The 57239-nt window shown below is 67.7% G+C and carries 53 protein-coding genes and 2 pseudogenes (1 of these 55 running past the window's edge); 33 read left to right on the forward strand and 22 right to left on the reverse strand.

Annotation, left to right across the window (positions count from 1 at the left end; genetic code table 11):
* Window positions 1-222: 222 nt before the first annotated feature.
* Window positions 223-819, forward strand: coding sequence for a gamma carbonic anhydrase family protein (locus Plo01_RS30795; RefSeq protein WP_203894244.1), 597 nt, complete (start codon window positions 223-225; stop codon window positions 817-819).
* On the opposite strand, the gene Plo01_RS30800 is transcribed toward Plo01_RS30795, so the two are convergent.
* From Plo01_RS30800 to Plo01_RS30815, 5 genes and pseudogenes are all read right to left on the reverse strand, one after another.
* The gene (locus Plo01_RS30800; RefSeq protein WP_239317392.1) at window positions 758-1822 is read right to left on the reverse strand and encodes a hypothetical protein; all 1065 of its coding nucleotides are present in this window, start codon (window positions 1820-1822) and stop codon (window positions 758-760) included. The two genes, Plo01_RS30795 and Plo01_RS30800, sit on opposite strands and share 62 nt — an antisense overlap.
* 30 nt (window positions 1823-1852) lie before the next feature.
* A pseudogene (locus Plo01_RS41430) lies at window positions 1853-1990 on the reverse strand (hypothetical protein); the annotation flags it as partial.
* 33 nt (window positions 1991-2023) lie between these two features.
* Entirely contained in the window at window positions 2024-2449 is a 426-nt protein-coding gene (locus tag Plo01_RS30805; protein ID WP_203894245.1) for a MaoC family dehydratase, read from the reverse strand.
* Window positions 2446-3708 carry an MFS transporter gene (locus Plo01_RS30810; protein ID WP_203894246.1) on the reverse strand — a complete coding sequence of 421 codons (1263 nt, stop codon included), beginning with the start codon at window positions 3706-3708 and terminating at the stop codon, window positions 2446-2448. Before Plo01_RS30810 ends, Plo01_RS30805 begins: the two co-directional genes overlap by 4 nt.
* A 201-nt stretch (window positions 3709-3909) precedes the next feature.
* Complete coding sequence (locus Plo01_RS30815; RefSeq protein WP_203894247.1) at window positions 3910-4161, reverse strand: SCO4226 family nickel-binding protein; 252 nt, start codon at window positions 4159-4161, stop codon at window positions 3910-3912.
* A 126-nt stretch (window positions 4162-4287) separates the two neighbouring features.
* Between Plo01_RS30815 and Plo01_RS30820 the strand changes: the two genes are divergently transcribed.
* Window positions 4288-7233 carry a helix-turn-helix transcriptional regulator gene (locus tag Plo01_RS30820; RefSeq protein WP_203894248.1) on the forward strand — a complete coding sequence of 982 codons (2946 nt, stop codon included), beginning with the start codon at window positions 4288-4290 and terminating at the stop codon, window positions 7231-7233.
* 200 nt (window positions 7234-7433) lie between these two features.
* Window positions 7434-8258, forward strand: a complete 825-nt coding sequence (locus Plo01_RS30825; RefSeq protein ID WP_203894249.1) for a TolB family protein — start codon at window positions 7434-7436, stop codon at window positions 8256-8258.
* Between the two features lie 30 nt (window positions 8259-8288).
* On the opposite strand, the gene Plo01_RS30830 is transcribed toward Plo01_RS30825, so the two are convergent.
* The gene (locus Plo01_RS30830) at window positions 8289-8723 is read right to left on the reverse strand and encodes a MarR family winged helix-turn-helix transcriptional regulator (protein WP_203894250.1); all 435 of its coding nucleotides are present in this window, start codon (window positions 8721-8723) and stop codon (window positions 8289-8291) included.
* A 4-nt stretch (window positions 8724-8727) separates the two neighbouring features.
* Between Plo01_RS30830 and Plo01_RS30835 the strand changes: the two genes are divergently transcribed.
* Window positions 8728-9765, forward strand: a complete 1038-nt coding sequence (locus Plo01_RS30835) for an NADP-dependent oxidoreductase (protein ID WP_203894251.1) — start codon at window positions 8728-8730, stop codon at window positions 9763-9765.
* A gap of 125 nt (window positions 9766-9890) precedes the next feature.
* Here Plo01_RS30835 and Plo01_RS30840 read toward each other — a convergent pair whose 3' ends face one another.
* Window positions 9891-10937, reverse strand: a complete 1047-nt coding sequence (locus tag Plo01_RS30840; RefSeq protein WP_239317396.1) for a TetR/AcrR family transcriptional regulator — start codon at window positions 10935-10937, stop codon at window positions 9891-9893.
* A gap of 82 nt (window positions 10938-11019) precedes the next feature.
* Here Plo01_RS30840 and Plo01_RS30845 point away from each other — a divergent pair, with 82 nt between their 5' ends.
* The 3 genes from Plo01_RS30845 to Plo01_RS30855 are packed head-to-tail and all read left to right on the forward strand — an operon-like array spanning window position 11020 to window position 13573.
* Window positions 11020-11961, forward strand: coding sequence for an ATP-binding cassette domain-containing protein (locus Plo01_RS30845; RefSeq protein WP_203894252.1), 942 nt, complete (start codon window positions 11020-11022; stop codon window positions 11959-11961).
* Window positions 11961-12788 (forward strand): ABC transporter permease, encoded by an 828-nt coding sequence (locus tag Plo01_RS30850; protein WP_203894253.1) that lies wholly within the window; start codon window positions 11961-11963, stop codon window positions 12786-12788. The genes Plo01_RS30845 and Plo01_RS30850 overlap by 1 nt, the downstream gene beginning before the upstream one ends.
* A 14-nt stretch (window positions 12789-12802) precedes the next feature.
* Window positions 12803-13573 (forward strand): aminoglycoside phosphotransferase family protein, encoded by a 771-nt coding sequence (locus tag Plo01_RS30855; RefSeq protein WP_203894254.1) that lies wholly within the window; start codon window positions 12803-12805, stop codon window positions 13571-13573.
* A gap of 57 nt (window positions 13574-13630) precedes the next feature.
* Here the strand turns inward: Plo01_RS30855 and Plo01_RS30860 are convergent, their stop codons facing one another.
* The gene (locus Plo01_RS30860; RefSeq protein ID WP_239317399.1) at window positions 13631-14080 is read right to left on the reverse strand and encodes a VOC family protein; all 450 of its coding nucleotides are present in this window, start codon (window positions 14078-14080) and stop codon (window positions 13631-13633) included.
* 294 nt (window positions 14081-14374) lie between these two features.
* Here Plo01_RS30860 and Plo01_RS30865 point away from each other — a divergent pair, with 294 nt between their 5' ends.
* Window positions 14375-14857, forward strand: a complete 483-nt coding sequence (locus Plo01_RS30865) for an iron chaperone (protein ID WP_203894256.1) — start codon at window positions 14375-14377, stop codon at window positions 14855-14857.
* A 171-nt stretch (window positions 14858-15028) separates the two neighbouring features.
* Here the strand turns inward: Plo01_RS30865 and Plo01_RS30870 are convergent, their stop codons facing one another.
* A complete protein-coding gene (locus tag Plo01_RS30870; RefSeq protein WP_275415440.1) occupies window positions 15029-15586 on the reverse strand; it encodes an Lrp/AsnC family transcriptional regulator in 558 nt (185 codons plus the stop codon).
* Between Plo01_RS30870 and Plo01_RS30875 the strand changes: the two genes are divergently transcribed.
* The gene (locus Plo01_RS30875; RefSeq protein ID WP_203894258.1) at window positions 15585-16574 is read left to right on the forward strand and encodes an EamA family transporter; all 990 of its coding nucleotides are present in this window, start codon (window positions 15585-15587) and stop codon (window positions 16572-16574) included. The two genes, Plo01_RS30870 and Plo01_RS30875, sit on opposite strands and share 2 nt — an antisense overlap.
* Before the next feature lie 11 nt (window positions 16575-16585).
* On the opposite strand, the gene Plo01_RS30880 is transcribed toward Plo01_RS30875, so the two are convergent.
* Window positions 16586-17239 carry an HD domain-containing protein gene (locus tag Plo01_RS30880; protein WP_203894259.1) on the reverse strand — a complete coding sequence of 218 codons (654 nt, stop codon included), beginning with the start codon at window positions 17237-17239 and terminating at the stop codon, window positions 16586-16588.
* A gap of 71 nt (window positions 17240-17310) precedes the next feature.
* Between Plo01_RS30880 and Plo01_RS30885 the strand changes: the two genes are divergently transcribed.
* The 4 genes from Plo01_RS30885 (at window position 17311) to Plo01_RS30900 (ending at window position 22359) form a co-directional block, all read left to right on the forward strand.
* Window positions 17311-18267: a GlxA family transcriptional regulator gene (locus Plo01_RS30885; RefSeq protein ID WP_203894260.1), complete on the forward strand. Its 957-nt coding sequence runs from the start codon at window positions 17311-17313 to the stop codon at window positions 18265-18267.
* A gap of 330 nt (window positions 18268-18597) precedes the next feature.
* A complete protein-coding gene (locus tag Plo01_RS30890) occupies window positions 18598-19104 on the forward strand; it encodes a signal peptidase II (RefSeq protein ID WP_203894261.1) in 507 nt (168 codons plus the stop codon).
* A 128-nt stretch (window positions 19105-19232) separates the two neighbouring features.
* Entirely contained in the window at window positions 19233-20825 is a 1593-nt protein-coding gene (locus tag Plo01_RS30895; RefSeq protein WP_275415441.1) for a polysaccharide lyase 8 family protein, read from the forward strand.
* Between the two features lie 37 nt (window positions 20826-20862).
* Window positions 20863-22359, forward strand: coding sequence for a recombinase family protein (locus Plo01_RS30900; protein ID WP_203894262.1), 1497 nt, complete (start codon window positions 20863-20865; stop codon window positions 22357-22359).
* 297 nt (window positions 22360-22656) lie between these two features.
* On the opposite strand, the gene Plo01_RS30905 is transcribed toward Plo01_RS30900, so the two are convergent.
* The 7 genes from Plo01_RS30905 to Plo01_RS30935 form a co-directional block, all read right to left on the reverse strand.
* Window positions 22657-22908, reverse strand: a complete 252-nt coding sequence (locus Plo01_RS30905; RefSeq protein WP_203894263.1) for a hypothetical protein — start codon at window positions 22906-22908, stop codon at window positions 22657-22659.
* Window positions 22909-23050: 142 nt separating this feature from the next.
* Window positions 23051-25312, reverse strand: coding sequence for a P-loop NTPase family protein (locus Plo01_RS30910; protein WP_203894264.1), 2262 nt, complete (start codon window positions 25310-25312; stop codon window positions 23051-23053).
* Window positions 25309-25668, reverse strand: a complete 360-nt coding sequence (locus tag Plo01_RS30915) for a hypothetical protein (protein ID WP_203894265.1) — start codon at window positions 25666-25668, stop codon at window positions 25309-25311. The genes Plo01_RS30910 and Plo01_RS30915 overlap by 4 nt, the downstream gene beginning before the upstream one ends.
* Window positions 25669-25701: 33 nt before the next feature.
* Window positions 25702-25893, reverse strand: a complete 192-nt coding sequence (locus Plo01_RS30920) for a hypothetical protein (protein WP_203894266.1) — start codon at window positions 25891-25893, stop codon at window positions 25702-25704.
* A 6-nt stretch (window positions 25894-25899) separates the two neighbouring features.
* The gene (locus Plo01_RS30925; protein ID WP_203894267.1) at window positions 25900-26136 is read right to left on the reverse strand and encodes a hypothetical protein; all 237 of its coding nucleotides are present in this window, start codon (window positions 26134-26136) and stop codon (window positions 25900-25902) included.
* Window positions 26137-26502 (reverse strand): hypothetical protein, encoded by a 366-nt coding sequence (locus tag Plo01_RS30930; RefSeq protein WP_203894268.1) that lies wholly within the window; start codon window positions 26500-26502, stop codon window positions 26137-26139.
* A 6-nt stretch (window positions 26503-26508) separates the two neighbouring features.
* Complete coding sequence (locus tag Plo01_RS30935) at window positions 26509-26757, reverse strand: hypothetical protein (protein WP_203894269.1); 249 nt, start codon at window positions 26755-26757, stop codon at window positions 26509-26511.
* Between the two features lie 671 nt (window positions 26758-27428).
* On the opposite strand from Plo01_RS30935, the gene Plo01_RS30940 reads away from it, so the two are divergent.
* The gene (locus Plo01_RS30940) at window positions 27429-28799 is read left to right on the forward strand and encodes an NsdA family TPR-like regulatory protein (protein ID WP_203894270.1); all 1371 of its coding nucleotides are present in this window, start codon (window positions 27429-27431) and stop codon (window positions 28797-28799) included.
* Between the two features lie 5 nt (window positions 28800-28804).
* The gene (locus tag Plo01_RS30945; protein ID WP_203894271.1) at window positions 28805-29710 is read left to right on the forward strand and encodes a phosphotransferase family protein; all 906 of its coding nucleotides are present in this window, start codon (window positions 28805-28807) and stop codon (window positions 29708-29710) included.
* On the opposite strand, the gene Plo01_RS30950 is transcribed toward Plo01_RS30945, so the two are convergent.
* Together Plo01_RS30950 and Plo01_RS30955 are read right to left on the reverse strand one after the other, a co-directional pair.
* Complete coding sequence (locus Plo01_RS30950) at window positions 29705-30175, reverse strand: GntR family transcriptional regulator (protein WP_203894272.1); 471 nt, start codon at window positions 30173-30175, stop codon at window positions 29705-29707. The two genes, Plo01_RS30945 and Plo01_RS30950, sit on opposite strands and share 6 nt — an antisense overlap.
* A 98-nt stretch (window positions 30176-30273) precedes the next feature.
* Window positions 30274-30564, reverse strand: a complete 291-nt coding sequence (locus Plo01_RS30955) for a hypothetical protein (protein WP_203894273.1) — start codon at window positions 30562-30564, stop codon at window positions 30274-30276.
* 97 nt (window positions 30565-30661) lie between these two features.
* On the opposite strand from Plo01_RS30955, the gene Plo01_RS30960 reads away from it, so the two are divergent.
* The 3 genes from Plo01_RS30960 to Plo01_RS30970 all read left to right on the forward strand — a co-directional run bounded on the left by Plo01_RS30960 (window position 30662) and on the right by Plo01_RS30970 (window position 40190).
* On the forward strand, window positions 30662-30910 hold the full coding sequence (locus Plo01_RS30960) for a GntR family transcriptional regulator (RefSeq protein WP_239317405.1): 249 nt from the start codon (window positions 30662-30664) through the stop codon (window positions 30908-30910).
* A gap of 347 nt (window positions 30911-31257) precedes the next feature.
* The gene (locus Plo01_RS30965; protein ID WP_203894274.1) at window positions 31258-39705 is read left to right on the forward strand and encodes a LamG-like jellyroll fold domain-containing protein; all 8448 of its coding nucleotides are present in this window, start codon (window positions 31258-31260) and stop codon (window positions 39703-39705) included.
* Window positions 39706-39743: 38 nt separating this feature from the next.
* Window positions 39744-40190: a hypothetical protein gene (locus Plo01_RS30970; protein WP_203894275.1), complete on the forward strand. Its 447-nt coding sequence runs from the start codon at window positions 39744-39746 to the stop codon at window positions 40188-40190.
* A gap of 214 nt (window positions 40191-40404) precedes the next feature.
* Here the strand turns inward: Plo01_RS30970 and Plo01_RS41515 are convergent.
* Together Plo01_RS41515 and Plo01_RS30985 are read right to left on the reverse strand one after the other, a co-directional pair.
* A protein-coding gene (locus Plo01_RS41515; RefSeq protein WP_444980770.1) for an IS630 family transposase occupies window positions 40405-41474 on the reverse strand; the annotation gives its coding sequence in 2 pieces (ribosomal slippage) (window positions 40405-40976 and window positions 40976-41474; 1071 coding nt in all).
* A 174-nt stretch (window positions 41475-41648) separates the two neighbouring features.
* Window positions 41649-41807: pseudogene (locus Plo01_RS30985) on the reverse strand (IS5/IS1182 family transposase); the annotation flags it as partial.
* A 290-nt stretch (window positions 41808-42097) separates the two neighbouring features.
* Here Plo01_RS30985 and Plo01_RS30990 point away from each other — a divergent pair.
* The 4 genes from Plo01_RS30990 to Plo01_RS31005 all read left to right on the forward strand — a co-directional run bounded on the left by Plo01_RS30990 (window position 42098) and on the right by Plo01_RS31005 (window position 46751).
* Window positions 42098-42706, forward strand: a complete 609-nt coding sequence (locus tag Plo01_RS30990) for a recombinase family protein (protein ID WP_203894279.1) — start codon at window positions 42098-42100, stop codon at window positions 42704-42706.
* Window positions 42703-44115, forward strand: a complete 1413-nt coding sequence (locus Plo01_RS30995) for a recombinase family protein (RefSeq protein ID WP_203894280.1) — start codon at window positions 42703-42705, stop codon at window positions 44113-44115. Before Plo01_RS30990 ends, Plo01_RS30995 begins: the two co-directional genes overlap by 4 nt.
* An 850-nt stretch (window positions 44116-44965) precedes the next feature.
* The gene (locus Plo01_RS31000; protein ID WP_203894385.1) at window positions 44966-45709 is read left to right on the forward strand and encodes a polysaccharide lyase family 8 super-sandwich domain-containing protein; all 744 of its coding nucleotides are present in this window, start codon (window positions 44966-44968) and stop codon (window positions 45707-45709) included.
* A gap of 208 nt (window positions 45710-45917) precedes the next feature.
* Window positions 45918-46751: a hypothetical protein gene (locus Plo01_RS31005; protein WP_203894281.1), complete on the forward strand. Its 834-nt coding sequence runs from the start codon at window positions 45918-45920 to the stop codon at window positions 46749-46751.
* Between the two features lie 174 nt (window positions 46752-46925).
* On the opposite strand, the gene Plo01_RS31010 is transcribed toward Plo01_RS31005, so the two are convergent.
* Window positions 46926-47426 (reverse strand): NUDIX domain-containing protein, encoded by a 501-nt coding sequence (locus Plo01_RS31010; RefSeq protein ID WP_203894282.1) that lies wholly within the window; start codon window positions 47424-47426, stop codon window positions 46926-46928.
* Between the two features lie 436 nt (window positions 47427-47862).
* On the opposite strand from Plo01_RS31010, the gene Plo01_RS31015 reads away from it, so the two are divergent.
* From Plo01_RS31015 to Plo01_RS31065, 11 genes are all read left to right on the forward strand, one after another.
* On the forward strand, window positions 47863-48882 hold the full coding sequence (locus tag Plo01_RS31015) for an ABC transporter substrate-binding protein (RefSeq protein ID WP_203894283.1): 1020 nt from the start codon (window positions 47863-47865) through the stop codon (window positions 48880-48882).
* 80 nt (window positions 48883-48962) lie between these two features.
* On the forward strand, window positions 48963-49754 hold the full coding sequence (locus tag Plo01_RS31020) for an ABC transporter ATP-binding protein (RefSeq protein ID WP_203894386.1): 792 nt from the start codon (window positions 48963-48965) through the stop codon (window positions 49752-49754).
* Window positions 49747-50721, forward strand: a complete 975-nt coding sequence (locus Plo01_RS31025) for an ABC transporter permease (protein WP_239317416.1) — start codon at window positions 49747-49749, stop codon at window positions 50719-50721. The genes Plo01_RS31020 and Plo01_RS31025 overlap by 8 nt, the downstream gene beginning before the upstream one ends.
* A complete protein-coding gene (locus Plo01_RS31030) occupies window positions 50721-52067 on the forward strand; it encodes an LLM class flavin-dependent oxidoreductase (RefSeq protein WP_203894284.1) in 1347 nt (448 codons plus the stop codon). The genes Plo01_RS31025 and Plo01_RS31030 overlap by 1 nt, the downstream gene beginning before the upstream one ends.
* 180 nt (window positions 52068-52247) lie before the next feature.
* Window positions 52248-52772 (forward strand): NADPH-dependent FMN reductase, encoded by a 525-nt coding sequence (locus tag Plo01_RS31035; RefSeq protein ID WP_203894285.1) that lies wholly within the window; start codon window positions 52248-52250, stop codon window positions 52770-52772.
* Entirely contained in the window at window positions 52769-53335 is a 567-nt protein-coding gene (locus tag Plo01_RS31040; RefSeq protein WP_203894286.1) for a flavin reductase family protein, read from the forward strand. Before Plo01_RS31035 ends, Plo01_RS31040 begins: the two co-directional genes overlap by 4 nt.
* A 156-nt stretch (window positions 53336-53491) precedes the next feature.
* Window positions 53492-54565, forward strand: a complete 1074-nt coding sequence (locus tag Plo01_RS31045; protein ID WP_203894287.1) for an ABC transporter substrate-binding protein — start codon at window positions 53492-53494, stop codon at window positions 54563-54565.
* A gap of 13 nt (window positions 54566-54578) precedes the next feature.
* Window positions 54579-55394 carry an ABC transporter ATP-binding protein gene (locus Plo01_RS31050; protein ID WP_203894288.1) on the forward strand — a complete coding sequence of 272 codons (816 nt, stop codon included), beginning with the start codon at window positions 54579-54581 and terminating at the stop codon, window positions 55392-55394.
* Between the two features lie 307 nt (window positions 55395-55701).
* Window positions 55702-56526, forward strand: a complete 825-nt coding sequence (locus Plo01_RS31055; protein ID WP_239317440.1) for an ABC transporter permease — start codon at window positions 55702-55704, stop codon at window positions 56524-56526.
* Window positions 56527-56537: 11 nt separating this feature from the next.
* Window positions 56538-56930 carry an RrF2 family transcriptional regulator gene (locus Plo01_RS31060; protein ID WP_203894290.1) on the forward strand — a complete coding sequence of 131 codons (393 nt, stop codon included), beginning with the start codon at window positions 56538-56540 and terminating at the stop codon, window positions 56928-56930.
* Between the two features lie 288 nt (window positions 56931-57218).
* Window positions 57219-57239 carry the start of a putative protein N(5)-glutamine methyltransferase gene (locus Plo01_RS31065; protein WP_203894291.1) on the forward strand. Its footprint extends 876 nt past the window's final position, so 21 of the gene's 897 nt are visible here — the first part of the coding sequence; its start codon is at window positions 57219-57221; its stop codon lies beyond the right edge, outside the window.

Below are 57239 nucleotides of genomic sequence, written 5' to 3' on the forward strand. Positions count from 1 at the left end.
CCCGGGTGCGCGCCGTACCGGCGCCAACCGCGCCGTACCGCCACGCGCCGTAGGCGCACCCCGCGCTGTACGGCCAATCGCGCCGTACCGGCTTGGGAGCGGTCCTGCTCGTCATGGGGGTATCCCGCCATGCCGCGTCTCCGCTCGTGGTGACCTCGCTCTTCATGACACCATACCTCCCTAAGGTATTTCTCTCCAGAGAGCGCCCTCTACGCTCGGGGCATGCTGATCGAGCACCGAGGCAAGCGGCCGGTCGTTCCCGAGTCCGCCTACGTCGCCCCCTCGGCGGTTCTGTGCGGAGGGGTCGTCCTGGGCGAGCGGGCGCGGATCCTGCACGGCGCCGTGCTCACCGCCGAGGACGGCGAGGTGCGCATCGGCGCGGACGTGGTGGTGATGGAGAACGCGCTGGTCCGCGGCCGGGCGGAGCACCCGGCGGTGCTGGGCGACGCGGTGCTGATCGGCCCGCACGCGCACGTCAACGGGGCGACCGTCGAGGACGAGGTCTTCGTGGCCACGGGCGCGTCGCTGTTCCCCGGATCCGTGGCGGGGACACGCTCGGAGCTGCGGATCAACAGCGTGCTGCACGTCAACTCGCGGCTGGAGCCGGACGGCGTCGTGCCGGTCGGCTGGATCGCGGCCGGGGACCCGGCCGAGCTGTTCTCCCCCGACCGGCACGACGAGCTGTGGGAGAAGCAGCGCGGCCTCGACTTTCCCGGGACCGTCTACGGCGTGCCGCGCGGCACGCCGATGAGCGTCATCATGGCCCGCCAGACCGCGTTCTACGGGGCGCATCTGGACGACCGGCTCCTCGACGGCTGACGGGGGATTCCGCTCCGGTCAGGAGCCTGGACACCCGCAGCCCGAGCCAGATCAGCAGGGCGACCACGGCGACCAGGAGATACTCGACCGCGGGGATGCGGACGATCTCGGTGGCCGCGCCGAGGCCGCGGGCGCCGTACACCGCCAGGACGGCTCCGGCGTAAGCGGCGGCGAGCAGCCACCTGACGGCCGCCGACAGTCCGAGGCCGTGCATCTGCGTGATCAGGAAGACGCCGAGGAAGCCGAACAGGAACATCGGCCAGGCGCCGCCGGGGCCGCTGGTCATGACGGCCACGAGGGTGCCGTGCACCGCCACCATGATCTCCAGGGTGAAGGTCCACCGGCGGTCGGTGTGCGCCCGGGTCAGGAAGAGGCTGCCCTGCAGCAGGAGCAGGAACATGTAGAAGAAGCCGATCAGGTGACCGCTGGTGGCCTCCATCGGGTGGTACCAGAAGGTGTAGACGGCGGCCCAGCTGAACAGGTAGCCGTGGTACTTGCGGGCGAACCCGACGACCTCGGCGCCGATGGGCGCGGGCCTGCCGAAGAACAGCCCGCGGCGGCGGTTCTCCATCAGCAGGACCACGACCAGCAGCAGGACGACCGACCCCTGGGAGCTGAAGATCGAGACGTCCTGGGCGAGCCCGTCGTAGAACAGGTGGGTCTGCAGGGTGTGCAGGAGCACGAAGGCGAAGTTCACCGCGAGGGCGACGACGTTGACGGCGTGCAGGCCCGAGGTGTAGCGGCGGACCCGTGTCTGGGCGTAGTAGATCAGCCCCCAGATCGCCGCCTGGTGGGCGGCGTAGCCGAGCCAGGCCGAGGCCCGGGTCCAGGCGGTCGGCTCGGGCAGCTTCCAGTAGTACCAGGACGCGCCCTGGTCGGGAAGGAGGGGGACGTCGCTCAGCCGCCGGCCGAGCAGCCACACCATCCCGGTCAGTACGGCGCTGGCCGCGATGCCGATGACCAGGGCACGGTGGGCGCTCCGCCCGCTCGTATCGTTCAGCACGCCGGCCCCTCTACCCGGTGACGGCGGCGATCAACGGGATGCGGCCGAACCGGATTCGGGAACCTGTGGGCCAGGGGAGACGGGCCGGGGCAGGTAGTCGCAGTCGTAGCCGAAGGAGCGGGGACCGGCCAGTGCCAGCCCGGCGGAGGTGGTCCGGCGCGGATCGCACGGCGCCGCGACGTGCCGCGACGGCCAGGGCCGTCAGACCACCGCCACCGTGTAGCAGACCGCCGTCCCCTCCAGGACCACGGTGCCGTCCTGGCGCGTCACGGTGGTGCGCACCTTGGTGACCGGCTTGTCCGTTCGCACCTCGACGACCTCGACCGTGCCGGTGATCTCGTCGCCGGGCCGTACCGGCGCCAGGAAGTTCCAGTTCACGTTCAGGAACACGGTGCCGGGCCCGGGCAGCCGCTCCGCCACGACGGCGTTGAGGAGCGCGCTGGTCACCCCGCCCTGGACGATGATCTCGCCGAAGGGCGACGCGGCGGCGGCCTCCTCGTCGTAGTGGAGCGGGTTGCGGTCGCCGCTGATCCGGGTGAACAGCTCGATGTCGGCCGGCTCCACCTTGCGCGAGAGCTCGGCGCGGTCGCCTGGTCTCGGGGCGCCTTTCGGCCAGGTCGTGCTCATGGGCGTGCCACCGTCCTTCCGGTTGCGAGTGGATGCTCCGAGGTCATGTACCGCTGGAGCCGGATCATGGCGACCGCGCCGGCGAGCGGCCCGATCCCGAGCACCGCGACCGCCAGCCGCCAGCCGACCGCCTCGGCGAGCAGCGGTGTCGCCTGGATGGTGACGACGGTCAGCAGGAACCCGGCAGCCGTCTGGGCGGTGAGGGCCGTGCCGACGTACCGGCGGTCGGCGACCTCGCTGGTGCAGGCGGAGAACAGGCCCGAGTCCGCGATGACGGACGCGCCCCAGACGACCAGCACCCCGAACACCAGCGGGGGAGGCCCGCCGAAGACGAGCGCGGCCAGCAGGCAGCAGGCGCCGCTGACCGTCATCGCCAGCGCCGCCAGGCGAGCCCTGCCGACGCGGTCGCCGAGCCACCCGGCGAGCAGGCACCCGGCGACGCCGGCCACGCCGATCGCCAGGAACGCGGTCACGCCGGGCGGCAGCGCCCCGGCGCCGTGCCCGGGGCGGACCGCCTGGCTCGCGGTGATGTACGCGGGCAACCAGGTCCACATGGCGTACAACTCCCACATGTGCCCCAGATAACCGAGATTGGCCAGACGGGGGCCCCGTTCCCGGAACAGGGTGATCATGTACCGCGGGGCGAACGGCGCGGCCGGGGCAGAGTAGGGGCCGGGCCGTACCACCCCGGCGGCGAGCAGGCCGCCTGCGGCGGCCAGCGCACACGACACGTACAGCACCGTCCGCCAGGGCAGGGCGGCGAAGCCGCCGATGAGCTGGGGGAGCGCGCTGCCCAGCGTCAGAGCGCCGACCAGCAGCCCGAGGGCGAAGCCGCGCCCCCGGTCGAACCACGACGCCATCAGCTTCAGCCCGGGCGGGTAGACGCCGGCCAGGGCGACGCCGGTGGCGAAACGCAGCGGCACCGCCGTCCAGAGCCCGTCGGCGAAAGCCGCGACACCCGCGGTCGTCGCCGAACCGGCCAGGGCGCACACCGCGACGAGCCGGTGCGCGGGGACGACGTCGGGCAGGTTCAGCGCCGCGGCCAGCAGCGCGCCGGTGACGAAACCGAGCTGCACCGAGATCGTCAGCCACGTGGCCGCTCCCTGCGTGATGCCCCACTCGCCGCGCAGGGCGGGGACGACCGCCGAGGCGGAGAACCAGGTGGACATCACCAGGACTTGGACGGCGGCGATCAGCGCGAGCTGGGCGCGGGCGGAGCCGCCGGCCCCGCCCGGATCTCGTCTTCGCCCGGTGAACATCAGATCAGTCTCTTCTCTCTGCGGACCCCAGCGAGATCGTAGGCCCGCAGAGAGGGAAACATCGACAGCCGCGCCCCCGTCGCCGCTGTCCGTCCCTTGCCCCCCGTCGTCCTCGTCGCCCCTGTCCGCCCCTGTCCGCCCCTGTCGCCGCCGCGCCACCGTGCCGGAGGCGCCCGCGAGGCGCCGGCGCCGATCGGCGGGCTACTCGATCTCGATCGGCAGTTCGTAGATCTCCGTCGTGGGGTGACCGGCCTTCTCGTGGACGCGGAGCACCGCCTCCTTCGACGGGCCGGACGACAGGCAGAAGACCTTGCCCGACTCCGGGTCGAGCCACGCGCGTTCGAAGTGCACGCCCTCGCTCGCCTCGACAGCCAGATCCCGTTCGTGCGCCTCGCGCAGCTGCTCCTCGGTCACACCGACGAATCCGCTGTGCACGTCCATGAACTTCGCCATTGCGGGCTCCTCGCTTTCCGGTTGGAATGCGGTCAAGCCTGCATCCGGAGAGGGGACGGATTCATCGGTCAGGTGACCTATTTCGCCGTCACCGCCGCCGGATGCCGCTGCCGGAAGGAGCGCGCGATGCCGGCTCACGGCGTGGTCCAGTCGCCCGTCCTGGTGGGCAGGGACGACATGGTCGCGCTGGCCGGCCGCCGGCTCGCCGGGGCCGCGGACGGGGCCGGCGGGCTGCTGCTGGTCGCGGGCGAGGCGGGCATCGGCAAGACGCGGCTGCTCGGCGTGATCGCCCGGCGCGCCCGGGCCGGGGGGTTCACGGTGGTACGGGCGGCGGCGTTCCCCGGCGACGCGCAGTCGTTCGCGGGCCTGCTGCTGGACCTGGCCGCGGAGCTGACCGCCGCCGGCGAGCCCGCGCTGAGCCGGCTCGGCCGCGGCCTGTCCTCGCGGGCGCGCGCGATCTCCGCCGCCGACGGCGACGCGCACCACCGGCGCCGCCTGCTGGTGCAGGACCTGGCCGACCTGCTCGTCACGGCCGGCTCGGGCGGTCCGGTGCTGACGATCCTGGAGGACCTGCACTGGGCCGACGACCTGAGCCTCGACGTGCTCGGCCACCTGGCAGGCCGGCTCGCGACCAGGCCGATGCTGGTCGCGGGAGCGTACCGCAGCGACGAGTTGTACCCCGGCCTGCCCATGCGCGAGCTGCGCGCCCGCCTGCTGGCCCAGCGGCTCGCCGAGGAGATCCGGCTGACGCGCCTGACATCCGTCCAGACCGCGACCATGATCGGCGCGACGCTCGGCCGGCCGCCCCCGGCCTCGCTGGTGGCGGCGGTCCACGACCGCAGCGACGGCATCCCGCTGCACATCGAGGAACTCCTCGCCGCCGTCGGAGCCGGCGCGCCGACACCGCAGTCCGGCCCGGCGGTGCGGGCGGCCGCGGTGCCCGACACGCTGGCCGACGCCGTACTGAGCCGTGCGCGGCACCTGGCCGCGCGTACGCGCGCGGTGGCGTCCGCGGCGGCGGTCATCGGCCGCTCCTTCGACTTCGACCTGCTGACCGCCGTCACCGGAGCGGATCCGGCCGAGGTCGCCGCGGCCCTGCGCGAGTTGCAGGAGGCGTATCTGGTCCTGCCCGGCGCCGACGCGGTCACCTTCGACTTCCGGCACGCGTTGATCCGCGACACCCTGTACGCCGACACCGACCTGCCGGCGCGACGCCGCCTGCACGAGAGCGCGGCGCGCACCGCCGCGCAGCGCGGCTATCGCGGCGCGTTCGTCTCCGCCCATTTCGAGCAGGCGCAACGCGCCGAGCACGCGTACCGCCACGCGATCATCGCCGCACGCGAGGCCGCGGCGATGTCGGCCCACGGCCAGGCGCTCGAACTGTACCGCCGGGCGGTGCGCAACCTGCCCCCCGGCCTCGCGCCGCCGGAGCGGGCCGAACTGTTCGCCGCGCTCGGCGACGAGGCCGCGGCCGCCGACGACAACACCGCCGCCGCCGAGGCGTACCGGATCGCCCACGAGGTGGCCGTCGGCGCCGGAGCCGCGCGCACGGCGGCCGCGCTGGCGCCGCGCATGGTCGCGGTCGCCCACCTGCTCGGTGACGGTCTGGACGCCCGGGTGCGGACGCTGCGCGGCGCGCTGGACAGCCTGGACGGGGTGATCGGCGCGGATCTGGAGCGGGCCAGGCTGCGCTCGGCGATGGCCGCCGCGTACATGCTGGACCGGCGCCTCGACGAGGCGATCGACCACGCCGAGCGCGGTCGCGCGGAAAGCCTCCGGATCGGCGACGAGGAGGCCGTCCTGAACGCCGACGCGACGCTCGGATCGGTCCTGGTCTTCGCCGGACGGATGGATCAGGGCTGGCCGCTGCTCGAAGGCGCGATCGCCCGCGCCCGCGGCACGCATCAGGAAGCGGAGGCGGCGCGCGGGTACCGCATGATCGGGTCATGCGCGTCGGTGCTGGTGGAGTACGGCCGCGCCGAGGACTGGCTCACCGAGGGCATCCGGTACGCCGAGAGGGTCGAGCTGTGGAACCACCGGCACTACATGGCCTCGCACCTCGCGCACGTCCAGTGGGCCGTCGGCGACTGGCAGACGGCCGGACGGACCGCGCGGCACGCCCTGGCCGACGGGCGGGGCGGGGTCACCACCCGGATCACCGCGCGGTACGTCCTGGGCTACCTGGCCCTGGGGCGCGGTGACTGGGAAGCCGCCGCCGGCCTGCTGGGGGAGGCGCTGGCCGAGGGGGAGCGGATGGCCGAGCTGCAGCGGTTGTCGCCCCCGCTGTGGGGACTGGCCGAAGCCGCCCGGCTGCGGGGCGACCACGACGCCGCGCTCGTCCTCTGCGAGCGGGGCCGCCACGCCTCGGCCGACGTCGCCGACGCCGCCTACCTGTTCCCGTACCTGCTCACCGGCGTGCGGGCCCATCTGGCGCGCGGCGACGCCGACGCCGCCCACGCCTGGTCGGAGCGGGCCGGCGCGCTGATCGAGGCCCGGGCCATCCCCGGCACGCTGCCCGCGATCGGCCACGCGCGCGGACTCGTCCTCCTCGCCCGCGGGGACGCGTCCGCCGCCCGGTCGGCGCTGGAGCCGGCGGCCGAGTCCTGGCGGGCCGCGCGCCGGTTCTGGGAGGGCGCGTGGGCGTTGCTGGACCTGGCGGAGGTCGCCGCCGCGACCGGCCGCCACGCCGAGGCGGGCCGGTTCCTCGACCGGGTCCGCGCCGGTGCGGCGAGGATCGGCGCCGTCCCCCTCGCCGACGCCGCCGATCGTCTGGCCGGCCGTCTCCCCGATGCCGCCGATCGCCCGGCGGGCGCTTCCGGCCGCCCCGCCGGACCGTCCGGCCGCGACCGGCCGCGAGCTCCCTGGCACCCGCTCAGCGCACGCGAATTCGAGGTCGCGCAGCTCGTCGCGGGCGGCCTCACCAACCGGCAGATCGCCGAACGGCTCGTGCTCTCACCCAAGACGATCTCCGCGCACATCGAGCACATCCTCGCCAAACTGGGGGCGGCCCGCCGTACCGAGATCGCCGCCTGGTGTGCGACGATCCGCCGGGACCCGCCACCGGAGCGATGACCGTTCACAATGATCCCCTGCGGAGAAAGAGGTGGACCGAGATGAGGCGCGCACCTGCTGTACGGACGTCGGTCTCGCTTCTCCTCGCACCTGGATTCTTTCTCGTCTCCGGCCAGGCTGTGGCGGGTGTCTCCGAGCCGGCGGGTGTGCTCCACCGGCCGGTGGCGTCCGAGCGGACGAAGGGCCCGACCCTTCGCTACATGGGCCTGGGCAGTTGCGGCGGCCGTCGTCTGTGCGGCCCTTGGAAAGCGCGGCTGAGTGACGGGCGGGTCATCCGGATCAAGGACGCGCGGGCGATCATCCCAGGCCCCGAACCGGAGAAGGCGTCCGCCGCCCCGATGGGGGTCTCACCGCACGGAGGGCATCTCGCCTATTCGCGCCGCGGGGACGGGGCCCTGGTCGTCAGGAGCATCGTCGACGGCTACGTACGCCAGGTCCCCGGCTTCATCATGCCGCCGGGGAAGGTGGAGCTGACTGTTTCACCGCTCGGCCGCTTCGTCGGCGTCCGTGAGCGGTCGGCGGGGAAACCCCTGCGCCTGGTGAACACCGCAACCGGCGCCGTCTCCACCCTCCCCCCGCGATGGAACATCATCTCTTTCACCCCGGACGCCACCCGTATGCTTGCCTACACCGACGAATACGGCGACAAGGTGGCGCTGTACGACACCGCGACCTCGACCGTGGTGCGGCGAATGGGCGATGCCACCGCCCTCGCCGGCGACGGCGACACCCTCGCCACCCGGGTTCACCAGGAACCCGAGGGGCCCGACTGGATCACGTTCACGAGCCTCGGCAAAGGCACGGAGGTCCGCCCCCGCATCCCGGTGCCCACGCACAATGTCTACCTGACCTGGAACCGGTCGGGCACACTGACGATCCGGCTTCCGATCCTCAAGGGCCCGTGGCGAAACTATTCGGCCTACACGCGTTTCGTGTTCGATCCGCAGACCGGCACGTCACGTAAAGCGGATCACATCGTCATTCCGCGAGGGCTGCGTGCGCACCGGGTCGCGGGCTCGCGCTGACGTCCCGGAGCCAGGCAGGCCGCCGATGCCTCAGGGGGCCCCGGCGTCGGTGTCGGTGTCGGCCGCCAGCATGCGCTTGAGGAGATCCCGGAGCTGGATCCGCTCGGACTCGGTCAGCGCGGCCAGCGGGGCCGCCGCGAATCCGAGGGATTGGCGGAGCTCCCGCACGACCTGCCGGCCCTCCGGCGTGAGCGTGACGTTCTTCACCCTGCGGTCGGCGGGGTCCGGCTCGCGGCGGAGGAATCCCCGCGCCTCCAGCCGGTCCACGATGCCGGTCACGTTGGACGGGTCGCAGTTGAAGAGGCGGGCCATCCGCCGCATGGGCAGCGGCTCCGCGGCCACCAGCACGAGCGCCTTGGCCTGCAGGGCGGTGAGCTGGTGGCGGGCGGCGGCCTCCTCGTATCTCTTGTTGTAGCGGACCGCGATCTCTCCCATGAGGGCCACCACTTCACCGGTCACATTCATACCGATGAGTATAGTTGAGGTACGTCAACGTTTGAGGAGCATCATCGTGTCTCGGCAGATCAACCTCGCCTCCCGTCCCTCCGGCTGGCCCACCGCCGACAACTTCGACCTGGTGGAGGTGGCGCCGCCGGCCCTTCAGGAGGGCCAGGCGCTGGTCCGCAACCTGTTCATGTCGGTCGATCCGTACATGCGGGGCCGCATGAACGACGTGAAGTCGTACGTGCCGCCGTTCCGGCTCGGCGAGCCGCTGGACGGCGGGGCGATCGGCGAGGTCGTCGAGTCGCGCGCGCCCGGTCTCGCCGAGGGCGACCTCGTCCTGCACGGCCTGGGCTGGCGGGAACAGGCCGTGCTGGAGGCCTCCCGGGCGCGCAAGGTCGAGCGGATCGAGGGCGTCTCCCCCTCGGCGTACCTCGGCGTGCTCGGCATGCCGGGCCTCACGGCCTACGCCGGCCTGCTCGACGTGGCCTCGTTCAAGGAAGGCGACGCGGTCTTCGTCTCGGGCGCCGCCGGAGCGGTGGGCAGCCTCGTGGGCCAGATCGCCAAGCTGAAGGGCGCCTCCCTGGTCGTCGGCAGCGCGGGCTCCGACGAGAAAGTCGACCACCTGCACGAGATCGGTTTCGACGCGGCCTTCAACTACCGCAACGGCCCGGTCGCCGAGCAGCTGCGGAAGGCCGCTCCCGGCGGCATCGACGTCTACTTCGACAACGTCGGCGCGGACCACCTGGAGGCCGCGATCGGCTCGCTCAACACCGGCGGCCGGGTCGCCATGTGCGGCGCGATCGCGGTCTACAACGCCACCGAGCCCGCGCCCGCCCCGCGCAACCTCTTCCTCGCCGTCGGCAAGCGCCTCACCCTGCGCGGCTTCATCGTCGGCGACCACTCCGCCCGGATGCCCGACATGATCGCCGAGGTCGGCGGCTGGCTCCGGGAGGGCCGGATCACCGCGAGCGAGACCGTGGTCGACGGCCTGGAGAACGCTCCGGCCGCGTTCCTCGGCCTGCTCCGCGGCGAGAACACGGGAAAGATGATCGTGCGCCTGTGACGCGGGCCCCGCTGCCTGCGCTCCTTCAGCACCGCCGACTTCAGCACCGCCGACTTCAGCACCGCCGACTTCACCGCCCGGCAGGTCCGGGCCGCCCCACCCCGCCCCCACCCCGCCTCCGGTGATCACCCTGGGGATCCGGCCCCTCTCCGGGTGCGGTAAGCGCGCTGCCGGCAGGCCCGCGAGCAGTATTCGCGGGGCCGTCCGGTGACGGCTCTGGGGACGGCGCCGCCGCACACGGCGCACCCGGGAACCGGGAGGAGGTCGTCCGGAGTTTCGTCACAGACGGATGTCTCGCCGATCACCGGGCTCGCTGTTTCGTCACAGCCAGAGGTCGGAGCGCTGGCCGGGGCAGGGGTTTCGTCACGCGGGGCGTCGGACGGGCCGGGCCGCGCGGCCGGGAGCCGGTCGCGCCGGACGGCCTCCGCCGGAGGCCCGGCCTCTGCGGACCCGGTTCCCGGCGGGATGGCCGCGGCGATGAAGTCGAGGACGCGCTGGAGCCCGTACCGGAACTGGTCGTCGCGGCTCAGGTGCGGCTGGCGCGCCTCCGTCACGATCTTGGTGAAGATCGGGTAATCCCCGCTCTTCACCAGCTGATCGATGTACGGGTAGCTGCGTGCCATCCACTCCGCCTCGCTGAGCCCGCTGCGGCGGAACTCCTCGGCCGAGCTGTTCTCCTCGCGGACGGCGCCCTCGACGTAGCTGTTCAGCATGGCGATGAGGCCGAGGTTCTCGTCGATGGAGACGAACGCGTCGAGCACTCCCAGCAGCCGTTCGATCAAGAGCAGCTGGTTGGGGCCGAAACTGGGGAGCGACCGCTGCACGGCGGCGATCCACGGGTGCCTCAGCCACATGGCCCGCAGCTCGCCGGCGTAGCGGGTCAGGTCGGCGCGCCAGTCGCCCGAGGGCATGCCCGTGAGGTCGATCTCGCCCATCAGCCGGTCGGCCATGAGCTCGACCAGGTTGTCGCGGCTCGGGACGTGCCGGTAGAGGGACATCGCGCCGGCGCCGATCTCGGCGGCGATCCGCCGCATGGTCGCGGCCTCCAGCCCCTCGGCGTCGGCGATCCGGATCGCCGCCTCGGTGATCTGCGCGCGGCTGTAGACCGGCTTCGGCCCGCGGGCCGGGCGCTCGGGCCGCATCCAGATGTTCACGTATTCGGCGTCGGTCACCGTCCCACCCCTACTTGCGTACCTCGTACCCAGTAATTTAGCCTGACCCGCAACAGCGTACAACGTATCCAGTGGAGGGGTCATGGCGGATCCGGTCGTCTTCGCCGAGGGGTTGCACAAGTCCTTCGGCGGCACCCACGCCCTGCGGGGGCTGGACCTGAGCGTTCCGGGAGGAACGGTCTGCGGCGTGCTGGGGCCCAACGGCGCGGGGAAGACGACCGCGGTGCGCATCCTGGCGACCTTGTCCGATCCCGATGCCGGGCACGCCCGCATCGCCGGGTACGACGTCGTCCGCGAAGCCGGCGAGGTGCGCGCCAGGATCGGGCTCGCGGGCCAGTACGCCGCCGTGGACGAGAAGCTCACCGGACGTGGCAACCTGCGCATGTTCGGGCGCCTGTCCCACCTGTCCCGGCGCGAGGCGCACCGGCGGGCCGACGAGCTGCTCGAACGCTTCGGTCTGATGGACGCCGCCGATCGGCAGGTCACCGGCTACTCCGGCGGCATGCGGCGCCGCCTCGACCTGATCACCAGCCTCATCCTGCGCCCCGAGGTGCTCTTCCTGGACGAGCCGACCACCGGCCTGGACCCGCGCAGCCGCGGCGAGATCTGGGACAACGTCCGCGAGCTGGCGGCGGACGGCACCACGGTGCTGCTCACCACGCAGTACCTGGACGAGGCCGACCAACTGGCCGACGACATCGTCGTCGTCGACCACGGACAGGCGATCGCCACGGGCACACCCGAGGAGCTGAAGGCCACGATCGGCGACCGCCTCGACGTGGTCCTCGAAGACCCCGCCGCCCTGCCCTCGGCGGCGACCGCGCTGAAGGCCCTGGCCGGGACCGATCCCACGATGACCGGCGCCGACCGGCTCGGCGTCGCCCTGTCGGGGGGCGGCTTCCGGCTCGCCGACATCGTGCGCGAGCTCGACCGCGCCGGGGTCGCCGCGGCCGACGTGCGGCTGCGCCGTCCCACCCTGGACGAGGTGTTCCTGCGCCTCACCGACCGGAAGGAACTGGTCTGATGACCGACCTCGCCCCGCCGCTGGGCCGCCGCCTGCGGTGGACGTTCACTGACGGGCTGACCCTGGTCGGCCGCGAGCTGGGACGGCTGCGGCACAATCCCGGCGAACTCGTCGCGGCGTTGATCTTCCCGGCCGTCATGGTGGTGCTGTTCGGGTACGTCTTCGGCAGCGCGATCCAGGTGCCGGACGGCGGCGACTACCGCGAGTACCTCATGCCCGGCCTGTTCGCGATGGTGACCTTCTCCTCGGTGATGGGGGTCATGACGCGGATGGCCGCCGACGCCTCCCGCGGTGTGATGGACCGGTTCCGCTCCATGCCGATGGCGCGCTCGGCGGTGCCGTTCGGGCAGACCGGCGCCGACCTGCTGATCGGCCTGCTGATGCTGGCCATCATGGTGGGCGCGGGCCTGCTGGTGGGCTGGCAGGCGCACCGCGGCCCGATCCCCACGGTCCAGGCGTTCCTGCTGATGATCGTGCTGCGGTACGCGTTGAGCTGGGCAGGCGTCTACGTGGGCCTGGCGGTGAAGAACGACCAGGTCGCCGACGCGATGGTGCCGCTGTTCCTGCCGTTCACGATGCTGTCGAACGCGTTCGTCCCGACCGGCGGCATGCCGGGCTGGCTGCGCTTCCTGGCCGACTGGAATCCGGTGAGCGCGCTCACCGCCGCCTCACGGGAGCTGTTCGGCAACCCGGGCGCCCCGTCCGGAAACGTGGCCTGGCCGCTCGCGCACCCGGTGACGGCCGTCCTGCTCTGGTCGGCCGCGCTGCTGGTGATCTTCGTCCCGCTGTCGCTCCGCGCCTACACGCGCAGAGGACGCGGGGCTTGAGTAGCGTCGGCCGGGTGGCAGACGAGGAAGTACTGCAGGAGGGCGCCCATCGCCGGGTCGTCCGGATCGGCGACACCGTCCGCAGGCCCGTTCAGCCCTGGACGCCCGCCGTCCACGCGCTGCTGCGCCACCTGGAGCGGGTCGGGTTTCCCTACGCGCCGCAGCCCTTGGGCATCGACGACAGGGGGCGCGAGGTCCTCACCCACATCGAGGGCGAGGCCGGACCGGCAGGCTGGGCCAAGGTCGTGGACGAGCACGGTCTGGCCGCCTTCGCCCGGCTGCTGCGCGACTACCACGACGCCTGCGCCGGCTTCTCCCCGGAGCCGGGGATGATCTGGTCCGCCGAACCCGCCGGTCCGGCTGAGGACGCGGTCGTGTGCCACGGGGACTTCGGCCCCTGGAACGTCGTCTGGCGGGGCCTGCGGCCGGTGGGGATCATCGACTGGGACTTCGCCCGGCCGGCGCCGCGCATGCACGATGTGGCCTACGCCCTGGAGTACACGGCCCCCTTCCGCGCCGACGCCGAATGCCTGCGGTGGCTGCGCCATCCGGAGCCGCCCGACCGGCGCCGCCGCCTGGAGGTCTTCTGCGACGCCTACGGACTTGACGTCGCCCAGGGCGTGGTCGAGGCCGTCGTCAACCACCAGCGCGACACCGCCGACCTGGTGCGCCGCCTGGCGGAACAGGGCCACGAACCCCAGGCCACGTGGGCCGCGGACGGATTCCTGACTGAGCTGGAGGGGCGGATCGCCTGGAGCCAGGCGCACCTGCACCTGTTCGAGTGACCGTCCACCCCGGACGTCCCGCCCGGCGCGAGCCGTGATGACGTGCGGAAAACGACGCTAGACCACGTCGAACTCGTTCCCCTCGGGATCTGCCATCGCCACCGCATAGTGGTCGACCCCGGGCTGTGACAACACCCGCACGACGGACGCCCCCGCCTGGACGAGCCGCTCCACCTCGGCGTCCACCCGCGCTCTGCGCGTCTCCAGCGGCACGTCCTCCCGCCTGCCGCCCACCTTCACATCCAGGTGGAACCGGTTCTTGACCGCCTTGCCCTCCGGCACCTGCTGAAACCAGATCCTCGGTCCGCACCCCTCGGGATCGACGATGCTGTCGCTGCCGTCCCCCTCGCCCAGCTCGTCCTCCGGCACTCCGAGACTGCGCCAGTAATCGCGCCACGTGTCGAATCCACCCGGCGGCGGCTCCACCGTGTAGCGCAGCGCGCCCGCCCAGAACCGGGCCATCCGCTCGGGCGCCGCACAGTCGATGACCAACTGATAAGAGACCATGGCAGCCATCCTGCCCGACCCCTCCGACAGGCGAACTCCCCCGACGACCGCCTCGATCCCGGATCTTGACGGTGAGGTGGCGGCGCACGCGCAGCGGCGGTGAATCGGTCAGGAATCAAGAAGCGTGCACTCCCGGACCGCGCTTAGCGTCACCTGCATGAACGTCGCCACCCACGCAGGCTTCCCGCCGCACGACGCCCCGGACGGCTTCTGGTGGAAAGCGGCGCACCGAAAACCCCGCCTGCCGTGAGCACCCCATGACCACGAAGACCCAGCACAGAGAGCATGACGTCGATGAGCACCGCATCGAAAGACAGTAAGCACGACAAGCGGCGCACGTCCTCCGGGCAGGGATTGTCCGAACTGGAGCGTGCCGCCGTCAAGGAGCGCGCGGCAGAGCTGAAGACCGATGCCCGCCGCGGCCGGGGCGGCGGCAAGGCGGCAGCCGATGAGCAGGACGTACTGGCGAAAATCGCCGAGATGGCGCCGCCGGACCGCGAACTGGCCGAGCGGGTCCATGCCATCGTCACCGCTGCCGCTCCGCAGCTGAGGCCGAAGCTGTGGTACGGCCAGCCCGCCTACGCCAGGGCCGGGAAGGTGGTGTGCTTCTTCCGCAGCGGGCAGGCGGACAAAGAGCCGTACTCGACCTTCGGCTTCACCTCTGAGGCGAACCTCGCCGGCGACGGCGGCCTGTGGCCCACGTCCTTCGCCGTGACCGAGCTGAGCGATGAGACCGAAAAGACGATCACCGCCCTCGTCGCCAAGGCGGTGAGCTGACATCGCGCCGGAGGCCGACCGGTCCCTCCGGCAGGGCCGGAGGGACCGCCGGCGCCGCCTTCGTCCGGGGCGAGGGCGCCGGAATCGTCCGCCGAGAGCTCGCCCCGTGGCTGGACGCCTCGGTGCGGATGCAAGGCGGCCTCGTCGGTGCGGGCTGGGAGCGGGTTCCGCTCACCGTCCGGCGGCGGGGTTGCGTGGCGGTACGGGCGTGGCCACGACGAAGGAGCTGTGGGTCTGGCCGTGGAGCAGGAACTCATCGAGGACCGCTTCGAGGTCTTCGATCGTGGGGACGTGGACCTTGAGCAGCAGGCAGTCCTCACCGGAGATGCGGTAGCACTCGCTGACCTGCGGGGTGCGGGCGGCGAGTTCGGTGATCTTGAGTAGTTGGCCGGGGCCGGGCCGGATGCGCACCCAGGCGGTGACGGGCAGGCCGATCGCGGCGGGATCGATGTCGAGGCGGTAGCCGCGGATGACACCGGCCTGCTCCAGCCGGGCGAGGCGCTCGCGCACGGCGGGCGCGGACATGCCGACCTGGCGGGCCAGTTCCGCGGCGGTCGCGCGAGGGGCGGCGCCGAGCGCCTCGAGCAACCGCCGGTTGGTCTCATCCAGCAGTGACTTTCCTTCAGGAAAGCCTGAATGGCCTGTGCTTTCTCTCGGCGCCACATCCGCTCCCTTGAGCCTTCGATCGAGTATGGCCCTGCGGCGTTCGTCTTTCGACAATAGAGGCATGGCGAAGACGGGTCCGGCTCGTAGTGGTCAGGCGCCGGTGGCGCGGCTGGCAGACCGGGTGCCGCCACATGTGTACTTCCTGGTCAGTGCGGTGTTCCACTACCTCGGCCCGGCGTTGGCAGTGCTGCTGTTCGCCCGCGTCGACGTGCTCGGCGTGGCGTGGCTGCGGATCGCAACCGCCGCCGCGGTGCTCGCGGTGTGGCGGCGGCCCTGGCGGCTCTGGCAGCGCCTGGACCGGCCCACCCGGTGGCTGCTGGCCGGGTGGGCGGCCGTGCTGGCCGTGATGAACAGCGTGTTCTACCTGGCCATCGACCGGCTCCCGCTGGGCACCGTCGCCGCGATCGAGTTCCTGCCGGTCATCGTGCTGGCTGCGATCGCCGCCCGTACCCGCCGCAACCTCGCCGCGCTGATCGCCGCGGTCGCCGGGGTGTACCTGCTCACCGACGTGCGCCTGGTCGCCGAACCGCTCGGCATCGCCTTCGCCGTCGCCAACGCCGCACTGTTCGCCCTCTACATCGTGCTCGGCCACCGCGTCGCCCGCAGCCGGCAGGTGTCGGGCGTCGACGGCCTGGCCCTGTCGATGTCGATCGCCGCCGCGATCGCTCTGCCGATCGGCATCGGGCAGGCCGCGCCCGCCTTCCTCGACCCCATCGCGCTGGCCGCCGCGGCCGGCGTGGGCGTCTGCTCCTCGGTCATCCCCTACGTCAGCGACCAACTCGCCATGGCCCGCCTGTCCCGCGCCACCTATTCCTTGATGGTGTCGCTGCTGCCGGCCACAGCCACCGTCATCGGCCTCATCGTGCTCACCCAGATCCCCACCGCCAGGGAGATCATCGGTGTGGTGCTGGTCGTCACCGGCGTCGCCCTGCACCAGGAACGCCCGGCGGAACCGGAGCCGAAGCACACCGCGTGTGTTCTCGCCCCCGGGGAAAACCACTCATCTCGAGCCGCCGGAGGGCGTCCTTCCCGTCTTGCGCGAGGCCGATGAGGTCCGGCCTGTCAGGTGAGGCCGGACCAGGCCGCGGTGACCACCTCACGCCACGGCAGCACGGCTGTGCCGGGAACCTCCTGCCGCAGCAGTTCCGCCGGAAAGGAGAACGGCGGGGCCTTGGCCGGGTTGCGCGCCGCCTGGCCGACGATGAGCTCGGTCAACTCGACACTACCGCCCAGTCTCGGATAGGTGGCGTGCACCCGGTCGGCATAGCCCGCGGGGAGCTCCTCGGCACCGAACGCCGCGACGTCCGCCCCCGCGCCGGCATGGGTCAGCGCGATCTCGGGCCGCATCCTGTCGGCGATGCCGAGACTGGTGTGCAGGGCGATCGCCTGCCAGACCAGGTGGGTCCGGTCGGCGGCCAGCCCTTGTCCGGTGAGGAACTCGGCGGCCAGGTCCGCGCCGTCCACCTCGAACCGCCCGCCCCGCTCGCCCCGCTCGGTCAGCCCGGCGTCGTGCAACATGCACGCCAGAAACAAGACCTCGTCGTCGTAGTCGTGCTCGGCCCGAAGCCCGTGCCGCTGCCCGATGGCCCTGCCGAACAGGTAACTGCGCACGCTGTGGGTCAGGACGGCCGGTGAGGCGATGTCCTGGACGAACCCGTACGTCGTGCGGGTCAGCGAGGTGTCGGGAATCGCGAAGGCGGTGAAGTGATCTGTCATGGGTCCGATCGTGGCCACCGGGGGACCGCGCGGAAAGTGTCTGCAATGCCGTACTGCGCTAGATTCTGGCCATGCATGTGGTCGCTGTGCTGGCGATGAACGGAGTGGTCGCCTTCGACATGACGGTGCCCGCCCAGGTCTTCGGCAGTTCCACTGGTGATCGGCACCGGCCGTTGTATGAGACTCGGGTGTGCACCGTCGGCGGTGCCGTCCAGACCTCGGAGCCTTTCGGCGCGATGCGACTGGAGACCGCCTGGGGGCTGGATGACCTCGCAGCGGCCGACACCCTGGTGCTCCCTGGTCATTGGGACTTCCTGCAAGAGCCGCCCGGGGACGTCCTGGAGGCGGTGCGGGCGGCGGCTGGGCGCGGCGCGCGGATCGCCTCGATCTGTGCGGGGGCGTTCCCGCTGGCGGCCACCGGGCTGCTCGACGGACGGCGGGCGACCACGCATTGGAGCTACGCCGCCGAGTTGGCCCGGCGCTACCCCGCCGTCGAGGTCGACGCCTCGGTGCTGTTCACCGACAACGGCGATCTGCTCACCTCGGCCGGGGTGGCGGCCGGCATCGACCTGTGCCTGCATCTGGTCCGGCGCGATCACGGCTCGGCGGTGGCCGCTGAGACCGCCCGCCGGATAGTGATGTCACCTCAGCGTGACGGAGGCCAGGCGCAGTTCATCCGGCACGCCGATCCCCGCGACCCGGGGAGCGCGCTGCAGCCCGTGCTCACCTGGATGGAGTCCAATCTGCACCGGCCGCTGAGCCTCGGCGACATCGCCCATCACGCGTGCCTCAGCGTACGGACCCTGACTCGCCGGTTCCGTGCTCAGATCGGGACCACTCCTCTGCAGTGGCTGTTGCACGCCCGCATCCGCCGCGCCCAGCACCTGCTGGAAAGCACCGACCTGCCGATAGGCCGGGTCGCCGAAGCGGTGGGCATGGGCTCTCCTGCCACACTGCGGGCCCACTTCGCCCGCGCCGTCGGCACCTCCCCGCACAGCTACCGCGCCACCTTCCGCACCCGCCCCTGATCCGCCGGGCATCACGACTGCGAACGACCAGTCCTGAGCGGCAGCGGACGGTCTGGGAAACGCCGAAAATCCCTGCCTTCCTGACCGCCCTTCACCAGCCCGCCCGTCCACGCGGCGCTGCGGCGCCTCATCGCCACGGCCCATCGCTGATCGATCGCCTCCCCGCACGCTCGAATGCCTTCGCGCCTAACCTCACCCGGTAGATCGGCATCCTCATCGGCAGGTCGGTATCGCTAGATTTGCTGTGCTCGATCCCACGATCGCGAGGTAGGCATGGCGGACGAACGAAGCGCGGGCGGAGCGAGACGAGGAATGCGGCCGTACGGATGGATGCTCGTGCTGGCCGTCATGGTTCTTCTCGCCGATCAGGCCTCCAAGGTGTGGGCGATCTCGGCGCTGGCCGACGGCGAACGCGTCTCGGTGATCCCGGGGGTGATTCAGCTGCGGTTGTTGTTCAACCCGGGTGCCGCCTTCTCGATCGGCGAGGGTGCGACGTGGGTGTTCACCCTGGTGGCGGTTGCCGTCGTGGCCGGCATCGCGCATGTCGGGCGGCGGCTGCGCTCGACGGCCTGGACTGTGGCGTTGGGCGCGCTGCTGGGCGGCGCCGCCTCTCACCTGCTGGACCGCCTGTTTCGCCCGCCCGGCTTCGCCCGGGGCCACGTCGTCGACTTCATCGACTACGGCGGACTGTTCGTCGGCAACCTCGCTGACATCGCCCTCGTCGGAAGCTGCGCCTCGGTGATGCTGCTCAGCGCGCGGGGCATCTCCCTCGGCGGCACACCGGACAGGGGCGTCGACGCCTCCACCTCCTCCGGGAGCACTGCGACCAGAGCATGAACCGACGGCGTGGTCGAGAACACGAAGAACGGCCATCGTCACGTCCGACGGCGTCTCGCGCGCCGGCCGGCTCCTCCTGAGGCGGGGCGGGCGTTCCCCCATGGCGACCGGCACGTGACAATTGATCGGTGACCGGCTGTTCCAGGCGATTCATCCTCCAGCTCGGCGGCGTCGCCGCGGTCGGAGCGCTGATCTCGGCGGACGCCCCGTGGACGCCGGGGGAGCGGCCGGCGGGGGAGAGGTCGCCGGGGGAGGAGGGCGCCTTCGCCTCGCTGCGCCGCCGTTGGCGGGAGATGCCGGCGGGGGCGGGGTTCGACGCGGCGGCCGAGCCGTACCGGACCCGCCTGGCGGAGCTGGGGGAGCTGGCGGCCCGGTACCGGCGGGCCATGGCGCCGGGCGAGGGATCGCTCTGGCCCGGCCTCCCGTTCCCCTCGCTCCGGGCCACCCCGGCCAGGCTGCGGGCCATGGCGCGGGCGTACGTCCTGCCGGGAACCGGCCTGACCGGTGACGCTGACCTGGCCGGAGCCGTCGCGACCGGCATCGACCACTACCGGCGGGTGTACGCCGCGGGCGCGGACCCGGCGGGCAACTGGTGGAACTGGCAGATCGGCGCCCCCAGGCAGCTCCTCGACGCGGCCCTGCTGATCGGCCCGCACCTGACGGAGCGGCGGCGCACGGCGCTGCTGAACGCGGTGGACCACTTCGTCCCCGAGCACCGCCTGGACGACTACAGCGGCACCAGCACGGCGGCCAACCGCGTCGACCTGTGCACCGTGACGCTGCTGCGCGCCATCCTCGGGTCCGACCCCGCCAAGGCCGCGCTGGCCGTCTCGGCGCTCTCCCCGGTCTTCCGCCACGTCTCCGAGGGCGACGGGTTCTACCGGGACGGCTCCTTCGTCCAGCACACGTTCGTCCCCTACCAGGGCACCTACGGGGGGACGCTGCTGTCCGGCCTCGCGACGATGTTCGCGGTGCTGCGCGGCTCGCCGTGGGAGATCACCGATCCGGACCGGCAGATCGTCTTCGACATGGTCGAGCGGTCGTTCGCGCCGTTCATCCACGACGGCTTCTGCATGGACCTCGTCAGCGGCCGCGCGGTCGGCAGGGAGCCGTACGGGGACCACCGCAGGGGGCACATGATCGCCGCCGCGATCCTGCTGCTGGGGCAGGCGGCCTCGGCCGCCGAGCGGGCCCGCTGGCAGAGCATGGTCAAGGGGTGGGCGCTGCGGGATGCCCACCGGTCCATGCTCGCCACAGCCGAGCGCGACGACCTGGGATTCCACGCGCGCCTCGCCGCGGTCCTGGACGACGACGCGATCCCGGCGGCCGACGAGCCCGCCGGGCACCGGCTGACCGCCATGAGCGCCCGCGCCGTCCATCGCGGGCCGGGCTGGTGCGCGGCGCTCAGCATGGCCTCGGACCGGATCGGCCACTACGAGCACGGCAACGGCGAGAACCTGCGGGGCTGGCACACCGGCTCGGGGATGCTCTACTGGTGGGGCCGGGGCCACGGCGACCAGTACTCCGACTGCTTCTGGCCCACCGTCGACCCCTACCGCCTGCCGGGCACGACCGTCTCCACCAGGCGGCTGGCCGACGGCGCGGGCGAGGGGTGGGGCGACACCCGGCCGCCGGGCCGCTGGGTGGGCGGCGCCACCGACGGGACGTATGCGGCGGTCGGCCAGCACCTGAACGGCCTGGAGAGCACGCTCGTAGTGTGATGTAAAAGCCACCATCCAACACGGGAGGTCAGAGGCTATGCCCCCCAAGCGCAACGGTGAAGCGCCCCGCGTCGCAGTCGGCTACACCCGTGTCTCGACCAAGCGCGAGGAGATGATCAGTCCAGAGCTTCAGGCGCATGAGCAGGACACCTACGCCGAACGCAACGGCATCCGCATCGTGGAACGGGTCGAAGATCTCGACCTGTCAGGACGCGATTTTGCTCGCCGCTCGGTGGACTACATCGTTAAGGGCATCATAGAGGGACGGTGGAACGTTGTCCTTCTATGGAAATGGTCTCGATGGGGAAGAAATCTTCTGCAATCAAGACTGTATCTCGCTGAAGTCGAACAGGCGGGCGGCGAGGTCATAGCTGTAACGGAAGACTTCGATACGACCACCAGTGTGGGTAAGTTCAGCCGGGATCAAATGCTCGCAATCGCCGAACTCCAGTCAAACCAGATAGGCGAGAACTGGAAAGAAGCGCACGAGCGCAGGCGGAGAATGGGGTTGCCGCACAATGGGCAATTCCGTTTCGGCTATACGTACAGCAGGGGTGCGGGGTATCAGCCGGATCCCGTATCGGCTGATGCCCTTGCTGATTGCTACAAGCGTTACGTCGAGGCGGGGGAGTCGATGCGGAGTCTCACGCAGATGCTCAACGCAAACGGCCACCGGACGGGACGAGGTAATCTGTTCACCAATATATCCCTGGGAAGACTCATGGATACGGGATTCGCGGCAGGGCTAATCCGCGAGAAATCAAATCCAGGTGGGAACGGCAACACGCTTGCAGCGTATGACGTGTGGCGTATGGGGGTGCACGAGCCAATTATTTCCATGGAGCTATGGGAAAAGTACCGGGAAAAGCGGCTAGCCAGTGCAGAAACCGCTCCGCGACTCCGGTCTCCAAAGCACTCCTTTTCTGGGCTCGTGTACTGCCCTCAGTGCAAGAAGCGAATGCGCCGTACAACGGGAGGCGGCAGAAATGGTCCACATTGGCGCTGCCGTACCCGATTGCAGAACAAGTCCTGTCCAGGGGCCAGCATCATGGACGATCGCCTCGAAAAAATCATGCGCGAATGGGTTGTCGAGAACGCTCAAGGTGGCGACACCATCGAAGAAGATGCAGATCGTATTCGCGCCGCACAAAAGGCAACCACCAACCTTGCTGCCTGTGAAGCAGAAGTCGCGCGGCTGAAGAGGAAGCGTACACGCCTCCTTGATGTCTATACCGATGATGAGTCGTACGATAAGGGGGACTACCTAAAGAAGAAAGCCGAGATCGATCGTGATCTCGAAAGGGCGGACCTCACGTTGAGAGCAGCACGAAAGAGGGTCAACGAGATCGATACGACGGACTATCGGGATATCTTCACCACGCTCGCTGACCTCTGGGATAATGCGACACCCTCTGAGAAGCGGGAATTGCTATCCAAGGTAGTCAGGCGTATCGAGGTTAGGGCGGGAACGGAGAAACGAAAGCTCAGTAAGGTTAATGTAGTCCCACGATGGATGCCGGACCCATGGGAATAAGATCTCAAAAGGTCCCCGACTGATTGAACTCTTCCAGTCGGGGACCTTTTGAGATCTTAACTAGATTCCGGTTGGCTATGGCCTTGGCTTCGCCTGTTTTCGATGTTGACCAGCACATATGCTGCTACTTTCCAGAATTCCTCCCAGCACTGTTCCTTGCTGGGAGTCGTTTCGCGTTCGGTCGGCTTATGCTTCGTCGTTGGGCCTCACCTCCTTTCCAATGCGTCGTGAAGTTCATGGCTTGGAAAGTGAACTAGTGCTGCATTTGTGCGGTACTTTTCCGTGCCGCAGGACACGTCAATGGCTGCCGTCGCGGTGGAGTCGGCGGGCGTGGTTCCACAGGCGGCGGCCGATACGAAGGCGTAGACCGGTGCCGTTGCAGCGCGGGCAGAAGCGCCAGCCACGGCCGAATAGGTAGGGGATACGACCAGTGCCCTTGCAGCGGCGGTGCTCGCGGAACGGGCGGGCGTAGCAGAGGTAGAGGTAACGCAGGGTGAGCAGGGTCGGGACCGTGATCGCGGCGGTTGTAGCGAGCGTGTCCAGGGTCAAAGAATCACCTCCTGAGTGGGTTTTCGGGGTGGCCGGCGGTCAGGTTGCTACCTGCTACCGGCCTGGTCGTGGCGTATTTGAGGGTGCTAGCGGGGTTGCTACCGGTAGCAGGGGTGACTGCTACCGGTAGCGGCCGTGCGGGTCAGTCGGCGCGTCCCTTTCGGTCACGCTGGGCGATTGCGGTGGTGAGATCGGCCAGGCGGATCCCGCGTCTGGTGCGTTGTTTGCCGTCTCGGCGGCGGCTGATGTCGCGGACTTTGACGCCGTGGGGCTTGAGGGCGCTGGTGAGTTGTTCGGACTGCCAGCCGTCGTAGATCGCTGGCCGGAGTTCGGCCAGTCGCGCGCACAGCGTCTCGTTCCATACCGCGTCGTGGCCGGCGGGCCAGACGTGCGCGAGGTCGGATAGCAGGTCGTAGGCGGGTGGTTCGGGCCGGGTCTGGGTGTCGGGTTGGGGCATGGTGCCCGCCGCGACCCGCATCTCGATCGCTCGTGCGATCACCTGTTTGGCCTGGTCGGCGTTGACTTCGAAGCTGCGGCGGGCGCCGGGCTTGCCCACCCCGACGACGATGCCCCACCCGGCATCGCCCGGACCGCTGTCATCACCCGGCTCGAAGACGGTGGCGCGATAGCCCGCCTGGTGCATCCCGGTGCCCAGGATCATGTCGTTGGCGACGTGATCGCGCACCGACATGCATACGCGGGTGTTGACGTTGCGGGTGATGCCCGGGGGCAGGCTGTTTTTGTCCGGGATCTGGGTGTCGAGCAGCAGAATCACGCCCAGGGCGCGCCCGAGCTTGATCACCTTTTCGCACAGCTCCCCGGCTTCGCTGCCGTGGTCTTTGTGCTGGAACAGCTCTTGGGCTTCGTTGAGGAAGACCACCAGCGGATGCAGTCCCGACCCTTTGCGGGCGGCTAGCTCCGGGGTGACCTTGTTTTCCGGGGCCATGCCCAGGGCGTGGTAGTGGGCGATCTTTGCGGCGCGTTGCTTGCATTCGCTGTGATACAGCCACCGGATCAGGGCGGCAGCCTTGCCGATGGTCTCGTCATCCTGGCCGTTGCCATACTCGGCGCAGACCGGCTCGACCACCTGGAAGTCGGCGACGCCCTTGAACTCATATCCCCGCAGCTCGGCGCGAGGGTCGAGGCTGGCGGCCAGCACCAGCAGGCGCAGCAGGTTCGTCTTACCCGAGCCGGGTTGGCCGCCGATCAGCCAGTTCCGGAAGATCAGGATGGCGTTGACGATCTCCATGCGGGGCGTGGTGAACAGCGGGAAGGAAGTGAACACATCCACGTTGCCGCTCTTGAGCAGCGGCCAGGGCGGTTGGGTCATCTTGCCGGCCGGCTGATAGCCGACCCACAGCGCCAGCCGCCCCGGATGGCCTGGGGCGACCTCGGGCCATACCTGATCCAGCGGCAGCCGCAGGCCCGAGGCCAGCCGCCCGCGTCGCGCCACGACGTCGGCGGCTTCGACGCCGTAGGGCAGGTCCACGATGGCCAAATGCCCCGGGCCGTCCCGGTGGATGTCGGTGGGGAAGCTGATGGCGTGCTGATCCTTGGCGACGGCTTGATTGATCGCCGAATGCCCGATGCTGAGCAGGGCACGCCGCACCAACTCCGCGGTGAGCTTGCGATAGCGCGGCCCGTGGCTGACCCGATCAGTGATCGGCTTGTCGGCCGGACGTCCCGCCCGGGCCAGGAGCGGCACCAGCACGGCCAGCAGCGCCCAGTGCACCCAATCGGGCACGGTGACATCGGCCAGGACCACGGCCGCCACGGCGGTTGTGGTCGCCACGACGGCTAGCAGCAGCACTGTCCAGCGCCAGCGCGATTGCCGCTCGCGCTGCTTGTCGAGCTTGAGCCAGGTCATCGGGTCGTTGCGATCGGCGGCGGCTTGCCGCAGCGCCCAGTTGCCCTGCTCCGCACTGGCCCAGCGCAGCACGCGGGCGATTGCGGAGAACAATCCAACGGGCGCATAGATCAAGGCCTTGGCCGCGTACTTGGGCAGGCGAACGGCGTGGTAGCCGATCACATAGGCGCTGTCCTTGACCCACCACGCGAGCATGGCGCGTCTTCCGGCACGGCTGCGCATCCATGAGGGCAGGATCGGGGCACGTCCCCGACCGGTCGCCGACCGCTCGGGGGGTATGGTGTCATCGTCCGGGCGATCGACCGGCGGACCGGGCACCGGTTGGGTATCGGGGACCGATTCTCGATCGTAGAAGGCATCTTCGGTGTCGTTGTCGAGGTCAGGGACATCCGGTCGGCGGCCGGCGTCCAGGCTGATCACTTCGGCGTCGCTGTCCTGATCGGATTCCGGGTGCTGGTCACTCCAGGCGAAGCCTGCCAGCGGGCTTGCCGGGGGACGCTCGGGGCCGTCGTCGGGGACGGATGGGTGCCGTGTCACGAGCCACCGTCCCGAAGAGCGTGCTTAGCGGGTTGGGTCCGCGCGTTTTGGGCGGACAGCTCATCGCGTAGGTAGAACAGCGGGTCGGCTTCCCCATCGGCGTGGGCGCTCAGCGTGGCTTGGGCGGCGGCGATGAGGTTCGCTCGGCTGAGTCGCATCCGGGCCATCTCCACGCGGAGCCGGGCGATCTCGGTGACCAGGACTGGTGTGTCGTCTATGGCGGCGGTGATGAGGTGCCACAGGTCGCTCAGGATGACGGTGGAGTGGGCGAAGGCGGTGAGGAGTTGGCGGGCGGTGTGGTTGCGGTCGATGATCTCCTGAAGGTCGTGGTCGGGGTACGGGTGGCTGTGGGGCACTGAGGCATCACCTCTTTCGGGTCGGGGGACAGGTCAGGGACCGGGGGTGATCCAGTCCAGGAACGCCTGTAGGGCGCGGTCGATGTCGGGGGCCAGGGTGGTTGCGGCCAGCAGGTAGCCGAACACGGCACAGATCAGCGCCATCCACAGGCGCAGCTTCAGATAGCGCACGGCCAGCACCACGGCCAGCCCGAGCAGCACCACCAAGGGAACCGAGACGGTCATGGGTCATCACCTCCATCTGTCGTAGTCGGGCTCTGATCCGGATATGGAGTCCTCGGAAGGATCCCGAAGACGGGCGTAGATGAGCAGACGTCGTGACAGGTGCTCGGCCTCGGTACGGGGACCCTGGTGGGGTTCGCGGCTGCGGTCGTCGGCGTGGATGCCCCAGACCAGGACCACGAACAGCACCAGCGCGGCCAGCGAGGCCATGACGGCGAGAATGGTGATCACTAGGGGGATATCCATTCAGGCCCCCACTGGTGGATCAGTTGAGATGTTGTCGCGGTAGGAGTCCTGTGCGGCGCGGCGGTCTCGTGCCGCCTGTGTGATCAGAATGGCTTCGTAGCAGACCGTGCCGAAGTCCGCGCGTGCGACGTGATGCCCATGCTCGACCCTGAGGGGGACGCCCAGCAGGGTGGCGATTCGCGCGACTTCGATGATCGCTTCGGCCTCGGTCGTGGCGTCGGTGTCATAGAGGGGGTAGACCGACATCCGCACCGATCCGTACCGGGGGACGGGCACCTCCGGATGGCGCTCCAAGAACTCAGCCAATCCTCGGAGATCGGCGATCAGTCGGTTTCGACGGGCCTCAACGGGTACGTTGTAGATCATGTGAGATCACCTCCCCTCGCAACGGGCTGCGGTGGTGTCGCGATGGCCCGACGTGCGGGCGGGAAGGTCGTCGGGATCACGGTCGGGGAGGGTGAGGTACAGGCCCATGAGGCGGCGGCTGAACCGTGCCAGGGCCGATGGCTCGCCGTACAGGCGGCCGTGCTTGTCCTCGTGCTTCATCACCAGTGACGCGAGGACGATGACGAGGGGGACGAGCAGGACGCTTGCGACGACTATGACTACGACGGCTACCAATCGGCGTCCCCCTCGCCGACGTCGTAGGGGGCCTTGCGGCGGTTCCAGCGGCCCCGTGCTGCGCATTTGCGGCAGCAACGGCTTCTGCGTTCGACGAGCGCGCCGCATCCGCATCTACCGGTGAATTGCTGTCCGTGCGGAATTCGCATGAAAGATCACCTTCCTTCCGTGTTGACGGTCGGCCAGAGAGCCGTTCTCTCCGTGCCGTGTTCGAGAAGGTCTGCCAGCACATGCAGACCAGCGCTCAGCACAGTGATCAACCCGCTGCTCAGGAAGCAGGTGAGCAGGTCAGTGCACTGATCCATGAGCTCAGCGGTGGCCCGGACTCCGGTGATCACGTAGTCAGACGGATTCACGACAGGATGGGACATGTCGAGGGACTCCGAGTTACGCTTGTCAAGCTCTTGGTGTCTACTCATCTGGGCGGGTCGCATGGTGAACCAGTCGCGACAAGTCATGATTTCTCCATTTGAAGTAGTGCGCTTAACCCGGTCGCCGGATTTCCTTCTTTCTGTGGAACCTGACCGGCTGTGTTTTCCTTTGCACACCTAATTCAACGGAGATTAGGCAGGACATTCCATGCAGCGGCAGCGCAGGAGCAGTGCAGGACCGATGCAGGAAGGATGCATCGGTCCTGCAACCCCAGAGACGGGTACCGCTGAGGGGGCCCAGTGATTGAGGTTATGGATGCCTGGACAGGCAAGAGCGCAAGTGCGCTTCAGGCTTCATTGCGTATGAGCAACGAGGCATTTGCCGGTCACCTTGGGATTGGCGTTCGCACAGTCGCTTCCTGGCACGACAATCCGGAGCTAAGCCCACGACCGGACATACAGCAGCTCCTCGACATCGCCCTTGAAAAGGCTCCGCAGAGCGCAAAACTTCGGTTCGAGATGCTGCTTGGGAAAGACCGGCCCAATTCTGCTCATGAAGCTTCCCCGGCACAGCCGCTTGTGGTGACGGGGCCTGGCTTGACTCTGGACGGATATATTCCGAGCCAACAGGGCGAAGAAATCACGCGTCGCGTTCTCTTGGGCCAGACGTTGGCGGGCGTAGCCCTATCCGGGTTTTCACTCCTCGGCATGGCTGAATCCATTCGGCGAGAAATGGAGGACACCCTTTCCGCGGGAACGGTCTCGCGCTCTCGGCTTGAAAGAATCGAAGAAACAGTTGAGTCGCATATCCGGATATATACGACCACCCCGCCGATGAGTGCCCTAGCGGGTGTATTGATGGATTTCAGTGACGTGCGAAGGCTGTGTGCCGAGCGTCAGCCGACAGTGATTCAAGCGCGGCTATGCGAAATCGCAGCGCTCCTCGCGACTCTAGCTGCCGATTCACTCATGAAGCTGGGGCGTATAGGAGAGGCGCACGCATGGTATGGCACAGCTTGCGTTGCAGCAGATGACAGCGGAAATCGCAAGCTCCAAGCGAGGGTGCGTGTTCAAGAAGCCATGCTGCCTTACTACTATGGCAGCCCGTCGGATGTTATTCGGCTCGCACGTGAGGCACAATCGCTGGTTGGCGGAACTCCGTGCGCAGCCGAAGCGTTAGCCTTCGCCGCCGAAGCAAGGGCTCTTTCTCGGCTGGGGGCTGGGCCTGAAGCCGAGGCCGCAATCATGCGCGCTAGCAACCTCGTTGAGTCCATGCGTGAACCAGACAGCAACGAAGCGTTCAAATTCGGTGAACGCAGATTGCTGTTCTATATGTCAAGCACGCTGTCCAACCTGGGAGAAACGATCCGAGCAAATCGCATACAAGAGCAGGCCCTCAAAATATACGGAGAGTCGGTCAATCTCATAGACCCCGTGTTTATTCGTCTCGACCAGGCGCAATTGCTAGCCCACGGCGGAAACATCCAAGATGCCGTTTCGCTCGCATGTGATTCCTGCCTTTCGCTGGACCTTGAGCACCGCACACCGATTCTTGCAGCACGGGTTCGGCAGCTCGTTGAGCAGATGGTTCCACTCAACGTCACCGCATCGCAGGAGCTTGCCGAATTCCGGCGAGTGATGCTCCTCGCCACATCAGAAAGGCAGTATTGATCTCCGTGGACAGCAGTCAAAGAATGTTGGCCGTCGACTCGTTCACCCCGGAAAACACGAGTAATCTACTCAAGAGAGTCTGTGATCGTGTTGGCTTCGATCCGGTGGAGGCCGCACTTCTCCGTCATCAAACGAACGCCGTGTATCGGCTCGCTTCTGACCCTGCCATCATTAAGATCGCGCGCCCCGACTACAGCATTGAGGAGATTCAACGGACTGTCGATCTCACAAGATGGCTGACTCGGATGGGATTTCCGACACTACCTCTTATGGATATCGAACAGCCAATCATCATCGATGGACATGCCGTTACGATCTGGCCCTATCTTCCGCAGAGTAGACCGATAGGGACCCACGAGTTGGCGGATCCGCTATTGGCTCTGCATGGATTGCAGTCCCCTCCGATAGCTCTAGAGCCATTCGATGCAGTGGCGGCAATTCGCTACTCGCTTGAAGCTGAGACGCTACTCGCTCCCGAGGACCACGAATTCCTTTCAGGGCGCTGCAATGATCTGGAGGTCGACCTAGAGTCGGTTCATTTTTCAACCACTCCGCGCCTCATTCACGGCGATCCTCAACATGGCAACGCCCTGATAGGGAAGAGTGGAATTGTTTTATGCGACTGGGACAGTATCGCACTCGGGTATCCCGAGTGGGATCTGATAACCATCGAAATCCATAGTCGCCGTTTTAGCCATCCCGAGCAGGACTATAGAGAGTTCTGCAGGATCTATGGTCGTGACATACGCGACTTCGATGGGTATCCCGTTCTGCGAGATCTCCGTGAACTGCGAATGATAACCACTAATGCAAGGAAATCCCCACCTGGCTCACGGTCCGCGCACGAGGTTCAAGAACGAGTAGCGCAGTTACGCCGTGGCGAAGGAGATGCGGCCTGGTCAATTCTATGAAGCGTTAGAATCCCTTTCCGGCCTCTCCGGGAAGCTGACATAGCGACCGCTGCCGTGCCGCGCAACGACCAACCTCTCTTGCTCAAGATTGTATAGCGCGCGGCGCACAGTATTTCGGGATGCTCCATACTGCCGCCGAAGCGCTGCCTCGCTGGGAACAGGAGATCCGGGAGGAAATTCACCTTGCTCGATCCGTTCCCGCAAGTCATGAGCGATCTGCTGATGGCGATGCAGTATGGCCGTCGATTTCCCTTTAACTACGCGGCCTCTGGCTGGAATCGTGATGACCAGCCCATCGGATTCGATGAGAGAAAGGGCACGTCGGACGGTGGTACGCCTGACGCCAAAATCCCTACATAGAGCCCACTCGGATGGAATGAGGTCGCCGGGACTGTAGTGTCCTGCCGCGATCCGCTCTCGCAACCGGTTTGCGATGGCAGCGAAGTCCGGTGGAACAGTGTTCATGGTTGGCGGTCCCGCGCTTTCCCTCCGCGAAGAGCGCGAGACCGCCACCGGCCCGTGGCCGCTGGTGACGCAGCTTTCGCCACGGCCCGGAGTCTTTGCTACCTGGCTTGACCAAAGAGGACCTTCCACCACAGTTCCTCGGCCTGTCTCATCGGCAACGCGTCGGTCTCAAGGACGGTGGTTTTCCCCTCGCCCAGTCGATCTGTGAGGCGGATCCATCCGAGCCCACCTGCTGCGCAGAGCTCAAAGATCCTCGCGCGGCATTCGCAGGTATGCCGCGTCACGCGGATCCGGGCGAAGCGCCTGTCTGCCTCACGCCAGACGATGCGGTCGGCGTTCGCTTGGCGAGTCGCGGCATGGGGGCCATGAAGCTCGTCGATCTCGCTCATGGGGTTCACCATGACTGCCACTGTAGTACACCATGCTATAGCTCGCCAGGCATGTTATATCTCGCCTAGTGAGGTATAGCCCACTTAGCGTGTTCGTGTGGTTGATCAGGAGCGCGAATGGAAGCCTGGAGTGCCTCGGTGGGTCCAGGTGTACGAGATCCTCAAAGAGCAGATCGAAAGCGGAGAACTCGCCCCTGGTGATCAAGTGCCGTCAGTGCTGAGACTCCAGCAGATGTACGGCATCGCCACGGCTACCGGCCAGAAGGTACATCGCGCACTGCGCCAGGATGGGCTCATCCGTACAGAGCCCGGCATGGGCAGCTTTGTTGTAGACCGCGCCGGATAGCGGGAGGCAACGCCTACCCTGATGGGCCACCAGTGGCGTACCTGAAGGAGTGCGGTGACCAGTCGGGAAGTCCGGTTCTTCGGGCCCAACGGCCGCTGCTCCTCGATGCCAGCACATGATCACGACGCTGGTGTTGTTCGGGAACGCTGGTTGCCGTACCCGCGACACATGTCTTATTTGTTACTTATGTAGATCTTGTGGTGCAGTCACGCCATGTGTACCTTCTGATCGTTTACTGTGTTGATCACTTCTGAATGCTGGTCCTGACCTCCTTCGCGTCAGGCTGGCGGTGGGGGTGATGCGAAGGCGTTGGCCGTCGCGCTGGCTGGTTCGGAGGGTGACGGCGTATGCGCCGCAATGTGTCATGGTCGCGTTCGGCGGGCCGTAGGCGCTGGATGACGGCAGTGCTTGGTGTGATCATGACTCCCGGCTTGCTGATGCTTCACTCACAGCCGGTGACTGCCGCTATGAAATCGACTACTCAGGTGTTGGCACCGCCGGACACTCCCGATCAGCTCACTGGCTCGGCTCGTGGGCTGGTCTCGCTCGTGGATAGTGCCGCGACGACCACCTCGGTAGAGGTGAAGGACACTGGGAAGGATGCTGCGCGGCCGAAGCAGGCCCTGCCGGTGGAAGAGCGCTTCACCGAAGAACGCCCCGCATCTCAGGAGATGCCCAAGACGCCAGACGAGGGCGCTTCCGCCGCACCTGGCCAGCCTGCGGCGGGAAAGGACTCCAGTAAGACGAAGCTGTCGGTAACGACCGCGGCGTTTGAGCGGCGTATCCAGCGCCAGGAGGCGACTGATGCGCGCGCTAGTGCCGCTCTAGCGTCCTTGACCGAATGGTGTGATGACTACCCGTGGTGGGACTCGACCAGGAGCTACCGCTATGGCGACAAGGTCTACTTTAACGGGCAGATCTGGGAAGCACTCGCTATCTCCACACAGGCCGGCCACATGCCGAACTCGTGGTCTGGCCAATGGCTGGACCGGGGAGCGTGTCGGTCTCACCAGTCCCCGTCGGTAAGCCTCAGCCAGCCAGCAGAACAGGCGCTGGTGGAGACCCGGACCCCGACACTGCGGGCCTATGGACACAGCAACGACTCCTACAGCATCGCGGTGCGCTATCAGTTCACCGTCTGTGACAGCGAAGCGATGACCGGATCAGGCTGTACCACATCTGAGACGATGACGCCGGGCACCTGGAGGGATGCCGCCTGGAAGGTACCCGCTGGCAAGCTCGTCTGGAGCAAGCAGTACTGGTGGAAGGTTACCGCCACCGACACCTCCAACAGCATGTCAACGACATCGAGCAAGCGGTCCTTCACCACCGGGGTGCGCCAGCCGGTGATCGGCTCGCAGCTGTCCGCCCGGGGGGTCGACGGCCAGGAGTTTCACCAGATGGCCGGCAACTACACCACCGCGGCCACCGATCTGTCGGTGCCGGTGGCCGGTCCGCCGCTGTCGGTGACGCGTTCCTACAACAGCCTGGATGTGCGCACCGATGGCATCTTCGGCGCGGGCTGGTCCACGCGCTGGGACATGAAGCTGGTGCGGGAGGTGCGCGGGGATTTGGTGACCGCGCTGGTGACCTATCCCGACGGCCGTCAGGTGCGCTTTGCCGCCAACGGCGATGGCAGCTTTCAGCCGCCGCCGGGCATGTATGCCACCTTGGCCCAGACCGAGGGCGGCTGGCGGCTGATGGACAAGTCCGCCACCTCGTATCTGTTCGATGCCCAGGGCCGGGTGGTGAAGATCACCGATGCCCGGGGCCGGGCCCAGGAGCTGACCTACAACGCCGAGGGCAAACTGGACAAAGCGGTCGGCGTCGGGGACCGGTCGCTGACGTTCACGTGGACCGGTGCGCACGTGAGCGCGGTGTCCAGCGACCCGGTGGACGGCAAGGCGATCGTTTGGACCTACCACTACGAAGGCGATCGGCTGACGGCGGTGTGCGCGCCGATCGCGGCGCCGAACTGCACCCGCTATGCCTACGGCAGTGGCTCGCTGTATCGCAGCAGCGTGCTGGATGCCGAACCCTACGGCTATTGGCGGCTAGGCGAGGCCCACAGCTCGGCCGCTGTGGACCTGGGCGCTGGCGCCGGCAACGCCTCTTATGTGAACAAGACCGGCGGAAGCATCGCCTATGGCAAGCCGGGCGCGCTGGCCGGCACCCCCGACACTGCGATCGAGCTGACCAGCGCGGCGGTGCGCCTGCCCAATCATGCGTTGGCCAACGTGGGTGATCACGCGTCGGTGCAGCTGTGGTTCAAAACGGCCGGCGCGGGGGTGCTGATGGCCGCTTCGGCAACGGATGCCTCCCTGCTCAACGGGCCGATGCTGTATGTCGGCACCGACGGCAAGCTGTATGGCTCGTTTGCGCCGACCGGTACGCCGATGGCTTCTGCGGGTGCGGTCAATGACAACCAGTGGCACCAGGTGACGCTGACGGTCGCCGGTGATCAGCAGGCGCTGTATCTGGATGGCCAGCAGATCGGCACGCTCACCCAGGCGGTGAGCACCTGGCGGCCGTATGCCGAGGTTGGCGCGGGCAGCATCACCCAAGGTTCGGCGCCGGGCCTGCCGGCCGGAAGTGGTAGCCAGGACTTTGCCTTCCGCGGTCAGGTCGATGAGATCGCCGTCTACGGCAAGTCGTTGACCGCCACCGAGGTCGCGGTCCACCACGCGGCGCGCACCGAGGCAGCGCACAAGATGGCGACGATCACTTTGCCCTCGGGCCGGGTCTGGATGAGTACTGCCTATGACGCGGGTAGCGAGCGGGTGGTCAGCCACACCGACGCCCAGGGCGGCACCTGGAAGATCGGCGCACCGCAGTACGACCGTGCCACGGGTACTTCGACGGTGACCGTTACCGATCCGAAGAATGGCACGCTGAGCTATGTGTATGACGCCTGGCGTGGCTACCGGCTCGTGAACCGGGTAGACCAATTGGGCAAGGTCACAGCATTCGACTATGACACCGGTGGCTTCCCGGCGAAGAGAACTGACCCGAACGGCAACAGCATCGAGGTAGCCAACGACGCGCGAGGCAATACCATCGCAGTCAAAACTTGTCGAGTGGTGGGAAACTGTCAGACCAAGCACAGGTCGTTCTACCGCAACAGTACCGATGATTTTGATCCACGTAACGACCGAATGGTCACAGCCCGAGATGCACGGTCAGTCAATGCCACTGACAACACCTACGCGACCCAGTGGGAATACACCGACCATGGCGAAGTGGCCAAGATAACTACCCCAGCGACTCCGGACTTCCCCGCCGGTCGATCGGCCACCTACACTTACACCGATGGTACTGAGGCCGCAATCGGCGGAGGAATTACTCCTGGTGGGCTACGCGCATCGGTAAAAGACTCTAACGGCAATGAGACCAGCTACCGTTATACCGTGGCCGGAGGTCTGGCGGAGGAGACCACCCCGTCCGGACTGAAGGTCAAGTACGAGTACGATGCATTGGGCCGTTTGATGGTTCGTACCGAGGTCACGACCGCATATCCGGACGGGGTAAGTACTCGCTTTACTTACAACGCGCTGGGGCAGGTGCTAACTACCACTGCGCCTGGTGTGAAGAACGAGATTACTGGTGTAACTCACACCGCGCAGACTCGCTATGCCTACGATTCGGACGGCAATACGCTGAGCGAGTCAATTATCGATCTGACTGGTGGGGATGTCGAACGGACGATCACTTATACCTATGATGTGGCTGGCCGGGTAGAGTCGGCGACCGGCCCTGAGGGCAGTGTGATCCGCACCACCTGGGATGTCACGGGTTCTCGCGCCTCGACGACCGATGCGATGGGTACGGTGGTTACCTACACCTATACCAAACGCGGGGAACTGGCCTCCACCACTCTGAAGAATTGGACTGGCAGCCCGGTGGCGCAGCACGCACCGCAGGACGTAATACTTGAATCCTTCGCCTACGACCCCGGCGGACGCTTGGCCACCCAGGCTGATGCGATGGGCCGCAAGACCTCATACACTTATTTCGCTGATAATCGGGTCTCCCAGGTCATCGCCGACGATGTGCGACTGAACGGCTCTACCACAGCCACCGATGTAGTATTGCAGGCCAATACTTACGATGCGGCGGGCAATGTGACCCGCCGAGTGACCGGAGGCGGGCAGGTCGTCGTTGAAAACGCCTATGACGCAGCCAGCTGGATGACATCCACGACCTTCGATCCCGCGACACTCAAGCGCAAGACCTCCTATGCATATGATGCGGTTGGCAACATCACAAAGAAGACCTTTACCGGTGCGGGTAACGACCGGGTTGAGGCGGTCGAGTATGCATACAACCCGCTGGGACAGGTGATCCGGCAGACGGTGGAGAATGGTGAGGCTGACCTGGTTTCCAGCTGGACCTATGACGAGCGTGGACTTCTGGTCGAGGAGATCGATCCTCGGGGAAACACCTCTGACGCGAGCCAGGCGGACTTCGCCACCACCCTGCGCTATGACGTCCTGGGCCGACTGGTGGAGATGATCTCGCCGCAGGTGACGATCGAAAAGCACGGCACCGCCATAACTGGGCAGCCCAGCGTCAAGCATGGCTATAACAGCGTAGGCTTAGAGACACACATTGTAGATGCCGAAGGTCGCATCGTTACCTCGGCCTTTGATAGGGCGGGTCAGCTGATCTCGACCACTGGGGCTTCCTATAGCGCCCCTGACCTTGATGCTGGTTCCGGTTCTAATCCGGCTGGAGGAGAGGTGGGTTCGTGGAAGATGGAGGAGGGCACCGGCACCGAGTTGGCTGACGGTTCCGGGCACGGTCGTGGGGCGACGTTGACCGGTTCGATTGCTTGGAGTGAGGGCAAGATCGGCCGGGGGGTCACCTTCGATGCCGGTACGCATGCGTTGACCGCTGCTGCGGTGTTGCGTACTGATCAAAGCTATACCGTCAGCGCGTGGGCCAAGTTGTCCCGGGGAGATGTGAGCTCGGCGGTCGTCAGCCAGGACGGGGCGGTCAACAGCGCCTTCAAACTGGCTTATTCCTCTGGGGACAAAAAGTGGCGGCTTGCCGCTTATGCGGCTGATGCCACTGGCTCCGGTGAGAGCAAGGCGGTCTCTTCGCAGGAGGCTAAGATCGGCGTCTGGACGCACCTGACCGGTATCTACGATGCCCAGGCCCGCAAGCTCCGGCTGTATGAGGATGGTGAACTGGTCGCCGAGAGCGACTACACCAGCAACTGGAACGCCACCGGTGGGTTGTTGATCGGCCGCACCAAGTTCGACGGTGCCTATCAGCACTCCTTCCGCGGCACGCTCGATGAGGTCCGCGCCTACGACAAGGTCCTGTCGGCTGACCAAGTCCGCACTCTGACCGCTACCACCACACCCAAGGTCAGTTACAACTATGACGCCGCAGGCCGCATCATCAAGGTCACCGACCCGCGCGGCTATGTCACCTCCACCGAATACGACGCCCTGGGACGTCCGGTGCGGATGACCGAGCCTGGAGCCTCTGGCCCAGGCAGCATATATACGGTCGAATACGACCTACTAGGCGAGCAACTGGCGGCGGTTGGCCCAACCGGTGCGCGGGCCGAGGCTACCTATGACGACCTTGGCCGCACGATCACTCAGACGGTAATCGAACGCACACCCACAACAGCTGCCTTCACCACCACCTTTTCCTATGACACCGCGGGTAATCTGACCAAGGCCGTCGCCCCCGGTAATAAGACCGCCAGCTACACGGTCAACGCGGCCGGACAGATCACCGCGACTATCGATGCCAACAGTAATGTTGCTACAGCCACCTACGATGCGCTCGGTCGGACGGTGAAAGCCACCGACGCGCTAGGCAATGCCGCTGAGGCCACTTACGACCTAGCCGGGCGGCAGATTAGTGCCAAAAATCTGGACGCTTCTGGGACTGTGCTACGCACAGTCGGCCTCGGCTATGACGCAGCCGGCCACCAGATCAGTCACACTTCCGGCGAAGGCCATGTCACCAGGCAGGAATACGATGCTCTGGGCCGGATGACTAAGCTGATCGAGCCGATCTCCGCTGATAAGTCGATTACCACTACGTTCGGTTACGACGCCAGCGGAGCGCGCACCCGACTAACCGATGGTCGGGGCAACACCACCTGGACCACCTATAACAGCCTGGGACTGGTGGAGTCGGTGAGCGAGCCGCCTACCGCCGCCCACCCCAATGCTGCCGAGCGTACCTGGACACAGGTCTATGACGTGGTCGGCAATAACATCACCACCCTTCAGCCAGGAGGCGTCCGTATCGACCGGCAGTTCGATCATCTGAACCGAGTGGTCAAGCAGACCGGTACTGGAGCGGCAATCAACACCTCTGCACGTACCTTCGCCTACGACGCCACCGGTCGGCTCAGCTCGATCGGTGACTACAGCCTGGTCTACAACGACCGCGGTCTGTTGACGCAACTGACCAAGGCTAATAGTCAGGTTGCCGCCTACAGCTACGACGCTCTGGGCAACCTGACTCAGCGCATCGACCCCACGGGAACGGCGGACTTCACCTGGGATGCTGGCAATCGACTCAAGAGTGCTGACGACCCGGTGACAGGGCGGAATTGGACGTATAACTATGACACGGCTAACCGACTCACGAGTTTGACATCAGCCAACCCGGCTAACACTCAGACTTTTGCCTACGACGCTCTCGACCGGCTCACCACTCAGACCCTGACTGGCAGCAGTGGTGACGAACTTGCGAAGATTGTCTATGAGTGGGACAAGGACGATCGTCTCACGGCTAAGACAACCTCGGGCACCGCTGGCAGAGGAAGTAACATCTACAGCTATGATCGCTCCGATAGATTGACTTCCTGGACCGATCCGGACGGTAAGACGGTCGGCTATGTCTGGGACGAGGCGGGAAATCGGATCAAGGCTGGGGAACAGAGCTTCGTCTATGACGAGCGCAATCGCCTGCTGTCGGGTGGCGGTACTGACTACACCTACACTCCCCGAGGTACGGTCGCTACCGAGACCAAGGCGGGTGTTACTAAGGACCTGATCTTTGATGCCTTTGACCGGCTCATCACCGATGGGGAGTCCTCTTACGGCTATGATGCGCTAAGCCGACTCACCTCACGCACGAAGGGCACCACCCAGCAGCGGTTCGCCTACTCCGGGCTGAGTAACGACCTCAGTGTCATCGTTGATGGTGGCGGCGTGGTCCAAGCCAAATATGGTCGTGACCCCTTAGGGGGCCTACTTGGTTTGGCTGAGGGCGGCAACCCGGCACTGGGAGTACTTAGTGACCTGCACGGCGATGTTGTCGGCACCTTCTCCGGTGCCGCGTTGACCGACTCGATTGCTTATGATCCGTTCGGTCAGGTCACTCACACGTCGGGTAGCAAGCGCCTATTGGGCTATCAAGGCGAGTACACCGACCCAGATACTGGCAAGGTCAATATGCATGCCCGCTGGTATCAGCCTAGTACTGGCAGCTTCGCCTCTCGTGATAATTGGACTCTCACTCCGAACCCTTCGGTCCAGGCTAACCGTTACACCTACGGCAACGCCAATCCGCTCAGCAACACCGATCCCAGCGGGCACAGCGCGGTCGAAACTTATACCGGAGACCCCCAAAGCAGAGAGGCGGGGTGGCAATCGTTCGACTTGAATGGATACCTCGTCGATTACTACGAGATGACGCGGCGTCTTTCCAGGTGGAGCAGGCCAATAAACTCCGTAGGTCCGAATTACGCCTGGGAACACCACTACTATGATGGGCATTTTAAGGATCCAGTCACTCAAGAGGAACGTGACTGGTACAACGAAAACTTTGGCGACTGGACCAGATTTCCGTTGTTTGGTGAAGACGAGGCAAAAAGAATTGGCGTCATGGAAAATGGTAGGGAGGTCGATCAGGCTAACTACTGGGACTCGAACACCTCCGAAGAAGTGCGAATGGCTTACATTAAGCGTTGGAGTCCAGAAATGAGCGAGCGGGAGTTAGCTTATACCTGGACGGCGGTCGGAGGGTTGAATAGCCTTGATCCGAAAAAGGTTGTAGTAGCAGCGGGTGGAGCCGCTTACTATAAAGTTTCTTATTCAAAAACGTTAGTAAAGTTCAAAAATTATAGTTACTTTAAGCATGTTTTGAAGTACTGGCGCACCATTAAGCGGGCCGCCTCTAACCACGGGATCAATAAAAATATTCTAGCAGCTGTTATTATGTGGGAAAGTAATGATGAACATATAAAAAAATATGGCATAGCAGGAGAGGCGTTCGCCTCTGTTTACAGTGATTCTAAGAAGAAGAAAAATGGGGGGTGGGGGGCATCTGTGGGCATCTCTCAACTGGAGCTTTATAAGGCTCGAATGATGCTACAGAAGCATTATGGAAGTAAGACTAATAAGTGGGATCCGGGCAAGGCGAGACTGGGAGACGTTCTGGAAAAAATGCTCGACCCGAACATGGCTATACATCTGGCTGCTGCCTGGATGGCACACCTGAAGCAGAATGTCTGGTTTTACAAAAAGGATGCTAATGGTAAAAAATACAAACATTATCTAGACGATAAAGAGGCCGCAATTGCCTACTGTGGATGCTCTGGAGTGACGGTACATAATCCCGGTAGCGGAAATACAAAGATCGACATCTCAGATTTCCAGACGTGGGCAGAAAGTGGTTTCCAGGACGGGTCGCTCGATGTCACCAATCCAGCACCTGGGATCAAGCGTCGGAGGGAGCTGGAAGAACTATGGGCCCCTGGTGGCGCTGTTGAGCAATACTGGCACTGTATTAGCATCGGCTGGGATAATTGTCATTAAAGATATTATTTATAGGCAAATTAGGTTATTTTTGTAGGATGGCTATCGTCGTCCTCGGAATGGTTCTTGTAGTTTCGGGATGCATGTCATCACCCTCGACGTCCTCAACGCTGCAAGTGCTCCCCGCTGCTCTCGACAGCATTCGCGGCATAGGTGAGCTGCGGGCGGAGACTAGCAGGGAAGATGAGGACGACGGCATAACACAGGTAGAAAATTTATTGGTGATCAGTGTCGGAGCTATAGACGAGCGAGAAGCGCTCGACAAGGCTGCCAGCCTCCTGGTCGCCCGCGGATGGATGATTGTTGCAGAGAATCGACCAGTGATTGTGTCGATGGAGTCTGTCAAATGGGAACACACGCATCTGGCCTTGCGTCCGTTCAGTCCGGACTACTTAGAAGAGTATCCGGAGATCTTAAGAAAACTTGAGATACCCATTGAGGGGGAATCGCTTGTTTATATCGAAGTGCTTGCGACTGCACGGTGACGGCTTTTAAGTTATATCTGCGGTTTGATGTAGCTCACACCTGAGACTGAAAGGTGGGGGTATGGTGGTGCGAGAACGAAGTTGACCTGAGTGATGAAGCCGCCCAGAAAGCTCTGGCGATGCCGTATCCGCTTGAATTTTGTCTTGGTGATGGCGGTGAGTTCGTGGGCGCACTTCTCCCAACGTGGAGACTGCTGAGTTTTAATGTGTGAAGTTACAGTGGCTTGAGGGCCAGGCCGGTCCCGGTCAGGCAACCGTCGATCAGATGCGGCCGGTACTGGATCTTCTTCAGTCCTCGCTTGACCACTCGCACCAGCTCATCCAGGCCGGTCGCCGCGAGGTTGGCCAGCCCGCCGCGATTCAGCAGCGACCAGACGCCCTCTGTCGGGTTGAGATCGGGCGCATACGCCGGAAGGTGGACGACTCGCAGCCAGTCGGCGCTCTCGGCGACGAACTCCCGCATCTCCGCGCAGGTGTGCCGATTCAGGTTGTCCCAGATCAGCACGATCGGCGCACCGAGTTGCCGGTGGGCCAGGAGGACCAGGTCGCGGTAGTCGGCCCAGGTGAAGCTCGCCTTCTCATCCTTGCGCCGCCGATAGACGTGCACCCGATACAGCAGCCGGGATCGGTGTCCGGGCCGGTAACAGGTCAGAGCGGCCACCGAGATCCGGCCCGCGCGCCGTCCCGGCACGTGCACCACCGGCGTGACCCCGCGCGGGGCCCAGGTACGGGCCACCGGCGCTCTCAGCGTCCGGCCGCACTCGTCTTCGAAGCAGACCCAGGCATCCAGGTCCGCCGCGGCCTTTCCACGGCCGGCCACACCTCCGTCTTCCACACCACGATCGCGCTCTCATCGCGCTCGATGGCCCGGCGCGCCGGCACCTGACACGACCAGCCGTGCCGCCGCAGCAGCTTCCACACCCCGGGCAGGGAGTAGCTCAGGTGGAACATCCGGCCGATCACCTTCCGGATGCGGGCCAGGGTCCAGTACTGGTCGTTCCAGCCGTGCGCGGCCGGGCCACGCAGCAGCGCGGCCTCCAGCCGGGCGAACCGCGCCTCATCCAGCACCGGCAGCGAGGCCGGGCCCTTGGAGGCCAGCGCCGCATCCCCGCCGCAGGCCCAGGCGCGGCGCCAGCGGTTGGCCGACATCCGGCTGACCCGCAGTTCCTTGGCCACCTGGGCATCGCTGTAGTCACGGGCGAACAGTTCGGCCGCGCGCAGCTGTACCTGTTCGCGCTTGGCTCGTTGCGCGGCGGTCAGTCCGCCGCCTTGCGCGTACCGCATGCTCTGGGCGTACCACGACAACCCGACGTGGCCACATGATCGCTTAACATCACAAATTAAAGATCAGTGAACCGGGGAGATTCAGGAGGCCGAGGCGTTCTCGGCTGATGAGACAGTCGCGGCCCCGTGGCGGGCTGGCGGTCTAAGGGTGTTTCATGCTGCCTGATCCTGGATTTAGGTGCCGCGCCAGGTGGGGGTGGATTCGCCGGTGAGGCGGCGGCTCATGAGGTCGATCATGGCGATGTGAATCATGGCTTCGGAGCGGTCGGGACGGGCTTCGTAGTCGCGGACCAGACGGCGATGGAGCATTAGCCGGCCGAGGGTGCGTTCCATCGCTCAAGCACACTGCACCTATGGATGGTCAGGAAAGGCAGCAAGGGCCGATAATCGGGCGTGAAGGGCTGCGGCGGCTGGCTGCGGTAGTCGAGCGGCTCCGGGCCCGTGAGGAGGAGAAGTCCTCATGCAACAGGAACGTGACGTCGGCCCCAGAGCAGAGTGCAAACGACGCTGAGCGCCCAGGTATGGGCGAGCTTGCCGGAGGCGAACCGGCGGGTGGTAGTGCAGCAGTTGACGAGACTGGCCGCTGGCGCGATGAGCGCGAAGGCCGGTGAGTGGAGCCGGCCATGACCGCGCTACTGCCCTGGCACAAGGTCACCGGCAAGGTGAGCGATCGGCATCTGCACCGCCTGGCGGTGGTGTATATCCGGCAGTCGACGCGGCAGCAGCTGACCAATCACCCCGAATCGACCCGGGTGCAGTACGCGCTGGTGGAGCGGGCCATCGCGCTGGGATGGGCGGCGGAGCGGATCCTGGTCATCGATGATGACTTGGGAATGTCGGCGACCAGTGCGGTGGCGCGGCGGGGGTTTCAGCGGCTGGTCACCGAGATCGGCCTGGATCACGTCGGGCTCGTCTTGGGCGTTGAGATGTCCCGGCTGGCCCGTTCGGGCAAGGACTGGTACCAGCTCATTGAGCTGTGCGCGCTGTCGGGCGCGGTGCTGGCCGACCTGGACGGCATCTATGACCCGGGCGACTATAACGACCGGCTGCTGCTCGGGCTCAAGGGCACCATGAGCGAGGCCGAGCTGCACCTGATCAAACAGCGGATGTGGAGTGGCCGGATCAACAAGGCCCGGCGCGGTGCGCTGTCCTTCCCGCTGCCCAGCTGGGCATCCGGTTGCGGGAGGGGCCGGACAAAGGCACGCTGGAGTGGCGCAGGCCGAACCGGATGACGCTGCAGACGCTGTTGCACAATCCTGCCTACGCCGGGATCTATGCCTATGGCCGTCGCCGGGTCGACCCACGCCGCCAAGATCCCGCCCGACCTGCTACCGGCCGGGTCGTCCGAGGCAGGGATGAGTGGCTGGTGATGATCCCTGATGCGCTGCCCGCCTACATCACGGTGGCCCAGTTCGAGGCCAACGAGGCGAAACTCGCCGCCAACCGGGCCTGCGCCGAGGCCATGGGCGCGGTTCGGAGTGGGCCCGCGCTGGCCGCCGGGGTGGTCTTTTGCGGACGCTGTCAGCGCCGCATGATCGTGCGCTACCACAGCCGGCACAGCAAGGCGCGGCCCGAGTACGTGTGCTGCCGGGAGGTCACCAACTACGGGGCGGCCACGGCCTGCCAGCTGCTGAACGCGGCCTGCGTGGACGCCTTCGTCGAAGCGCAGGTGCTGGCCGCGCTCGCCCCCGCGGCCGTGGAGGTCTCGCTGCGGGCGGCCGACCAGGTCATGGCCGAGCGGGCCGAGTTGGACACGCTGTGGTCGCAGAGGCTGGAGCGGGCCCAATACGAAGCCGACCGGGCACGGCGCCGCCACCATCTGGCCGAACCCGAAAACCGGCTGGTGGTCCGCCAACTGGAAAAAGAGTGGGAGAGCGCTCTGACTCACCAGCAGAAACTCCGCGAGGAACACGCCCGCTTCATCCGCACCAGCCCGCGGCTGCTGTCTGCGGCCGAGCGACAGAGCCTCACCGCGCTGGCCGGCGATATCAACGGCCTATGGCACGCGGCAACGACCACGATCACCGACCGCAAGGAGATCGTCCGCGCGGTCATCGACAAGGTCGTTGTCGCGGTAATCGGAACCAGTGAACGCGTGCAGGTGACCATCGTCTGGGCGGGCGGCGCTACCACCTGCGGCGAGATCGTCCGTCCGGTGCAGCGGTTGGAGCAGCTGTCTTGCTATTCCCAGTTGCTCAGTCGGATCCGGGAGCTGGCAGGCCAGGGCATCGGCGCCAGTGGGATCGCCGACCGCTTGGAAGCCGAGGGCTATCGGCCGGCCAAGAGCGGCAAGCGGATCACCGCGACCACCGTCCGTGATCTCATGCGCCGTCTTGGCTGCCCCGCAGGCCGGGTTCATCGCCACCGCCCCGCACCTGCCGGCGAAGAGCCCGGTCCGCAGGAGTGGTGGCTCAAAGACCTGGCCGCCGAGCTGTGCATGACCACCTCGACCCTTTACGCCTGGATCAACCGGGGATGGATCACGGTGCGGAGGGAGAGCGACTGGCCGCATCGACTCATCGCCCATGCCGACCAGCAAGAACTCGCTGAACTGCGGGAGCGCCGGACTCGTCCGCCCGGCTGGTACAGCCGCCGCCTCTGGACCGGAAACCACAGCCCGCCGGCCAAACCGAATCCATGAGTGCAGTGTGCTTGACACGTCTCGGCCACCCAGCGCCGGGGCAGCGGGGTGAATCCCCTGGTGGCAGGATCGCGGCGGACGATGTCGATGCTGAGGCTGGCGCCGCACACCTCCGGGCACTTGGTCGTACTCGGAGCATCACGCGGTGGCCGTCTCGCGTCGAGAACCACCCGCCACCGGGTTAAAAGCAAAGTTTAGTGGGGGCGAGCGCGAGTCCGGCCCCGCCGGGGATGTACTGGAGGGTCTGGCGGATGCTCAGGGGGCCGTCTGTCAGGTCCACATCCGTCTAGCGCAGGTCGAGAAGTTCGCCGCGGTGCATGCCGGTGCGCAGGGCCAGCATGACCAGGGCGTGCAGCCGGGAGCTGCGGGCGGCTTCCAGCAGGTGGCGGGCTTCGGCGGAGGTGAGGGGGCGATGCGCTGACGGCGTCCGGCACTGACCTGGACGTTGCGGGCGACATTACGCGGGAGGTCGTCTTCTCGTACGGCTTGCTGGAGCGCCGAGCGGAGCAGGGCGTGCAGGTAGACGATGGTCAGTGGGTACAGGTACTGGCGGTAGCAGTGGTCGAGGGCGCAATGGGGCCGGTTCCGCTCGTCGGCGCCGTTGGGGTCGCGAGCAGCGCCGATGCCTTGGACGCACTAATGGCAGGTAGTGCGGAGCCGTTCGAGCCAGAGGCGGATGTTCTTGGCGGTGAGCCGGTTGAGCTTCTTGGTGCCGGAGTGGGGATCAGATAGAGCCGTACGCAGGTGCGGAGCGGGCCACGGAGGGAGAAGTTCTTTTACCTGCCTCTGACGTGCGGAAACGGCTGTGTTGATGCTCCGATGAACGTGGTGTTGTTTAAAGCTTTCTACCCTGGAGGCGTTCAAGTCGTGGTTCTTCCTCGACGACGCGGTGCTCTGCCTGGGGGCCGGGATCACCGCGGAGGACGGCGTGCCGGTCGAGACCGTCGTGGACAACCGCAGGACCGGCGCGCCCCTCACCGTGGACGCCGCGGCGGGCTGGGCCCATCTGGAGGGGCACGGCGGGTACGTCCTGCTCGGCGGCGGCCCCCTGCGCTCGCTGCGCGAGGAGCGCACCGGGAGGGAACGCCCCGGCCGTCCGGCGGAGGCGACCCGGAGCTACGCGACCCTCTGGCTCGATCACGGCGTCGATCCCGTCGACGCGGGCTACGCCTACCTCCTCCTGCCGAACGCGAGCCTGGCCGGGACCCGGGCCCGCGCCGCCGCCGTCGGCCGGGCGGGCGTGCTCGCCAACACCGCCGGGCAGCAGGGCGTCCGGATCCCGTCGCTCGGGATCACCGCCGTCAACTTCTGGATCGGCGGAGCCGCCGGCGGGCTGACCGCCTCCGGCCCGTGCTCGGTTCTCATCCGGGAGTACGGGGACGGCACGGCCACGCTGACCGTCTCCGACCCCCGGCGTGATCTGGAGGAGCTGACCGTCGCCTGGGACCGGCCGGTGACCGGGGTGCTCCGGGGGCACCGGCTGCTCAGGAGCGCCACGACCGGTGAGGGGCTCATTCTCGCCTTCGGGCGGCTGGCGGATCGGGGCGGCGCCTCCCAGACGGTCACCGTACGGCTCCGGCGGGAGACGCCGTAGAGCGGACCGCGCAGCATCGAAGCACCGGCGCAGTCCCTCGACCGTCTCGGCCAAGCCGGGGGCCGCCGGATCAGGGCGAGGCCGGTGTCCGGATGATGGGCCGATCTCGCAGTTTCCCCTGATATATCCGATCATGTAGGTGTCACCACCCTGACCGCGGTGCGACTTCTGGCGCCATGTCGGGGACGGATCTGAGTGAGGGGACGGATTGCGGAGTCTGGGGCGGCGGCGGGTCGTGGTGTGGGCGGCGGTGGCGACGGTGCTGCTGGTGCTCTGCGGCGGGGCGGCATGGAGTCTGACACGGTTCGAGGCACGTCACGAGGCCCTCGCCGAGCCGCCGGCCGACCTCATGATCCAGCCGGGGGTCTCCGCGGCGGAGGTCGAGGCGGTGAAGGGCGGCCTGCGCGCCGCCGACCGCTATTTCAGATCTGTCCTCGGCACGGGTGTGGACGAGCGCGTGGAGGTTCGCCTCGCCCGCGAGCGGGGTTGCCGGTGGCCGATGAGCGCCACCGGTCCCGCCACCGCATGGGCCGAGTCGCACTTCCTGTGCGTGAACACCATGTCGCCCACCTGGCGTGAGGTCATGGCCGACGACGTCACCGCGGCGCGGAGCATCGTCGCCCATGAGCACGTGCACAACCTGCAAGGGCAGATCGGCTGCCGGAGATCCTCCGACGAACACGAGTGGCTGTGGTTGTTCGAGGGCATGGCCGTGCACCTGGCCTACCAGGCCATGGTGGCCGAGGGCCGCTGGAAGGACGAGGAGGCGCTCGACCAGATCCGCCGGTGGGGAGTGGACGACCCGCAGCTGGGACCGCTGTCGGCCTACGAGCGTACGGGGGCCGGCGCGGGGGATCCGGCCTACGCCTTGTTCCACCTGGCGACCCGCTCGCTGGTCCAGCAGGCGGGAGAGCCCTCGTCCCTGCTGACGTTCTGCCGGCAGGTCGCGCGGGGGCGCCCGTGGCGTGAGGCGTTCGCCGGCGCGTTCGGGCTCTCGGTCGAGGCCTTCTACGCCCGCTTCGAGGAAGAACGGCGGCGGTGACCAGTCGTTCTCCGGCTGACCGTTCGGTTCGCCGGAAAGACCCGGGAGAAATCACCTGACACGAGGGAGGGAAAACGAAGAAGGCGAAGTGGGCGTCCGTTACCGGCTCTACGGGGCAGAGTGGAATCCCCCGCCTCCGTCGTGCCTGTCGGGCCCGCTGTCATTCGCTTGGGGTCACCCGGGCAGGGCCGCCTTCTCGAAGTACTCCGCCACGACCCGCGTGTGCAGCGGGAACGCCAGCTCCTGCGGTCGCTCGACGATCAGCCACTCCGTCGTCTCGGCCGTGGGGGCGACCGGCGGGAGGGCGGCCGAGGCGGTACGGGGGCCCAGCGCGAAGATCAGCACGGTGCCGTCGGGGGCGCTGATCACGTCGAACAGCCGGACGTCGTCCGGGGCGACGACGACGCCCGTCTCCTCCCGGAGCTCGCGGACGGCCGCCTCCTGCCAGGACTCTCCCAGGTCGATGAACCCGCCGGGCAGGGCGAGCTCGCCGCGGCGGGGCTCGACGTCGCGGCGGACGACCAGGAGACCTCCGTCCACGGGCAGGAGGATCACCGCGACCGGCAGGGGGTTGAGGTAGGCGGTGTTGCCGCAGGCGGCGCAGGTGCGCGGCCAGGGCTGGTCGGGGGCGTAGGCCGTGCCGCAGAAGGAGCAGTGCGCGTTCCTGGTCGTCATGATCGCGAGACTAGCAACGGCCGCCCGGGGAAGCCGTCCGCGGGGACCGGCGGGCGCCCCAGCTTATTTCCTGCAAAACCAGTAGGAAATATTGACTTATCCCGTCCCCGGTCGTAAGTTCGGAGCATGAGCCAGGGACTTCGCCTGACCCGGCGCCCGCACGTGGACTTCGGCCACGTCGCCAGCGCGCAGTGTCGTTGATCACGGATCACCGTCCACCCGCGTCCGTCGCATCCGACGAGGACGCACGGCCCTGACGCCGCCGTGGCGCCACTACGGTGCCGCCGCGACGCTCCGCCGCAGCGCGGCCCCTCGATCTTCGCCGTCCCGTGCGTGGCCGACGGCGCCCACGCCTCCCCGTGACCCCCTTTCCCATCGGCATGCCCCGCTCGCGGCGCGGCCTCGCGCGAGCATGCCCTTCCTGAGGACCACTTCCGTGATCAGAACCAGTCATGCCCTCCTCTCCGTCCTGCTGGCGGCCTCCCTCGTCGCCTGCGGCTCGGCCTCCGGCTCCGCCAGACCCGGCGGCTCAGAGGTGACCGAGCTGCGCTACCAGGGCAGCGTCGGCGCCGTCACCTTCCCCGAGCTGGCCCAGGAGCTCGGCTACCTCGGGGACATCAAGCTCAAGTGGATCGGGAACACCATCTCCGGCCCGCAGGACATCCAGTCGGCCGCCACCGGCCAGACCGACTTCGGCGGCGCCTTCAACGGCGCGATCATCAAGCTCGTCGCCGCCAGGGCCCCGATCAAGGCCGTGATCGGCTACTACGGCAGCGACGAGAAGAGCTACATCGGCTACTACGTCGCCGACGGCTCGCCGATCAAGGGACCCCGCGACCTGATCGGCAAGAAGATCGGGGTCAACACCCTCGGCGCCCACCTGGAGGCCGTGCTCAAGGAGTACCTCAAGCGCGGCGGCCTGACCCCGGAGGAGATCGAGAAGGTCGAGCTGGTCGTCGTGCCGCCGGTCAACACCGAGCAGGCGCTGCGGCAGGGGCAGATCGACGTGGCCGCGCTCGGCGGCATCCTGCGCGACAAGGCCCTGGAGCGCGGCGGCGTCACCCCGCTGTTCAAGGACATCGACCTGTTCGGCTCCTTCACCGCGGGCAGCGTCGTGCTCCGCGAGGACTTCATCGAGAAGAACCCGAACACCACGAAGAAGTTCGTCGAGGCCTACGCCAAGGCCATCGAGTGGACCCAGAGCCACTCCCGCGAGGAGGTGATCGCCAAGTACAAGGAGATCATCGCCAAGCGCGGGCGCAACGAGGACGCCAAGACCGTCGAGTTCTGGCAGAGCAGCGGCGTGCACGGCAAGGGCGGCGTGATCGACGCCAAGGAGTTCCAGACCTGGATCGACTGGCTGGAGCGTGAGGGAGAGGTCAAGACCGGCCAGGTCAAGACGTCCGACCTGTACACCAACGAGTTCAACCCCTTCGCGAACGGGAGCACCTCGTGAGCCTGCACACCGCCGAACACGACAGCGCCGAACGCATCACCGCCGGACATGTAACCGCGGAACAGGGCCCCGCCGGACCGGTGAAGATCGGTATCCGGGGGGTCGGCAAGACCTTCCGGATCCGGGGATCCGACCGGCCGTTCACCGCGGTCGAGGGCATCGACCTGGACGTGCGCGAAGGGGAGTTCCTCACCCTGGTCGGCCCGAGCGGCTGCGGCAAGTCCACGCTGCTCGACCTGATCGCCGGCCTCACCGCCCCGACCACCGGGCAGATCCTCATCGACGGCCGCGCCGTCGACGGCCCCGGCCTGGACCGCGGCATCGTCTTCCAGCAGTACGCGCTGTTCCCCTGGCGTACGGCCCTGGCCAACATCGAGTTCGGGCTGGAGGCGAAGGCCGTACCGAAGAGGGAACGGAGGGAGCGGGCCAGGCACTACCTGGAGCTGGTCGGGCTGAGCGGGTTCGAGCAGCGCTACCCGCACGAGCTGTCGGGCGGCATGCGCCAGCGCGTGGCCATCGCCCGCAGCCTCGCCTTCGACCCGGACGTGCTGCTGATGGACGAGCCGTTCGCCGCGCTCGACGCGCAGACCAGGGAGTCGCTCCAGGAGGAGCTGCTGCGCATCTGGGAGAAGACGAACAAGACGGTGGTGTTCATCACCCACGGCATCGACGAGGCCGTCTACCTGGGACAGCGGGTCGCCGTGATGACCTCCAGGCCCGGCCGGATCAAGCAGGTCCTCGACATCGAGTTCGACTCGCGCGAGGGCGACCTGCGCGCCGACCCGGGCTTCGGGGAGTACCGCCACCACATCTGGACTCTGCTGCGCGACGAGGTCGCCGCGGCTCAGGAACAGGAGCGGACCGTTGGCTGACGACACCACCCTCACCGTCCCCCACCCCGCGCCGGACTCCGCCGCGCCCGCCCCCGCGGCCCCGGCCCGGAGGAAGGAGCCGGCGCAGCCGGAGCGGACGGCGGAAACGGCGGCCGTGGGCCCGGCGGGCCCGCCGCGGGGCGACGTCCCCACCGCGGACGACAAGGCCACCAACTTCTTCAGGGTCGCCGGGAAGAGGCGGCCCCCGGTGGCGGCCCGGCTGCTCGCCGTGGTCAACCGGTCGCTGGCCCTGGTGCTGCTGGCCGGGATCTGGGAGGCGCTGCCCCGGATCGGGGCGGTCGACGCGGTGTTCGTGCCGCCGCTGTCGGAGATCCTGGCCGCCTGGTACGACCTGCTGCTCAGCGGGCAGCTGCTGGAGCACTTCCAGGCGTCGCTGATCCGCTCCCTGTCCGGCTTCGGGATGGCCATCCTGCTGGCCATCCCGCTCGGGCTGGCCATCGGCTGGTACCGGCCGGTCGCCGAGTTCCTCAGCCCGGTGCTGGAGCTGTTCCGCAACACCTCGGCCGTGGCCCTGCTGCCGGTCTTCATCCTCATCTTCGGCCTGGGGGAGACCTCGAAGATCGTCTTCGTGTTCTACGCCTGCGCCTGGCCGATACTGCTGAACACCGTCAGCGGCGTCAGGACCGTGGAGCCGCTGCTGATCAAGTCGGCCCGGTCCATGGGACTCGGCCCGGTCAGGCTCTTCCAGAAGGTGATCCTGCCGGCGGCCGTGCCGACCATCTTCACCGGCATCCGCCTGGCCGGGGCCTACTCCATCCTCGTGCTGATCTTCGCCGAGATGGTCGGGGCCAAGGCCGGGCTCGGCTACCTCATCCAGGACACGCAGTTCAACTTCCGCATCCCCGACATGTACGCCGGGATCATCACGATCTCCGCGCTCGGCCTGCTGTTCAACCTGCTCCTGCTCAGCGTGGAGCGCCGTTTCTCGACGTGGAGGACCACCTGATGACGTTCCGTACGCTCCACCTGAACGCCTTCCTCATGGGAGTCGGCCACCACGAGGCGGCCTGGCGCCACCCGCTCACCGAACCCGCCCGCCTCACCGACGTCCGGCACTACCAGCAGCTGGCCCGGATCGCCGAGCGGGGCAAGCTCGACTCGGTCTTCCTGGCCGACGGCCTCGCCCTGCACGGCGACGTCCGGCACAACGCGCTGGGCGGGCTGGAGCCGCTGACGCTGCTGTCGGCGCTGGCCGCGGTCACCGACCACATCGGCCTGATCGCGACCGTCTCCACCACCTACAACGAGCCGTTCCACGTGGCCCGGAAGTTCGCCTCGCTGGACCACATCAGCGGCGGCCGGGCCGGCTGGAACATCGTCACCTCCGCCGGTGAGGCCGAGGCGCGCAACTTCGGCGTCGAGCGTCCCGCGCACGCCGACCGCTACGCGCGGGCCACCGAGTTCCTGGAGGTGGTCACCGAGCTCTGGGACAGCTGGGAGGACGACGCCGTCGTCGGCGACCGCCGCGCGGGCCTCTACGCCGACACCAGCAAGATCCACACGCTCGACCACGACGGCGCCCACTTCCGGGTCCGCGGCCCCCTCAACAGCTCCCGCCCGCCGCAGGGTCACCCGCTCCTGGTCCAGGCCGGATCGTCGGAGGACGGCAAGGAGTTCGCGGCCCGCCACGCCGAGGCGGTCTTCACCGCCCAGCAGACCCTGGCCGAGGGGCAGGAGTTCTACGCCGACCTCAAGGGCCGCCTCGCCCGGTACGGCAGGCGCCCCGACCAGCTGCTGGTCCTGCCCGGCATCTCCCCGATCATCGGCTCCACCGAGCGGGAGGCGCTCCGGCTGGAGAAGGAGCTGGAGGATCTCATCATCCCCGCGTACGGCCTGGCCCAGCTCTCCACCATGGTGGGCATCGAGCTGACGCACGACGAGCTGGACCGGCCGCTGCCCGACATCTCCGTCGAGACGGAGGGGGCCCAGAGCCGCCGCAAGCTCGTCGTCGACCTCGCCCGCCGGGAGAACCTCACCGTGCGGCAGCTCCTGGGGCGCCTGGCGGGCGGCCGGGGGCACCGGGTCGTGGCCGGGACGCCGGAGCGGATCGCCGACGAGATCCAGGTGTGGTTCGAGAACGGCGCGGCCGACGGGTTCAACATCATGCCGCCGGTGCTGCCCGGCGGCCTGGCGGACTTCGTCGACCACGTCGTGCCGGAACTGCAGATCAGGGGCCTGTTCCGGACGGAGTACGAGGGCCGCACGCTGCGCGGGAACTACGGCCTGGCCCGGCCCGCCTCCCGCCACGCGCGGATCGGGGACGAGCGCCTCGACCCGGTGGTGGTCTCGTGAACGAGCGGAGCCAGCGGGCCATGGACGCAGCGGTATCGCGAACCCGGCCGACGAAGGAGGGCTCGTGAGCGAGCGGAGCGAGCGAGCCATGGACGCAGCGGTATCGCGAACGCGGCCGACGGAGGAGGGCGCGTGAGTATCCCGGTGACGGACAGAGGGCGACGAGAGGACGGTGCGCCGGTGGGGTCTTTCGTGACGCTGGTCGGAAACCCCCGCGCGGGGTCCAGGACGCGCACCGTGGCCGAGGCCGCCGCCGAGGCGGTCGGGCGGCGGATCGGGCACGACGGGCCGGGTGAGGTCGTGGACCTGGCGGCGCTCGGGCCGCACCTGCTCGCACCCGGCCCGTCCGCGGGGGTGGAGGTGGCCCTGGAGCTGGTCGCGGGGGCGGACGTCCTCGTGGTGGCCAGTCCCACCTACAAGGCCAGCTACACCGGGCTGCTCAAGGCGTTCCTGGACCGGCTCCCCGGCGGCGCGCTGACCGGGACCACGGCGCTGCCGCTGCTGGTCATGGGCGACCCCCGGCACGCCCTGGCCGTCGAGCTCCACCTGAGGCCCGTCCTGGTGGAACTCGGCGCCCACGTGCCCACTCCCGGCCTCGCGGTCCTGGAGGCCCAGATCCCCGATCTCGACGAGGTCCTCGGGCGCTGGGCCGACCGGGTCGTCCCTCAGGTGGCCGGTGCGCTCGGGGAAGGGGTGAGAGCATGACCGAGACCCTTCCCGGGGCTCTCCCCAGGGCGCTTCCGGAGGTTCCGGCGGCCCGGTCAGCCGGGCGCGGGCCCGGGCGGCCGGTGGACCGCGGCGTCTTCCGCCGGGCGCTCGCCGTGCACGCCGCGGGCGTGGTCGTGATCACCGCGCAGAGTCAGGGCGTCCCCGTCGGGCTGACCGCGACCTCGTTCTCCTCGGTCAGCCTGGACCCGCCCCTGGTCTCGTTCTACGTCGACCAGGGCTCCACGACCTGGCCCTGGCTGCGTCAGGCCGACCACTTCGCGGTCAACATCCTGGCCAGCGACCAGGCCGAGCTGGCCGCGCGCTTCGCGAGCAAGGGCGTCGACCGCTTCGCCGAGCCCACCCGCTGGAGTCCCGGACCGCTCGGGGCTCCGCTGCTGCGGGACGTCTCGGCGCACCTGGTCTGCCTGCCGTACGAGACGGTGGACGTCGGTGACCACGTCCTGGTCGTGGGCCTGGTCGCCGAGGCGGTCCTGCACGGCCCGGGCCGCCCCCTCCTGTACCACCAGGGCCGTTTCGGCCGGTTCATCGCCCATCCCTGACCGGCGGGCCGGTCGGCCGGGCCCGCGTCCGCCGGCCGACCGGCCCGCCCATGACCCTTCGTCATCATCGCGTTACGTCCGGAGAGCTTGACTGCAGAGCTCTCCGGCTCTATAAACACACTAAGTCTACTAAATAAGTGGGAAATAGGGAGAATCATGAGCGCTCGCAAGGACCGCAGGCTTCGCGGAGTGGCGGTGGCCGCCGCCGCGCTGGCGCTGACGGCCGTGGCGGCCTGCGGCGGCGCCGAGTCCACCGGCGCGACCGCGACGGGCGGGAGCGGCGGGCCCGCGGAGGTGCGCCTGGGCTACTTCCCGAACATCACGCACGCCACCGCCCTGGTCGGGACGGAGAAGGGGCTGTTCGCCAAGCACCTGGGCGCCGGCACCACGCTGAAGACCAGTACGTTCAACGCCGGTCCGGCCGCCATCGAGGCGGTCTTCTCCGGTGCGATCGACGCCACCTACGTCGGCCCGAACCCGGCCATCAACGCCTGGGCCAAGTCCAAGGGCGAGGCCATCAAGATCATTGCGGGAGCGGCGTCGGGCGGAGTGTTCCTCGTCGTCAAGCCCGAGATCAAGAGCGTCGCCGACCTCAAGGGCAAGAAGATCGCCACCCCGCAGCTCGGCAACACCCAGGACGTGGCGCTGCGCCACTGGCTCGACTCCCAGGGCGTCAAGACCGACACCAAGGGCGGCGGCGAGGTCTCCATCGTGCCGCAGGAGAACTCCCAGACCATCCAGACCTTCGCCACCGGCGACATCGACGGCGCCTGGGTGCCCGAGCCGTTCGCCAGCCGGCTGATCACCGAGAGCGGCGGCAAGGTGCTCATCGACGAGCGCGACCTGTGGCCGGACAAGCAGTTCGTGATCACTCACCTGATCGTCCGCCAGGAGTTCGCCAAGGAGCACCCCGAGACGGTCAAGAAGCTGGTCGAGGCGCACGTCGAGGCCAACGCGCTCATCGAGTCCGACCCGGCCGGGGCCGCCCAGACCGCCAACGCCGCGCTGGAGAAGCTGACCGGCAAGCCGCTCAAGCCCGAGGTCCTCGACGCCGCCTTCAAGAACATCACCTTCACCAACGACCCGATCGCCTCGTCGCTGGTGGGCAGCGCCGACCACGCCGTCAAGGTCGGCCTGCTGGAGCCGGTGGACCTCGACGGCATCTACGACCTGAAGATCCTCAACGAGGTCCTCGCCGCCAGGGGCCGGCCCTCCATCTCCGACAAGTAGGGGGCGACCTCCGATGACCGCTCCGCCGATCCCGCCGTTGACCGATCCGCTGAACGAGCAGACCGCCGACCGGGCCGCACGCCGCGGACCCGCCGTCCGCCTGGAGTCCGTCTCCAAGGTGTACGGCCACGGCGCCAACGGCCTGCTGGCCCTGGACGGGGTCTCCCTCGACGTGGCCCCCGGCGAGTTCGTCTGCCTGCTGGGCGCCTCCGGCTGCGGCAAGAGCACACTGCTGTCGCTGGTGGCCGGGCTGGACGCGCCCACCGCCGGGAACATCGAGGCCGACCGCGACCGGGTGGCCATGATGTTCCAGGAGCCGGCGCTTTTCCCCTGGCTGACCGTCTCGGCCAACGTCGAGATGGCGCTGCGGGCCAAGGGCGTGGCCAAGGCGGAGCGGCGCGCCCGCGCCGCGGAGTTCCTGCGGATCGTGCACCTGGACGGGTTCGGCGGCAAGCGGCCGCACGAGCTGTCGGGCGGCATGCGCCAGCGCGTCGCGCTGGCGCGCGCGCTCGCCCAGGACGCCGACGTGCTGCTGATGGACGAGCCGTTCGGCGCGCTGGACGCGATGACGCGCGACCTGCTCCACGACGAGCTGGAGCGCATCTGGAGCGAGCGGAAGCTGTCGGTGCTGTTCGTCACGCACAACGTGCGCGAGGCGGTGCGGCTGGGCGACCGGGTGGTGCTGCTGTCCAGCCGGCCGGGCCGGGTGGTGCGGGACTTCCCGGTGACGCTGGAGCGGCCCCGCCGCACCGACTCGGCCGAGGTGGCCCGGCAGGCGGCCGAGATCACCGACCGGCTGCGCGAGGAGGTCCTGCGCCATGGCCGCTGACCTCGCGTCCCAGGGGACGGCCGGACGGCCGTCGGAAGACCGACCCGGAAGGGGGCCCGAGGTGGCCGTCGACGCGCGAACCCCGCAGGCCGGCACTCCCGGCGAGGAGACCGGCATCCGCGACGGACAGGATGACGTCCGCGGCGAGGGAACCGGCGCCCGCGACGGGCAGGCCGGAATCCGTGACGGCCAGGGCGATGCCCGTGACGGCCAGGGCGATGCCCGTGACGGCCAGGGCGATGCCCGTGACGGGCAGAGCGACGTCCGTGACGGGCAGAGCGACGTCCACGCCCGGCAGCTCGCCGGGCTGGACGCGCTGGAGCTGTCCGTCCGGCAGCGGCGCGGGCTGGCCTCCCGGCTCTGGTCGGGGATCTGGCCGGTCGCGTCCGCGATCGCGATCGTCCTGGCGATCTGGCAGGGCGTCGTGCTCGCGGGATGGTGGCCCGAGTACGTCTTCGCCGGGCCGGTCACCACCCTGACCGAGCTGGCCGGCCGGATGGGCGAGGCCGAGTTCTACGGCGCCGTGGCCGTCACCATGCGCCGGGCCGTCGTCGGGTTCGCCCTGGCGATCGCGGTCGGCCTCGTCGTCGGCGCCCTGGTGTCCCGGATCCGCCCGCTGCGCCGCGCGGTCGGCTCGCTGATCACCGGCCTGCAGACCATGCCGTCGATCGCCTGGTTCCCGCTGGCCATCCTGCTGTTCGGGCTGACCGAGAGCGCCATCACGTTCGTCGTGATCCTCGGCGCGGCGCCGTCCATCGCCAACGGGCTCATCGCGGGCGTCGACTACACCCCGCCCATCCTGCTGCGCGCCGGGCACATGCTCGGCCTGCGGCGGCTGAGCCTGTACCGGCACGTCATCCTGCCCGCCTCCCTGCCGTCGTTCCTGGCCGGGCTCAAGCAGGGCTGGGCGTTCGCCTGGCGGTCCCTGATGGCCGGCGAGCTGCTGGTCATCATCGCCAACCAGGCGTCCCTGGGCGAGCAGCTGCACTTCGCCCGGGAACTGGCCGACTCGGCGGGACTGCTCGCCACGATGATCGTGATCCTGGTCATCGGCATCGCGGTCGACCTGCTCTTCGGCGCGGCCGACACCGCCCTGCGCCGCCGCTGGGGCCTGCACCAGGTCACCGCCTGATCGGGACGAGCATGCGGATCTCCGCCAGAACCCAGTACGCCCTGCGCGCGGCGGCCGAGCTCGCCGCCGCGCCGCCCGGCCCCGTCCACGCGGAGCGGATCGCCGTGGCCCAGGGCATCCCGCGCCGGTTCCTCGACAGCATCCTGCTCCAGCTGCGGCGGGCCGGGGTGCTGCACAGCCAGCGCGGCCCCGAGGGGGGCTACTGGCTGGCCCGCCCCGCCGAGGAGATCACCCTCGCCGAGATCGTCACGATCGTCGAGGGCGTTCCCGAGGGCGGCGACCACGGCGGCTACCCGGGGGTGGCCAGGCCGCTGGCCGAACTGTGGGAGGCGATGCGCGACCACGAGGAGGCCACGCTCACCGAGGTCACCCTCGCGCACGTCGCCCGCGGCGCCCTCCCCTGAACGCCCGGAGGCCGTACGGAGTCCGCTCCGCTCGAACGCCCGGGGCCTTACGGACTCCGCTCCGCCCTAACGCCCGGCGGGCCGTACGGCTCCGCGATACCGGGATCGCCGGTGGGCCGCAGGCGGCCCGCGAGCCGGATCGGGTAGTGTTTCCTTCTCCAGTGGAGATCGTCTTGAGGAGGTGAGCCCCATTACCGCCAGACCAGGCTGGGTGCTCCCGCCTCACGGCCACGCGGTCCGCCCCGCGTAGGAGCCGGGGAGCGCCCATCGGCATCCCGAAGGGTTCCCATGTCGCTTTCCCCGTCATCT

Source organism: Planobispora longispora (assembly GCF_016863135.1).
Classification (GTDB): Bacteria; Actinomycetota; Actinomycetes; order Streptosporangiales; family Streptosporangiaceae; genus Planobispora; species Planobispora longispora.

Excerpts from the sequence above, each read along its gene's own strand:
- Plo01_RS30795 (WP_203894244.1), top strand. The coding sequence starts at position 223 with ATGCTGATCGAGCACCGAGGCAAGCGGCCGGTCGTTCCCGAGTCCGCC.
- Plo01_RS30805 (WP_203894245.1), bottom strand. The coding sequence starts at position 2,449 with ATGAGCACGACCTGGCCGAAAGGCGCCCCGAGACCAGGCGACCGCGCC.
- Plo01_RS30810 (WP_203894246.1), bottom strand. The coding sequence starts at position 3,708 with ATGTTCACCGGGCGAAGACGAGATCCGGGCGGGGCCGGCGGCTCCGCC.
- Plo01_RS30815 (WP_203894247.1), bottom strand. The coding sequence starts at position 4,161 with ATGGCGAAGTTCATGGACGTGCACAGCGGATTCGTCGGTGTGACCGAG.
- Plo01_RS30820 (WP_203894248.1), top strand. The coding sequence starts at position 4,288 with ATGCCGGCTCACGGCGTGGTCCAGTCGCCCGTCCTGGTGGGCAGGGAC.
- Plo01_RS30825 (WP_203894249.1), top strand. The coding sequence starts at position 7,434 with ATGGGCCTGGGCAGTTGCGGCGGCCGTCGTCTGTGCGGCCCTTGGAAA.
- Plo01_RS30830 (WP_203894250.1), bottom strand. The coding sequence starts at position 8,723 with ATGAATGTGACCGGTGAAGTGGTGGCCCTCATGGGAGAGATCGCGGTC.
- Plo01_RS30835 (WP_203894251.1), top strand. The coding sequence starts at position 8,728 with ATGAGTATAGTTGAGGTACGTCAACGTTTGAGGAGCATCATCGTGTCT.
- Plo01_RS30845 (WP_203894252.1), top strand. The coding sequence starts at position 11,020 with ATGGCGGATCCGGTCGTCTTCGCCGAGGGGTTGCACAAGTCCTTCGGC.
- Plo01_RS30850 (WP_203894253.1), top strand. The coding sequence starts at position 11,961 with ATGACCGACCTCGCCCCGCCGCTGGGCCGCCGCCTGCGGTGGACGTTC.
- Plo01_RS30860 (WP_239317399.1), bottom strand. The coding sequence starts at position 14,080 with ATGGTCTCTTATCAGTTGGTCATCGACTGTGCGGCGCCCGAGCGGATG.
- Plo01_RS30865 (WP_203894256.1), top strand. The coding sequence starts at position 14,375 with ATGAGCACCGCATCGAAAGACAGTAAGCACGACAAGCGGCGCACGTCC.
- Plo01_RS30875 (WP_203894258.1), top strand. The coding sequence starts at position 15,585 with ATGGCGAAGACGGGTCCGGCTCGTAGTGGTCAGGCGCCGGTGGCGCGG.
- Plo01_RS30870 (WP_275415440.1), bottom strand. The coding sequence starts at position 15,586 with ATGCCTCTATTGTCGAAAGACGAACGCCGCAGGGCCATACTCGATCGA.
- Plo01_RS30880 (WP_203894259.1), bottom strand. The coding sequence starts at position 17,239 with ATGACAGATCACTTCACCGCCTTCGCGATTCCCGACACCTCGCTGACC.
- Plo01_RS30885 (WP_203894260.1), top strand. The coding sequence starts at position 17,311 with ATGCATGTGGTCGCTGTGCTGGCGATGAACGGAGTGGTCGCCTTCGAC.
- Plo01_RS30890 (WP_203894261.1), top strand. The coding sequence starts at position 18,598 with ATGCTCGTGCTGGCCGTCATGGTTCTTCTCGCCGATCAGGCCTCCAAG.
- Plo01_RS30900 (WP_203894262.1), top strand. The coding sequence starts at position 20,863 with ATGCCCCCCAAGCGCAACGGTGAAGCGCCCCGCGTCGCAGTCGGCTAC.
- Plo01_RS30920 (WP_203894266.1), bottom strand. The coding sequence starts at position 25,893 with ATGACCGTCTCGGTTCCCTTGGTGGTGCTGCTCGGGCTGGCCGTGGTG.
- Plo01_RS30925 (WP_203894267.1), bottom strand. The coding sequence starts at position 26,136 with ATGGATATCCCCCTAGTGATCACCATTCTCGCCGTCATGGCCTCGCTG.
- Plo01_RS30930 (WP_203894268.1), bottom strand. The coding sequence starts at position 26,502 with ATGATCTACAACGTACCCGTTGAGGCCCGTCGAAACCGACTGATCGCC.
- Plo01_RS30950 (WP_203894272.1), bottom strand. The coding sequence starts at position 30,175 with ATGAACACTGTTCCACCGGACTTCGCTGCCATCGCAAACCGGTTGCGA.
- Plo01_RS30955 (WP_203894273.1), bottom strand. The coding sequence starts at position 30,564 with ATGAGCGAGATCGACGAGCTTCATGGCCCCCATGCCGCGACTCGCCAA.
- Plo01_RS30965 (WP_203894274.1), top strand. The coding sequence starts at position 31,258 with ATGCGCCGCAATGTGTCATGGTCGCGTTCGGCGGGCCGTAGGCGCTGG.
- Plo01_RS30970 (WP_203894275.1), top strand. The coding sequence starts at position 39,744 with ATGGCTATCGTCGTCCTCGGAATGGTTCTTGTAGTTTCGGGATGCATG.
- Plo01_RS30990 (WP_203894279.1), top strand. The coding sequence starts at position 42,098 with ATGACCGCGCTACTGCCCTGGCACAAGGTCACCGGCAAGGTGAGCGAT.
- Plo01_RS30995 (WP_203894280.1), top strand. The coding sequence starts at position 42,703 with ATGACGCTGCAGACGCTGTTGCACAATCCTGCCTACGCCGGGATCTAT.
- Plo01_RS31010 (WP_203894282.1), bottom strand. The coding sequence starts at position 47,426 with ATGACGACCAGGAACGCGCACTGCTCCTTCTGCGGCACGGCCTACGCC.
- Plo01_RS31030 (WP_203894284.1), top strand. The coding sequence starts at position 50,721 with ATGACGTTCCGTACGCTCCACCTGAACGCCTTCCTCATGGGAGTCGGC.
- Plo01_RS31040 (WP_203894286.1), top strand. The coding sequence starts at position 52,769 with ATGACCGAGACCCTTCCCGGGGCTCTCCCCAGGGCGCTTCCGGAGGTT.
- Plo01_RS31045 (WP_203894287.1), top strand. The coding sequence starts at position 53,492 with ATGAGCGCTCGCAAGGACCGCAGGCTTCGCGGAGTGGCGGTGGCCGCC.
- Plo01_RS31050 (WP_203894288.1), top strand. The coding sequence starts at position 54,579 with ATGACCGCTCCGCCGATCCCGCCGTTGACCGATCCGCTGAACGAGCAG.
- Plo01_RS31060 (WP_203894290.1), top strand. The coding sequence starts at position 56,538 with ATGCGGATCTCCGCCAGAACCCAGTACGCCCTGCGCGCGGCGGCCGAG.